This is a genomic window from Bradyrhizobium sp. LA6.1, assembly GCF_040547805.1.
Classification (GTDB): Bacteria; Pseudomonadota; Alphaproteobacteria; order Rhizobiales; family Xanthobacteraceae; genus Bradyrhizobium; species Bradyrhizobium barranii.
The window spans coordinates 617731-673944 of the sequence record NZ_JBEPQK010000002.1 but is presented as its reverse complement, the minus strand read 5'-3'; the positions used below and the strand labels follow the sequence as shown (position 1 = coordinate 673944).

Below are 56214 nucleotides of genomic sequence, written 5' to 3'. Positions count from 1 at the left end.
CGTGGTGATCACCTCTTCCGGCCGGCCGTGCACGAACAGCCTACCCTCGCTCAACACCATAACTCTATCCGACCACGACGCGGCAGCCTGGAGATCGTGCAGGATCATGATCACGATCGTACCCGAGCGCGCTTCGTCGCGGACATTGGCGATCACCTGCTGTTGGTAGCGAAGATCGAGCCATAGCCCGTTCAAAAAAGGCGCGCGCCTGCGTCATGTACTCTGGCGTGGTCCCCCTGTTCGCGAAAGCGATGCCCTGGAAATACAGGTCCACGGCAACCGATTTCTTGGGTCAATGTCTAAAGATTGGCCCGCCAGCGTGAACCGGCGGGCCGGCGCCCTCGCCGTTCCTCAGTCTGGCCGCGCGAGCAACTTCGCGAAGCTATGGCGAGTTGCTGGTCGAGCAGACAACGGTTGCCTAGCTGGATCAATCGACGAGGCCTGCACTCATGCCACTGCTCCAAGCCATGGCAGCCCTTGCGCCTCTACGTCGACCAACTCATTCAGGTCCGCTTCTAAGTCCAACACGATATCGAGAAGCAGAGCCGCCGCCACTGGGTCTGTCGTTTCATGCGCCATCAATCGAAAGCGCTCGACCTCGTGCCAGCGCTCCTTCCACTCGCTGTCAGTCATGGCTCCCCCATGCGCTGATCCCCCAGCAGGCATGGGTATTGGTTCCTCAAACTGTGAAATTATTGCGGCGCGATGGGGCATAGTCCCTGCCCCAACCCCGCCGGCGGCGGGCAAGGTGAGCGCGGGACAGACGCCCAAGCCCTGTCGGGCGAAGAGCAATCGAAGCTGGAGATATTTGCCAGCTCGTTCGCAAACAAAATGAGCCGCGACACGGCCCGTGGCCCCGATAGCCGCCGGTTGAAGCGGTCGAATGGTACCAGCTAATAGGTCCGCCAACGTGAACGGGAGGCCGTCCAAGCGTTGAACCGAATTGACGCGCCGGCCGACCAATTAATTGGTGTCCAGCGGACCACCTTAGAATGAGGTGCCCGATGTCAAAGGCAAAAGAGCTTGCCGACCGAGCCCGAGCGTTTGAAAAACGCGCTGCGAAGGCGATCGATCTTTCATCACGAGAACACTATCGTGAGATGGCCGCTCACTACCGCGCGCTTTCCGTCGAGCATCGTGAAGCCGAACAATTGCAAAGGCTTTCCCAAGCTGGATTTGAACAGCTGGCAAAGAGGAGCAGCACCCCCACATTTCAAAATGCTGATAGGCCAACCTTTCAGCGCGCTATGGCGGTGGGCATAGTGCTCTGCGTCGCTTTTGTCGCCGTCAGCGTCTCATTGCGGCCGCAGGCGGGTGACGATCGCGTGCTGGTAAAGGCGGATCGCCTAATGCGGACCGCTGGCGATCCGTCCAAGGTGAGATAGTTTGCCCCTAAAATCGGCGGAGTTGCTGGGCGTACTCTGACAAGCCGATCGACTCGAGCCACTCGGTAACGCCTCTCATGACAATGGCACCTCCCTCGGCCCAGTTCTCAGTTCCGGTAGGTATCGCTTCCAAGCGCAATTGCCCCGCCCTGCACCGAGGCCAGCCGGATCTCGGTCATGGTATCTCCTCCGAAAGGTACGGTGGTGAGGGTTGCGGCAAGCGCCAGCTCACTTCGCCGGTCTGAATCAGCAGAAAAGCGACCGCCGCATGCAACCGCATTGTAGCCGGGGGAGCGACGAGTCGTGTCTTCGATGCCGCTCGACATGGCGAGCGGTGAATTTCCGCTTAGAGGTTAGTCCTCGCGGCAAAAAAATGATTCACTGGAAGAATGGCTTCGTTCGCGGCTCTGAAAAGAGTGAGCTTCCTGTTTTAGGAGGAACTTCTTCCCTGAGAACCAGGGAGCTGGGTCCGGAGACCACTCCGACCCCTTCTTGGACCAGCTTCTTGCGGGAGGAGCGCAAAACCCAAAGAACTCATGCCTCTCGAACATGCCGGCCCATCCGAAGCGCCTCATTCGCACGAGCGTCAGCTCTCGCGAGGCAAACAAGACCTTCACTGCCGGTCTTTCGCAGGCAACACAATTCGCGCCAGCGGGCTCCGACCGCTGCCGTCAGAAGTACAAAATCGCAGGAAATCGTAGTTTGGCGTAGAAAATCGTACGCTTGGTAGCGGGAGAGCGCTACCGCCTTTCCCCACACGACGCAAATCTGCGATATTTCCTCCGATTGTCCGCCTCAACTCAGAAGCTTGTCGAACGGCAGGTTCAAATCGGGGACACGCAACCACCGATACCGACATTCGCCTCAAGTCGCGATTTGAAACGTCCGGAGAATTTCATCGCGACATCCCTCCTCCAACCCCACGCTCAGAAGCTACGGTTTGCGCAGTGACTGGTGGTAACATCGCAGAACTGGCCGCAACAGCCTTTGTCGCGCTGCTCATTGTTTTGCTGTCGGTTCGAACGATCGGATACAGAGGAGAACAGTGCGGTGGCGGAGAGAGAGTCAGTCAATCCCCTTTGGAAGACAAAAACATTTTCGACCTAGCCCAAAACCCACCGTTTGAGCTACGGCCCAATATGGATTTCGCCGCCAAAAGCCTGTTTAGACAATGGTCCATCATCGACAACAACGCCATCAAACGACTAGCGAAAGGCGGATTGCCGTCGCGCCGCTCAGCCCGGTCGCCGTCCAGCTCCCAGGGAATCCGATCGCGGCTAATTGAAGTTCCGGCCCAGCCCTTGAATTCCATCGGCAGTCGATGTCGCCGGAAGAGCCAAAGCGTCATTTCGCGAGGCAACGCAACGCGGATTGAGCGGGCGCGCTGTGGCGTGGTCGCGGGTGAGGTACAACCACCGATACCGACATTCAGTTCAAGTTGCGATCTGAGAGTCCCTCTCCGGGTCGCGAACGCAGTGAGTATGTTATAGAAGATCGGTTCTTCTTAGTCGCCTCCGCCGGGCACCTGGTGCGGTCGGCGATATCCGACTTCATCGCCGGGGCGCGCAACCCGGCGTCACTTGCCGCCAGGATCGTCCGTTGAGCTCGGCCGCCCGGAGCTCGCTTTCGCCGTCTCAGCAAGCAGATTGCGCACCCATTTGTGAAGGCCCGATCGCGCCGTTCTGGCGCTCCAGTACATGTCGATGCTGATCGGAACCCGCAACGGAAGCGGCGCGACGTGCAATCCCCTTCGGAACGTCCGCGCCAGCTGGCGCGGGACGGACGCGACCAGGGTGCTGCCGGGAATGATGCGCTCCAGGCAATCATGCGTCGGCAGCGTGACAGCCGGCTGCAGCGCGATCCCCTTGGCTTTCAGCACCTCAATGTACAGCGGCCGCCACTCGCCACTATACGTGACGAAGATGTGCTCGGCTTTGGAGTAGGCCGAAAGCGAGATGCGTCCACGCGCGAGCGGATGGGCCGCGTCCATGACGCACACATATTCGTCGGCGAGGAGGCGCCGCCGGTAGTGGTTTTCGCCGACGATGCCGACCGGGCCGATGACGATGTCGCACATGTTTTGCCGGAGCTGCGTATCGCCGTGCCCCGCCGCCTCGATGAGCGCGAGCTTCACCTTGGGTGCAGCAGCGCGCAGCCGAGTCACGAACTCCGGCATCACGGTCTGCCGTTCGTGGTGGTTGCATGAGATCGTCACCGTTCCGGCCGCAGCAACCGGATCGAATTCGGCCGGTGTTGCGAGCCCCTCGATCTCCTCGACCATTCCCCTCGCCCACTGCACCAAACCGTCACAACGTTCGGTGGCTGCAATGCCATTGCCCTGACGGACGAAGAGCGGGTCCTGAAAGGCCTTTCGCAGGCGCTCGACGGTGTAGCTGATCGTCGACTGGTTGACCTCCAGGCGGTGCGCGGCAGCCGAGAAGGAGCCGAGGTCATAGACCACGACCAGCGTCCGGAACGCGCTGATATCGATAGGATCGAGGACGGGGTTCATATCGGGCTCCTCTCACAAACACATGGACTGGAGCTTAGGAGGTCATGTGAGATTTCGATAGCTGATATCTGGCCCATCGAATTGTACCAGGGACCATCGGGCGATACCCTTTTCGAAACAAACATTTTGGGAGGAGACCGTGGCGAGCGCCGTTCCCGTCATCGATGATATCGCCTACGAAGATCTACTCGTGGACCCCTATCCGAGCTTCAGGCGCATGCGGGACATCGCGCCGGCTGTCTTCGTGAAGGCGGCGAATCTGATCGTCGTGACGCGCTTCGAGGACATCGCGAAGATCGAACGCGACCCGGCCACCTATTCGGCTGATAATCCCACCTCTCTGGTCAACCGGGTCATGGGCCCGACATTCATGCGCAAGGACGGGGCCGAACACGCCGTCGGGCGCAAGGCGATCGAGCCGACCTTCCGTCCGGGTACAATCAAGGAGCATTGGGCGCCACTGTTCACCGACATCTGCAAAGAGCTGATCGATTCCTTCGTCGACGCAGGCGAGGCCAATCTGTTTCCCGCTCTCGCCGCCCCCATGGCCTCGCTCAGCCTGATGCGGATGCTCGGATTCGAGGACGTGTCCTGGCAGACATTGGCTCTGTGGTCGCAATCCCTCATCGACGGAGCGGGCAACTATGCGCGCGATGCCGAGATCGACCAAAGAGCGGCGGCCGCCGCTAGAGGCGTCGATGAGGCGATCGAGGCGGTCTTGGACTATCACCGCGCTCATCCGAATCCCTCGATCTTGTCCTCGATGGCGCACGCAGACCATCCGATGCCGATCGAAGAGATTCGGGCGAACATCAAGGTGATCATCGGCGGCGGATTGAACGAACCCCGCGACGCGATCCTCACGCTGGCGCTTGGTCTGCTCGGCGATCCCGTACAGCGGGACGCCGTCCTTGCTAAGCCTGAGCTATGGCCGGCCGCGCTCGAGGAGGCCGTACGCTGGATCTCGCCGATCGGCATGTATCCGCGCCGCACGACTCGCCCGACCGATCTATCGGGCGTCGCGCTCGCCGAAGGAACCCAGATCGGCCTCTGCGTCGGTGCAGCCAACCGCGACGAACGGCGTTTCGCCGAGCCTGACCTGTTCGACATTTCGCGGCCCAAGCAGTCGCATCTGGGTTTTGGCGCAGGTCCGCACTTTTGCGCTGGCGCCTGGGTGTCACGGCATCTGGTCGGCAAGATAGCGGTACCGATGCTGTTCGATCGTCTGCCAAATCTTCGGCTGCGGGAAGACGATGCTCCCGTCATTCGAGGTTGGGTGTTCCGCGGTCCGGTGTCGATGCCGGTCAGATGGGATGCCTGAGTGGCGCGCCAGCGGATCAAATGCCCAGATAGGCTTCCTGAACTTTTGGGTCCTCCCGCAACTGCTCGGACCCGGCAGCATGGACAACATGCCCGGTTTCGAGGACATAGCCGTAGTCGGAATGGGCCAGAGCGAGAGACGCATTCTGCTCCACCAGCAGAATGATAATGCCGGCGCTTTTGAGCCTGTCCAACACCGCGAAGATCTGTTCCACGATCAGGGGCGCAAGGCCGAGAGAAGGCTCGTCCAGCAGCAACAACTTGGGCGCGGACAAAAGCGCGCGCCCGATCGCCAGCATCTGCTGCTGACCTCCGGACAGGTTGCCCGCCATCTGCTCGCGTCGTTCCCAAAGGATCGGAAAGGTTTCGTAGATGTCGAGAATTGCCTTTTCGATGGCACCGCTATTCCGCCTGTAAGCGCCGAGACGTAAGTTGTCCTCCACCGAGAGCGATTTGAATATCTGGCGCCCCTCCGGGGAATGAGCGATGCCCATCGCGACACGGCGGTGCGATTTCAGTCTCTCGATCGGCTTTCCTTCAAATCGGATTGAACCTTGCTCGATCGGCAGCACGCCGGAAATCGCGCGCAACAAGGTGGTCTTGCCAGCGCCGTTCGCGCCGATCAGCGAGACCACCGTCCCCCGGTCGACCCGCAGGCTGACGCCCTTCAGAGCCCGGATGCGTCCATAAGTGACGCTCAGATTGTCGACTTCAAGCACGGCCAGCTCCGGCTGCTTCGGCACCCAGATACGCCGCAATCACCTCCGGATGCGAGCGAATGAATTCCGGCCGACCTTCCGCCAGGGTGCGGCCTTGAGCAAGCACGAGAATATGGGAGGAAATCTTCATGACCAGACGCATGTCGTGCTCGACCAGAACGACGGCGACGCCAGACCGGGCGACCTGCTGGATCAGCTCGTCGATCTCGGCCGTTTCGACGGCGTTGCAGCCGGCGGCCGGCTCGTCGAGCAGCAGCACGCGAGGCTCGGTCGCCAACGCGCGCGCGATCTCGAGCCGCTTCAGCGCACCGTACGACATGTTTCCGGCGAGCGTATCGGCCTGGCCCGACAATCCCACCCGCTCCAGCAGCGCGAGCGAGACGCGCCGGCTTTCGGCATTTTGCCGCCAGGTGCCGGGCATCGCGAACAGATCCCCCCAGACCCCCGTCTTTTCCCATCTGTGCCGCCCCGTCATGACATTCTCCAAGGCCGTCATCCTGAAGAAGATCTGCAGGTTCTGAAACGTGCGCGACATCCCCAGCCTTGCGAGGCGTTCGGGGGAATTGTTGGTGATGTCCTTGCCGTCGAGGTGAATGCTGCCGCTGCTCGGCGTGTAGAGACCGCTGACGATGTTGAAGAGCGTCGTCTTGCCTGCGCCGTTCGGACCGATGATGGACAGAACGTCACCGGGGTTCAGCGCGAAGCCGACATCCTGCAAGGCCGTCAGACCGCCAAACCGGATGCTGATGCCAGCGGCCGTCAGGATGCTCATGACCGCCTCCTCGCGACGATCGCGGCGAGGGACGGAACGATTCCGTCTCGTAGGAAGATCATGAACAACATGATGAGCAATCCGATCAGCAGGTCCTCGTACTCGCTGAAGCCGGCGAGAACCTGAGGCAGGACCGTCAAGAAGGTCGCGCCCACCACCGCGCCGATGGGAGATGCGATGCCGCCGATAACCACCATGGCGACGTATTCCACCGAGCTGAAGAAACTGGCCACGTCCGGCGTGATGAAGCCGTTCATCAGGGCCAACATGCTCCCCGCGGTCGCGGCATAGATTGCCGCGATGATGAAGGCCTGGAGCTTCCGTGCGGCGACGTCGATGCCCAAGGTCCGCGCTGCCGTCTCGCTGTCCTGCAGCGCACGAAGTGCACGTCCGGTGGGACTTTCGCGAAGGTGGATCGCAAGCGCCACGGCGATCAAAAGGCCGACGCCGCCGATCCAATACCAGTTCGCTGGACTGACGATGCGTGTTGACAGAATGGTGAGGCGCGGCACCCGCAAACCGTCGGGTCCACCGGTCAGTTGCACTTCCGAGGTCAGGACCAGCGCCACGATGAGACCGAAGCCGAGCGTGGCGACGGCCAGGTAATGTCCTTGCAGGCGCAGCAGCGGCTTCCCGACGAGATAGGCGATAAGGCCCGCGGCGACGATGCCGATCGCGGCCGCGGCGAGCGACGGGATGCCCAAAAGCGTGGGCAGGAGACCGACCGAGTAAGCGCCGATCCCCATGAACCCCGTCTGTCCGAGGCTGACCTGGCCGGCCTGTCCCATCAGAACGTGCAATCCGACCGCGGCGATGCCCGAGATCCAGATCAGAGCTGCGACACGAATCTGATACCCGGGATGCAGAATCAGCGGCAGCCCGCAAACGATCACGGCCAGGAACAACAAGCTCGCGTAGCGGGACTCAAGCAGGTGGCGCATGTGGTCACACCCGCTCGATCGTACGCTGGCCCATCAGGCCCTGCGGCCGGACCAGCAGAACGAGTATCAGTGCGATGAAGGCCACGGCATCCTTGTAGACCGAACTGACCAACCCGGCGGTGAAGGATTCCAGCAAGCCTAGCATCAGGCCGCCGAAGACCGCGCCGATCGGATTGCCGATGCCCCCCAGCATGACTGCCGCGAAGCCCTTGAGAGACAGGATCGCACCAATATCATAACGCATCAGCGTGATCGGGGCGATCAGGATGCCCGCGATGGCACCGATCGCAGCTGACAGCCCAAAGGCGAGGCCCAGCGTGATGTCGGTGTCGATCCCGACGAGTTTTGCCGCGAGGGAGTTAGATGCGGTGGCAAGCATCCCCTTGCCGACCATGGTGCGGCTGAGGAACAGCCACAAGGCGCCGAACATCGCCACGGCGCCGCCCAGAACCCAAAGGCTCTGGGGCAGTATGGTGGCGCCCAACACCGCAATGGGATTATCGCCACTGATGCTCGGGAGACCATGAAACTGCTTGTCGACGATCAGTTCGGCGAGGCCGCGGAGAAGCAGCGATGCGCCCATCGTGATGATGATGAGCGTGACAGGCGACGCACCTCTCGCCGGCTGCAGCGCCAGGCGGTGCAGGAGCACGCTGGCGACGACGGCAAGCAGTATCGCCACCAGGGCCGCAATGATCGGTGGCAGACCGAGGGCGATCAGGAAGATCGTGCCAAGGCCGCCGATCATGACGAACTCGCCCTGGGCGAAATTGATGATGTCGGATGCCGCATAGATGAGCGTGAACCCGAGAGCGACGACGCCGTAGATGGCTCCGACCGTCAAGCCGGAAAACAGCAATTGAAGAAAAGTACTCATGCCTGTTCCGGCCCCCCCGTGCATCGCCGCATCTGGAAGATCGTCTAATCGACGATCTGCCAGTCACCATCCTTGATCACCAGCATGTGGAAGGCATTCAGCGTCAAGCCGAGATGATCCTTTGGACCCATGTTGACGATGCCTGCCGTTCCGATGAAGCCCTTGGTGTTTTCCAGGGCATCACGGATGCCGGCGGGATCAGCGCTGTTGGTGCGCTTGATCGCATCGACGACCAACATCAGACCGTCATATGCGCCGCCCCCGAAGGTCGAGACCGAATCCTTGGTCGCCGTTTCGTAGGTGTGCTGATAGTTGAGAACCACATTCTTCTGCGGATCGCTGTCGGGAAGCTTGTCCGCGATGAGCAGAGCGGCAGCCGGCAGGCGTACGCCCTCCGCGGCTGGACCGGACAGCTTGATGAAGCTCTTCGAGGCCACTCCGGGATTCTGATACAGAGGAATGCTCTGCATGCCGAGCTGGCCATAGTTTCGGGTCAGGATCGCGGGTCCTTGACCCGAGGCGCCGGTATTGACGATGGCCTGAATGCCGTTCGTTCCCTTCACCGTGGTCAATTGCGGTGTCATGTCGGTATCCTGGGCGCCGTAGGAGAGATCGACAGCAATCTCCACGCCATAGTTCGGCGCCACCTGAATACACTGGGTTCGCATCGACGCGCCGAACCCGTCGGTGCCGGCGATCAAGGCGATACGCGTCAGCTTTCGCGCTTTCAGATCTGCGAGGATCTTTTCGCAGCCCATGCGGTCCGTATGCGGCGTCTTGAACACCCATTTGCGGGGAGGTTCGATGATGCTCACGCCGCCGGCCAGGGACATGAACAACGTCTCGGATTCCTCGAAAATGGGGAGCATCGCCATTGTCGTGCCGGTCGTGGAGCCGCCGATGACGAGCTTGACGCCGTCCTGCTCGACAAGACGGGTCGCAAACGTGCGGGCCTTGTTGGCATCTCCGCCATCGTCATAGACGATCGTCTCGATCTTGCGGCCAAGCACTCCGCCCGCGGCGTTGATCTGATCAACATAGATCTTCAACGTCTTGGCTTCCGGCTCGCCGAGGTAGGACGCCCCTCCGGACGTCGTCAGTACCACGCCGATGCGGATCGGATCGGTGGCCTGTGCCTGGGCAGTCAAACCGAGCATTGCCGCAGTGCAGGCCAGTATCCTGGCGAATCTCATCACGCGCATCCACTCCTCCCAACCGATTTGTGTTCGAGTTCGTTCGCTCGCTTATCCGTGGGCCAGATCAAGGCTTTTTGCCTTCGACCGGTCCGCATTGAAAAAGGGTCAGTCCGCCGGTCGCATAGTTCGCCGTATCGGCCGCGACCCGTTGGCCGATGTCCGAACCCATTGCGGCGGCCAAAGCCTCGCCGGTGTCGAACTCGCCCTCCCACATGCAGAAGAAGGGCGCTGGGCTCTCGGGCGCGGCAATATCGAAGCTGTGCCGGCTGGCTCTGAGGCCGGGCAGTTGGGCGGCCAATGGAAGATGTTTCTGTTCGTAATAGGACCGGAAGTGATCCGGATCTTTCGGTTGGCCATAGAGCACGACGATCTTGCGCATTTCTGTCTCTTCTCCTCGTCCGAATGCCGATGCGCGGTTCACCACAAATCGACCTACACGTCCGTTGCCGGCGCGAGCTTGCGGCCCCGGATCATGTCCGAAGCTTTTTCGCCGATCATGATGGTCGGCACATTGGTGTTGCCGCCCGGCAATTCCGGCATGACCGACGCGTCGACGACCCGCAGACCATCGATGCCGTGAACCCGCAGTTCGGGATCGACGACGGCCAACCGATCGGTACCCATTCGGCAAGTGCCGACTGGATGCGAGCGATGCCCTCCTTCGCACCGGATCGCCTCTGCGATGTCCTGATCGCTCTGGGCCTGGGGGCCGGGATAGAGCTCGCGTTCGACCATGTCGGCGATCGGCCGCTGAGCGTAGAGCGCTCGGCACGCGCGGATGCCGCGCACCATCGTCGCCATGTCTTCCGGATCATCGTAGAAATTGTTGAAGATGCGCGGACTGTGTGCCGGATCCGCCGATCGAAGCGAGACGCGGCCGCGCGATTTGGGATGAAGGGCGCCAACACGCACCGAGAAGCAGTAGACTGGCGGAGCCGTCAGAGCGGGGAACCAAAGGTCGGCCGTATTGCTGACCGTCATGCAGATGAACTGGACGTCGGGGCGATCCAGTCCTTCCTTGGTGCGGAGGAACACATTCGCCGCCGCACCGTTGGACGCGAAAATGCCGTCATGCCGCAGGAACCAGCGCGCCGTCAGCGCCGTCGCCCAATCCATGCGCAGGAATTTCGTCAAACCGGGTTTGCCGCGCGCCTTATAGATGTTGAGGATGTTGGGATGTTCGCCGAGGTTCTCGCCCACACCCGGCAGATCGAGAACCGGGTCTATGCCGACCGAACGAAGATGGTCAGCAGGCCCGATCCCGGACAGCATCAAGAGTTGCGGTGAATTGTACGCCCCGCCGGCAAGAATGACTTCACGGGCCGCATATTTTCGAAACGTCTCGCCGCCGCGTCGATATTCGACGCCGGTGGCGCGCCCCTTTTCGACGATGACACGGCTCGCCAGCGCGCCGGTCTCGATGACGAGATTGGGCCGATCCATGGCGGGATAAAGGTAGCCGCGGGCTGTGCTCGACCGCTTGCCGGAGCCGACCGTCGCCTCCATCCGGCTGATGCCCTCTTGCCACGCACCATTGGCATCGTCGCTCAGCCCAATGCCGGAAGCAGCAGCAGCCTTGACCAGCGGCTCGAACAGCATGTCCGGATAGTCCATCGGAGACACCGAGATCGGACCTCCGACGCCATGATACGTCGACTCGCCTCGCCAACTGTTCTCCAGCCGGCGAAAATACGGCAGCACCTCCCGGTAACTCCAGCCGGTCAGTCCCTCCTCGCTCCAGCGGTCGTAATCGCGGCGATGCCCGCGAATGCAGATTTGCGCGTTGATGGACGACGTCCCGCCAAGCGTCTTGCCGCGCGGAATGGGCAAGCGGCGGCCATTCAGTCCCGGCTCCGGCTCGCTTTCGAAATTCCAGTTCGAGGCCCGATCTGCCACCACCTTGAGGAAAGCGATCGGCATGAGCTGCAGGGGATGACGGTCCCGTCCGCCTGCTTCAAGCAGCAACACGCGCGTAGAGGGATCCTCCGTGAGCCGGTTGGCCAGAACGGCGCCGGCCGAACCGGCACCCACAATGATGTAATCCAGATCGTCCATCGCCCTTTGTCCTCGATCCGGGAAAATCACAGTGCGCGTTCAGCAGAACATCGTCTGGATCGTCGTAAACTCCTTCAATCCCTCCTGGCCGAACTCGACGCCGATGCCAGACTGCTTGACGCCGCCGAAAGGCGCGTTCGGCTGGATCGCGCCATGACGGTTTATCCAGACTGAGCCGGTCTCGAGCTGGGATGCGATCTCCTTGGCGCGATGGATGTCCGAACTCCAGACCGAACCTCCCAGCCCCATCGGCGAGTCGTTTGCCATCGCGATCGCCTCTTCAGTGCTGGAATAGCGGATAATCGGCAAAGCCGGGCCGAATTGCTCGCGGTCGACCAGTGAACAGCCGTGCCCGACATCGGCCACCAGCGTGGTCGGATAGAAGTATCCGGCGCCGCTCCCGGGCCGTCCACCGAGCAGCAACCGTCCGCCCTTGGCGACGGCGTCGTCCACACAGGAAGCCACGATGTCGCGCTGGCGAGCGTTTTGCACGGGGCCCAGGATCGAGCCCTCCTCTAGACCGTTTCCGACCGGAATGCCGGCGGCGAAAATCGAAAGTTCGGCGCACACGGACTCATATATGCTGTCGTGGACATAGAGGCGCTTGAGGGCGGCACAGGTCTGCCCCGAATTGATGAAGCCACCCCAGAACAGGCCTTCGGCGATCTTCTTCGGATCGCAATCAGGCAGGACGATGCCGGCATCGTTCCCTCCGAGCTCGAGCGTGAGGCGCTTGAGCGTTTCGGCCGCCCCCGCCATGACTCTGCGCCCCGTCTGGGTCGAGCCGGTGAAGGTGATCTTGCCGATACCACTATGGGCCGACATGAGCCCGCCCAGCGAATCCTCGCCAGTGACAACGTTCACGACGCCGGGCGGCAGTACGCCGCCGAGAATTTCCACCATGCGGATGGTGGATAGCGGTGTGAGCGGCGAAGGCTTGATGACAACGGTGTTGCCGGCGCGGATTGCCGGCATGATGTGCCAGCAAGCGATCATCACGGGCCAATTCCAAGGGGTGATCGACCCAACGACGCCGATCGGTTTGCGATGAATTTCGACCCGCCCTTGTGGTCCGTCCTCCACGAGTTCCGGCGGCAGACTTAGTTGCGCCGTCGCGTCTGTCCACGCGACCGCCCCCCCGATCTCGAACCGGGAGCCAAGCCCGTTAAGCGGCTTTCCTTGCTCGAGCGTGAGTAGCTGAGCCAATTCCTCGGAATGGGCCTCGATCGCTCGGGCGCAAGCCTGAACAGCCTTTGCGCGCTCCGCGTCTTGACGCGCACTCCAGCTGCGAAAGGCCGCACCAGCAGCCTCCACCGCCAGGTCGAGATCGGCCGCGGTTGCGACCGGCATCCGTCCCATGGGCGCACCGGTCGCCGGGTTGATCACGTCGCGGTGCGCGGCACTCTCGACCGGGCGGCCTCCAATGAAAAGGGGGAAAGTCCTCATCCGTGCGCTTCCTCATGATCGCCTGAGCAGTCAGGATCATTGTTGTTGCGCCCAGTATTTGGTGCCGGCCGCATTCCGTCTTGGGGGCGGACGTCACTTTGCTTGGACTCAGACGTCATCCCCCTGGTCTGGGGCTCGCAGGTCGCCTGGCCTGCAAGCGAAAGCCTCGCGAAAGCAGCGGTTGAAATAGGAGATATCGCTGAAGCCGCAATCGAGCGCGATCTCGCTGATCCGCATTGCATCGCCTTCGAGACCCGATCTTCGCAAGCGGTCCCGGGCGAGGCACAGACGGCGATGGCGGATATAGGTCGTGACGCTGTGATCCAGCTCGCCGAACTCCCGCTGGAGCGTCCGGAGCGATATGCCGAGGCGGTTGGCCAGCCAGCGCGGCGTCAGCCGTTCATCGGTGAGATGCCGGTCTATGATCAACAAGGCCCGTTCCAACCTCGCCTCGCCCTCCTCCGCGACGGGGATCTCTGTTTCTTCGTCCGAGATGAAGGCCTGGCGAACGGCGTCGAAAAGAAGCTGCCGCAGACTCGCTGCCTTGCTTCGGCTCTCCGGCCTCGCGCCGATCTTGGCGACCAGACCACGCAGCACAGCCGACATCGGGTCAGAACTGCAGAGAACGGGGACAATCTGCGACCGTTCAGGTCCCGTCCCAAGCAACATCTGACGAGGAAGGTGCACGGACAGGTGATTTGAAAAATTCCCCCCAAGCCAAAACATGGATGGCCGGGAGGAATCGACAAGAGCACAATCGCCGGGATTGAGGATGGAGCGGCTATCGCTTTGCTCGATCCCGCAGGTCCCCTCGAGCTGGAAGATCAGAAAGAGATTTTCGCCGTAGTCGAGCCTGATATCGCGCGCGGTGCGATCCACAGCAACGATATTCATGGCTATGTGGGCAATTTCGAGCCCGCCGGCGTCGTACAATTGCACGCCGCCCGTCACCTCGGTCTGCCCCGCCGTACGGCGCGGCTCGTAACGTCCGCACACGTTCCTGACGCGGCCGGACCAATCCTCAAAAGCCATTTTCGACCACGCCGGCGGAATCCAGGGCCGAAATTCAACCGGGTGCATGATCTCCCCCTGCCAGCCGTGTTCGCGGCCTGGATTTCTCGGTCAATTTCCGTTCAGATTATGGGAATGACGCCAATCTTTGAAATGAAATCGATCGCTGCACAGCAGCATGATGGAGGCTACACCGAAAAGTCCGGAACCGCGTTAGGATGATTCCGTCCGGCGAACTCGCCATTCTCTGTGCTTGAACTCCTGCCTGGCAGACGACACGCGTCGACCGAAAAGCAAGCCCGTCCGAGTGCGCCCACAGCCCCTGACTGCTGACCGAGCATACAACAACTCCATCCGCGTGTGAGCCGCATAAACGGCAAAGTCGCAAGGGTTCAAGAAGGAGTGAGGACCAATCAAGTAGACCTAGCATTTGTCGAATGGGGCGACGAGCACCTTGCACTGGGTCGTTCGCCTCCTAAGGGATTCGAATGTGTCGGGCATAGCGTCCAGGCTTACGATATTGGATACTAGATTCTGCGGTCTGTAGCGCCCGCCATCGAGCGTCTCGATCGCTTGCGCGAATTCATGCATGTCGAAGAATACCGACATGATGACCTGCACTTCCTTGGAGACAGCGCGAAAGCTGTCCATCCGATCCGGCATCGTACACAGGCCCAGCACCAGGACGCGGCCACGCGGGCGCACGAGGCCGATGCAGTGATCGATGAGACCAGGTTTGCCGACGCATTCGAAAACGATGTCTGGCGCTCCGCTGCACGCTTCAGCTACGTGCACGTCCATGTCTTCACCAGAGACGAGATAGCCGGTCGCGCCGATCGACATGGCCCGTTCGCGCTGATGGTCGCTCAGGTCGACAACTACGACCTGGCGCGCGCCGAGCCGTCGCGCCCAGAATGCAACCGCAAGGCCGATCGGCCCGGCGCCCAGGATTAGGACCCTTTCGCCGGTCTTCAAGGCCGATCGAATGACGCCGTGTAACGCCACGGCGAGGGGTTCAGCCAGAGCGCCATCCGCCGCGGAAATACCCCACGGCAATTTGCGGCACTGGATGGCGTCGAGCGCCGCATATTCGGCATAGCCACCGCCGATCAACTGCATGCCATTCTCACACCATGCGGGCTCGCCTGCCACGCAGGAGGGGCAGCCACCGCAGCCCTTTAGCGGCGCAGCGGAGACATGGTCGCCGACCTTCAGGCTCGTCACGCCGGCGCCGATCTCCAGCACCTCGCCCGCAAACTCGTGGCCGATAATCGCTCCGGCCCTCAACCCGAATGTGGGATCTTCCGTCATGTGCAGATCGCTGCCGCAGATGCCGCAGCGACAGACCTTCAACAGAATCTGGCCGTGCCCCGGCCTCGGGTCGGCAATGGAGCCGATCCGCAATGGTTTACCGAGTTGCTCGAAAATGGCGGCCTTCATGATGATTTGCGCTCCCCTGCGGCCGGGACGGCCAGCCTTCGTCCGACCGGAAACCAAGGCACATCGAAGCGGCTCGCGACGAAACCCCAAATACCACCGCGGGCGTAGATCGCCATGAACAGGGTCAGGCAGCCGAGCACGACCATGTAGCTCGCGCCGTACTGGCTGAAAAACCGGTCCGCGAAAAAATAGATCAATGCGCCGATGATCGCGCCCTCGATGGAGCCGATGCCGCCAATCATCACGATGAAGATGCTGATCGAGGCCCATTTGGGGTCGTAGCCCGACGCCGGCGTGATGCGCAGCTGCGCCATGTAGTAAATGGCCCCGGCAAATCCCGTACCGACTGCGGCAGCGACGAACACGAGAAAGCGGAGCCGGGAAACATTCACGCCCTGGCTGCCGGCAGAGACAGGATTGTCCCGCATCGCGGTCAAGGCGAGACCATGGCGCGAGCGCAACAGCCAGTAAGAGCCGCCGACGGTGACGAGCAGAAGGATCCCGCTCAGCATGGTCATGGCGATTTCTCGTTCGTGCAGCCGGTATTGCGCCATCACGCGAAGCGTAAGGCCCGCACCCGCGTTCACGTAGTCGAGGTTCGTCGTCAAGAGCCGGACGGCTTCGGCCACCACCCACGTGCCGATGGCGAAATAGGGTCCGTCGAGACGGTAAAGGAGCAGATAGGTCGGCACCGACAGGAGCGCCGGAACGATCAAGGCTAAGGGAACCGCGAGGAACGGATTGACGCCGAATTTCTGGCAGAGGATGAACAGCGCATATCCCGCTGCTCCAATGAAGGCCTGCTGGCCCACCGACACGAGTCCCGCATAGCCGGCAAGCAGATTCCACATCTGGGCGATCGCGATGTAGCAACTGAGTTCGACCGCCCAGCGGATCCATCCGCTGTCCGCCCACCACGGCATCGCGACGAGCGCCGTAAGCACGATGACGGATAAGGACATCGCGATGCGACTCGATAGAGTGTGGCGTTGCACATTCACGATCGGAGGGGTTGTCATCTCGTTTATCACCACACCTTACCCCCGCTTCATCACGCCCTCGGGCCTGATTGCCAGAGCTGCGAGGAAAACGAGATGCCCGAACAGGATTCCCCAACCGGGGTCGATGCGAAATCCGATCGCCTGCGCGACGCCCAGCACCATCGATCCCACAAAGGCACCCCAGAGCGAACCCATGCCGCCGATGATGACAGCCTCGAAGGCGTAGATCAGTTGTGCCGGACCATCGGCAGGAGATACCGTGGCGCGGAGCGACTGGAATACCGCGGCAATGCCGAGGATAGCTACGGCAATTGCAGTGGACACGGCGTAGATGGACTTGGGATCGACGCCAGTTACGGCCGCAGCTTCGGTATCCGCGGCGGCTGCCCGCAATCCGCGGCCGAAACGCGTTGCACGGACAATAAAGTCGAGACCAGCCGTCAGGGCAATCGCCGTGACCAGTACGATGACGGGAAGCACCCCGACGTAAACGCCGCCAACTTCGATCGATGCGCTTTCCAGGCCGCCGCCACGCAGCGACCTCGTATCCGCCGACCAGATCTGGAGCATCAGATTCTGAACCGCGATGGACAGACCGAATGTGGCGATCAGAGAGGGCAGCGGATCCTCGCCGACCACCTTGTTGAGGATACCGCGCTGCAACGTCCAGCCCAGGAGCGCGGCGAGCGGCACAAGGACGGCAATGAGCGACATCGTTCCCAGCGAGAACGCGGTAGCAAGCGAAATTCCCGTTAACGCCAACAGGATCATCAGATCGCCGTGTGCAATATTGACGATGCGCATGACGCCGAACATCAGCGCCATTCCCAGCGCGTATTGGGCATACATGCCGCCGAGCAGGACGCCCTGAACGAGTGCATCAAGCCATTGCATGGATGGCTCCGAAATAAGCCTCGGCAATCGCGTCCCGGCCGATGCTGTCCGAAGCGCCAGTCAAAGTAATGCGTCCTTCCAGCATGCAATACAGGCGCTCGGAGGCGCGCTTTGCCAGCGAAACGTCCTGTTCGACCAGGACGAGCGCGGTCCCGGCCTGACGGATCAGCGGCAGAGCGTCGTAGATTTCATGAACGACCTTTGGCGCCAGTCCCAGCGAGACCTCGTCGCATAGCAGTACCCTTGGCTGCGTCAGCAGGGCGCGGCCGATCGCGACCATCTGCTGCTGGCCGCCCGACAGATTGTGAACGAGCTGATCGCGACGCTCGCCCAGAATCGGGAACAGCGCGTATATGCGCGCGATCGTCCAGATCGAGCCGGCGTCCTCGTCTCGCTCTGGCTTGCGGCCATAGTCGACGGCAACGCGCAGATTGTCCTCGACGCTCATGCCGGCGAATAGCCGGCGGCCCTCCGGGACCATGCCAATGCCGTTTCGGACCATTGTATGCGGCTTGCTGCCGCCGACGGGCTTCCCCCTGAACCGCACCATCTCGGGTAACACCGGAAGCAGCCCGAGGATCGAGCGCAGCAGAGTCGACTTCCCCGCGCCGTTGGCGCCGATCAGAGCAACGACTTCGCCCGCATACACTTCAAAATCGACGCCGAACAACGCCTGGAAATCGCCGTAGCCCGCGCTGAGCGTGTGGGTCGAGAGCACCGGTTCTGCTTTCATGCTTCGATCCCCATATAGATCCGCCGCACATCCGGATCGGCGATCACCGCCTGCGGATGGCCGTCGGCAATCTTCTCGCCGAAATTGAGGACGATGATGCGGTCGGCCACCGCCAGCAAGGCGTGCAGCACGTGCTCGATCCACAGAACGGTGATACCCCGGTCGCGGATCCTGCGGATGAGATCAACCAGTTCCCGGGATTCCTGATCCGTCAGGCCGCCGGCGATTTCGTCGAGCAGCAACAGCGTTGGGTCTCCGGCCAAGGCGCGCGCCAATTCAAGCCGCTTACGATCGAGCAGCGTCAGCGATCCCGCGCGGCGGTTGGCCTTGTCGGCGAGGCCGCACTCGTGGAGGATAGCCGCGCAACTGTGGTGCGCGGCATCTTCGTCGAGTTTCGCGCCGAACATGGCCGTGACGAGCAAATTCTCGAAAGTCGTCATGCCACCATAGGGTTTCGGGATCTGGTAGGTGCGCCCGATGCCTCTCCGGCAACGGATGTAAGGCGGCTCGTTCGTCAGTCTCTCGCCGGAGAGGCAGACCTCTCCCGTGTTTGTCGCCAGGTCGCCACTGATGAGATTGAATAGCGTGGTCTTCCCGGCGCCGTTCGGGCCGAGAATGCCAAGTACCTCGCCTTCGCGGACATCGAACGAGATGTCCTGAATGACGCGCAGGGCTCCGAAGGCCTTTCCGAGACCCTGCACCGACAGCAATGGATTACCCGTCATCGAGGAAGTCTGCTCGCCCAAGCTCATGACCAGCGAATGAGCTGCATTTTCGCTTCGGGCTCAATGATCGGCGACACCGTGGTGTCAACGATTTTCAGGTCGTACGGAAACTTCTGTCCCTTCACCCATTGCCCGCCGAAGATGGCCGTCTTGCAGATATTCGGATGCGGGCCGTTGGCAAAGGAGATCTTGCCCACCAGCGTGTCCAGATTCGTTGCCTTCAACGCATCCCGGTTCGCCGTGCGGTCCAGCGGATCGGCCGACCGCTTGAGCGCGTCGAGGACGACCTCCCACAGCGCGTGGGAATAGCCCAGCGGCTGTGTCCATTGCTTGCCCGTTTCCTTCCCCCAAGCATTGGCGATGTCGCGACTGAGCTCGCCCGTCAGCGACGACTTGAACGGGAAAGACGGAGTCCACCATACCTCGGTGCTCATGCCATCGCCGAGCTCGCCCATTGCTTCGATCCCCGACGGGAAGAGAAGGGCCGCGGCGACTGTCACCACCTTCGGCCGGTAGTTCTGCTGCTTGCACTGGGTGATGAAGGTCTTCAGATCGGGGACGTAGGAAATGCCCCCGACGAGATCGCATTCGTTCTTCTTGAAGTCTGAGATCTGTGCCGAGAAATCGTTGGTTAGCGGCTGGAACATGGATGGCGACGTGGCCGCAAAGCCGGCCTTCTTGACTGCCGGCGGCAGCCCATAGTCGTTGTTGCCCCACGTCTCGCCATCCGCGTTGCGCGGAAATAGCATGCCTATCTTCTTGTTGGTTTCGACCGATTTCCAGAGAGCGACGTAGGTCGCAAGCACGTCCTCGAGGCCCCAGAACATGTGATAAGTCCAATCGAATGCCTTGCCGGCGCCGCCTCGCGGCATCACGAAGGCCTGCCAGGGCGAGCTCGAGGACATCGACGGCACGCCATACAACTCGCATTGGTCGGCGGTCGGATTGTTGATATCCGTCGTCGAGGCCGGAACCATGAAATGGACCTTCTGGTTAAGGATCAGGTCTCCTGCGAGCTCAGCGGCCTTGTTGGGGTTGGATTGCGCGTCGCGTGCGAGGATCTCGACCTGATAGGTCTTTCCGCCGACTTGCAGGCCCTTGGCGAGCAGAGCCTTGATCTTGGCAAGCGAGAAGTTGTCGGTTTCACCGAATAGGCCGAGTGGGCCGGTCATCGGACTGACAAAGCCGATCTTGATGGTGTTCGCTTGCGCATTTGCGACCCATGGCATGGCAAGGGTTGCCGCGGCGGCGCCCGCGCCCTTCAGGAGGGTACGCCGGGTGAATGGCAAGTTGGAATTCAAGGAACGAAATTTGGTCACGTGTCTCCTCCATATTGATGTTTGATTTCACCCGGTCGCTTCTTCGTCGTATCCGGGTTGACAGCACGCACTAGGCTGGGACGGCCTCTTTCATCGGTCGCAACAATACGCCGCCATCGATCACGATTTCCGATCCGGTCATGTAGGAGGACGCGGGAGAAGCCAGCAGTAGCGCGACGCCCTTGATATCCGACGTCTCGGCCACCCGGCCGAGCACCGACCAATCGGTGAATGCCTTCCTGTCTTCGGGATTGGCCATGCGTCCGCCCGCGATATTGGTGATGAAGGGACCAGGCGCGATGGTGTTGACCAGGATGTTGTAACGTCCAAGCTCCATCGCGGCCTGGCGGGCAAGGTGGCTGACGCCGGCCTTGGCGGGCATGTAGGGTGTCCCCACAATCGGCTCGTTGTAGCTGGCCGCGATCGAGGAAGTCGCAATGATGCGCCCGCCGCCAGTCTGCTTCATCTCGCGTGCGGCGAGCTTGATCGTGTTGAAGACGCTCGTGAGGTTGGTCGCGATCACGTTGTCCCAGTGATGGTCATCGAGGTTATCGATTTGGCCCTCGGCGTTGCGTTGACCGAGTGGATCGAGGAAGCCTGGGCCGGCATCGATTCCGGCATTCGCAAAGACCACATCAAGTCGCCCGTGGCGGCTCACGACCTCGGCGAATGCAGCGCTCATCGCCGCACGATCCGTCACGTCAACCGTGAGACCCCAGGCGTCACCGCCTGCCGCCTTCAGTTCCGACACCGTCTTGTCGAGTCCCTTCCGGTCGAGATCAAGCAGACACACGCGGGCGCCGTTCTCCGACATGACTTCGGCGTAGGCTCGTCCGATGCCGGACGCGGCACCGGTGACGATCACGGACTTTCCGCGCACGTCGAACATTTCCTGCAAGGACATCACGTCTTTCCTCAATTGCGCAACGAAACTTCAGATGAACATGTCTTTGTTGATGGGAATGCCGTTGGCCTCGCAGTGGCGCGTATAGTGATCGATGAACCAGAAGACGTCGGCGGTGAAATCGTATTTGCCGTTGTCGTCGAAGAACTCGACGGCTCCACTGAGCCAGAACAGCGCCTTCATGCCGTTGGGGTCGTCGGAATACAGCGTGTGCGCCGTGCCTGGGAGCTCGTAGACGAAATCGCCAGGCCGGGCGATCCAGTCGTACTCGTAGTAGCCCCAGGAGCCTTCGAGTGTGACGGCGGAGACCAGGCCGCGATGCTTGTGCGTCCCGATCCGGCCGCCACCCTTGACCCACAAAATGTTGGCTGCCGCATTGTTGCGTACGTCGAAGCATAGATGCTTGATCGCCGCGACGTCCCCAAAAGGGACCCAGGGCGACGACTTGTCGTCGCCTGCGATGTAGGCCCCTTCCTTGGCATAGCGCTTGATCGCCTCCGCCTGCGGCTCGTCCGGCAGTTTCATGATCTTGCTTGCGTCGCGCATCCCGACCTCCTCCCAAGGGAACCATTGCGGTCGAGAAAATCATCCCGGCCCAAAGGCGGTCAAAGAGGAAATCACTTCTGCACCGCAACAAACCTCCGGACGCCAATTCAACCTATTGAATCGAATAGGATTATCGACTGCTCGTGATGGCGCGGAAAGCCACCCGCGTCGTTGATCGAGGCTCAAAAATGGATCATTTCATGAATTCTGGTTGATTAAATGATGTAACCGCGGCAGCCTCCTCCCCAAAACAACTGTGGGGGGGGGGGTAACTGCGGAATGATTTCCAAGGTCGAAGAGAGCAGCCTGCTTGATCGCGGTGGCCGACCCACCTTGCGCGACATGCTCTCACAGATTGTGTACGACCCCGCTCACGGCCGTATCAGCCTGCGCAACGCGCGGCTCGTGCTCAATCGCGCATCGATTGCAATCCAGCTTCAAGAGGAACTGGTCCGCCGCTTCGGCCCCCACGAGGCGCGCGTCATTCTGCTTCGGCTGGGGTTTCAAGCGGGAACGGAGGATGCGAAGTTCATTCGCGCCGGCTGGCCCGACCTCGATATGGGTGATGCCTTCACAGCGGGCACGCGCTTGCACACCATGACGGGCGTCGTCCGCGTGCAGACGGTCTACAACGATTTCAACTTCAAGCAGAACAAGTTCGCCGCGGAGTTTCTCTGGCATGGCGGCATGGAGGCGACCGAGTCGCTCAATCGTCACCGCAACGTGTCCGAACCGGTCTGCTGGATGCAGGTCGGCTACGCCTCGGGATATGCGAGCTATTTCTTCGACAAGCTGATCGTCTACAAGGAAACCGAATGCGCGGCGATGGGCCACAAGCACTGCCGGGTGACCGGCAGGACGGCCGACGCCTGGGGCGCCGACGATCCGATGGTTCGCATCTTCCGCCAAGAGGTTGTTCCCTCTCTTGCGGAGCTTCCGAACAAGACAGGCCTGCTGAAAACGGCGTTTCACGCGCCGCCGCGAAACGCAGCCAAGCCAGTTGAAGACGCAAGCCTTGAGGACGTGGTGCTGGCACCGGTACACAATCGGCTGGACGAGATTGCCGCCCGTGGGCTGCCTGCGCTGATCCTTGGTCCGCGCGGCGCCGGAAAGCACCTTGCGGCGAAGTACTTGCACCACAGGCGACACGGCATAGGCGGTCGATTGAGACGCATCGTCTGCGGATCTCTCACCAGCGAGCAAATCGATGATCGGCTGCGGAAAGTGAAGCAGTTGCGCGAAACCTGGCTTCTGGAGAACATCGAAACGTTGCCAGAAGAGTGTCAGCTGCTGCTGGCCGAGAGAATCGAGAATCAAGATCTGCCGCAGGGACTGCAACTGACCGGCTCATCAATTCGCCGAATGAGCGAGTTGATCGCCATGCCGGCGCTGCGGCAGGATTTTCTGTTCGGTCTTGCAGTCCTGCCGGTTGAACTCGCCAGTCTTCAAGACAGGCGTGGCGACATGCCAGATATTGCGCGCGCGGTGCTTGCGGCAATCGTGGAAAGCGGATCTTCGCCGCAGCACCGTCTGTCGCGCGCAGCGCTGGACGCCCTCGTCGTGATGGATATCCCTGGAAATCTTCCGCAATTGCGATCGATACTTCAGGTCGCCGCATTCAATACCGAGGTCGACGGCGGCATGCGTCATCCACGAGAGATCGAGCCGAAGCATTTTCCCCGCGATCTGGTGGCGTCTCCCCCGAGACCTGCGGATGCCCATGTGCCAGGTATCATGGATCTACTGGCAGCCGGATCGCTCACAATCGATGACTTGAACCAGCAGATCTATGCCGAGGCACTGCGGCGTTCCAATGGAAGAATGTCGGCGGCAGCGCGGCTAATAGGTGTCACTCGCCCTCAATTCGTTTATCGAGCAAAATAGCTTCAGCCGCATACGATTGTACGAAATGCAACTTGAGAAAGGCGGGAAGCTGACGTTTCCGCCCCAGCGTCTCCGTCGCCTCGTCGACGGCGAATCCCCGCAGCAATTCTCCGCGAGCCGACGGTAGAAAGCCTGGCCCGATCACGGGCCAGGCTTCGGCTTACGCAGCCCGCACGGTGCTCAGGAACTTGTCCACCTCGAGCTTGAGCCGATTGCTGTCGCTGGATAGCGACTGCGCAGCTGCCAGCACTTGCGACGAAGCCGAACCGGTTTCGCTGGCGCCGCGCTGCACGTCGACGATATTGGATGAGACCTGTTGAGTGCCTTGGCAAGCCCGCCGCACGTTGCGGGATATCTCCTGTGTCGCTGCCCCCTGTTCTTCAACGGCGGACGCGATGGTGGCCGATATCTCGGAGAGCTTTTCGATCGTTCGACTGACAATCTCATTCCGACTGCTCTACGGGCTGCTGCTACTGCATCACGATCGCCGCCAAGTCCTGTGGCCGGGAGTGACCGCGCACCCAACGGCTGAATGGATTTCGCATCAACTCACCGAGGCCTATGGTTGGAAAGTAGCGCCGCGATACATCATTCGTGACCGCGACGCCGTCTACGGTGACGTCTTCACCCGCCGCCTTCGGGCGATGAGCATTCGGGATCGGCCAACTGCGCCGCGATCGCCGTGGCAGAACGGATACTGTGAAAGGGCGATCGGTTCGATCCGGCAGGAATGTCTTGACCACGTTGTCGTGTTCGGCGAGCGGCATCTTCGCCATCTGCTGCGATCGTACGCGACCTACTATGACGAGGCTCGCACGCACCTTTCGGGCAACAAGGACGCGCCATCGCCGCGAACAGTACATGCTGTTGGCCGCATTTTGCCTACGCCATTTCGCGGCGGACTTCATCATCTGTACGCACGAGCTTGAAATTCCGACAGGCACAGCCACTCTTAGGCTCATGCAGCTGAGCCTTGCTGTTGGTCCGCGCCGACCGGCGGAGCATCGTCGAGCCAACCCGGCTCGACATCGGGCAAAGGAATCGCCGCGAGCAACCGCCGGGTGTAGGCATGCTGCGGAGCGCCGAAGACGTTTGCGACGGGGCCGTATTCGACGATCTCGCCGTGGTGGAGAATCGCGACGGCATCGCAGAGCACGCGCACGACAGAGAGATCATGGCTGATGAACACCATGGTGAGGCCAAGTCTCGCTCGCAGCTCCTTCAAAAGCAAAAGAATGTGCGCCTGGGTGGAGACGTCCAGTCCCGACACGATCTCGTCGGCGACGATGAAGTCCGGCTCGAGCGCCAGCGCCCGAGCAATCCCGGCGCGCTGGCGCTGGCCGCCCGACAATTCATGTGGGTAGCGATCGGCAAACTCGGTCGGCAGGCCGACGAGATCGAGGAGCGCGGCCGCGCGTTCGCGCTGCCCCCTTCTTCCGTTCAGGCGTCCATGCACGCTCAACGGCCGCGTCAGCGTGGTGCCGAGCCGCAGCCGCGGATTGAGCGAGGACTGCGGATCCTGGAAGATCATCTGGATCCGCGCACGCAACGGCCGCAGTTCCGTCTCGTCGAGCTGGCCAATCTCGATCCCGTCGAACTTGATTCCACCAGCCGTCGGCCTCAAAAGCCGCACCAGCAGGCGACCGAGCGTCGTCTTGCCCGAGCCGGATTCGCCGACCAGGCCCAGCACCGAGCCGCGCGGCACAGTGAGATCAACACTTCTGATCACCTCGCGCAGACGCGGCTTGCGCAACAGGCCCATGCGCTCCGGGTAACCAAAGCTCAAATTGCCGGTGCGGAGCAGGATGTCGCTCATGCCGGCCCCGCTATCGTGAGGCGGTCGAGGCGGTGCGCCTCGGACCACAATTGCTCGATCAGCGCCGGCGGCACCGGTCGCAGCGCCTCGGCCGGCCGGTCCGCCCGCGGCGTGGCCGCGAGCAGCGCGCGCGTGTAGGCGTGGCGCGGCCGGGCCAGCACATCCGCCGTCTCGCCGTATTCCAGCACGCGGCCGCTATGCAGCACGGTCATGCTGCGGCAAATCTTTGCGACCACGCCGAGATCGTGGGTGACGAACAGCACGGCGCTGCCGTGACGCTGACGCAGCCGCTCGACGAGCTGCAGCACCTGGCGCTGCACGGTGACGTCGAGCGCTGTGGTCGGCTCGTCGGCGACGACGAGCGCGGGATCGCAGGCAAAAGCCATCGCGATCAGCACGCGCTGGCGCATGCCGCCGGAGATTTCGTGGGGATAAAGCGACAGCAACCGCTGAGGATCACGGATCGCGACCTCGGCGAGAAGCTCCGCCGCGCGCGCCGACGCCGCGCGCTTCGACAGCCCGAGATGATGCCGCAGCAGGCCGCCGATCTGCACGCCGATCCGCTTGACCGGATTGAGCGAGGTCATGGGATCCTGCGGGATCAACGCGATGCGACGGCCGAGCAGCTTGCGCCGCTCCGCCTCCCCCATTGCCAAGAGATCGCGCCCCTCGAAGGTGATGCTTCCGGCCGTGATCGTCGCATTCACCGGCAGCAGCCCGAGGACGGCACGGCCCAGCATAGTTTTGCCGGCGCCGGATTCGCCGACGAGGCCACGGACCTCGCGCGGCTGCAATTCGAGATTCACGCCGCGCAGGACGTTGGCTGCGCCGATCGCAACCTTCAATCCCAGGATCTCGAGCGTTGCGGTCATGAGCGCTGCACCGGATCGAGGGCAATGCGGAGACCGTCGCCAAGCAGGTTGAGGCCAATCACGCTGGTGATGATGCAGGCGATCGGCAGCGCCATGATCCACGGCGCCTGATAGACGATCTGGCGGCCCTCAGAGATCATACCGCCCCAGGTCGGGGTGTCGCCCGCAACGGATATCCCGACGAAGGACAGGATCACCTCGACGAGGATGGCGATGCCCATCTCGACCGCGAGCAGCGTGATCAGCAGCGGTACGAGATTGGGTAGGATCTCCAGCCGCAGCAATTTTGCGCGGCTCATCCCAATGACGCGCGCCGCGGCCGCGTAGTCGCGCGTCAGCTGTACCATGGTCTCGGCGCGCACGACGCGGGCAAACCGAGTCCAGTCGACCAGGACGATCGCCGCGATCACCGAGGTCAGACCGGCGCCGATCACCGCAGCCAGCACGATCGAGAGCAGCACCGGCGGAAATGCCATCCAGACGTCGATCAGCCGCGAGATGCCCTGGTCCACCCAGCCGCCAAAGCTGCCGGCGAGCAGGCCAAGCGCGATGCCGATGAGCGCCGCAAGCGTCGCCGCGATCAACGCCACCAACACCGCCGTGCGCGCCGCGTAGATCAACCGCGACAACACGCAACGGCCAAGGCTGTCGGTGCCGAAGAGATAGGCGGGATCGCCCCCCGCCACCCAAGAGGGCGGCAATTGCGCTAACATCAGATCTTGCTCGAGCGGATCATGCGGCGCGAGGAAGGGCGCCGAGGCCGCGACCAGCACCAGCAGCGCGACCACCGCCGCGCCGACCCACAGCCGCGCGCCTCCGCGCTTCAACGCGGCGAGCCAGCGTGATGGTCGTATAGCGGGAGGCGCAAGCGCGAGGTCAGCCATGACGCAGCCTCGGATCGAGCAGTGTCACAATGAGATCGACGGCGAGGTTGAGCGCGATGAACAGCACCGCAAACGTCAGCACCAGCCCCTGGATCAGCGGGAAGTCGCGGTTGATCACCGCGTCGATCGCCATGTTGCCGATACCCTCATAGGAGAAGATGCGCTCGACCAGTACAGTGCCGCCGAGCAGCAGCGTGACCTGAACACCGCCGAGCGCGACAGTCGGGATCAGCGCGTTCGGGAGCACTTCATGCAGCAGGATGTCGGGCCGCGAATAGCCGCGGGCCCGCGCGATCTGCGCATAATCCTGGTCCTCGGCCTCGGTGAGCGAGGCCTTGAGGATGCGCGCCACCAGCGCAGCAAATGGCAGCGCCAGTGCGAGCGCGGGCAGGATCATGTGATGCAGCAGTGCAAAGGCGATCGCGAAGCGTCCGGTCAGGAGGCTCTCGATCAGGTAGAAATTGCTGTGCAGATTGACGTCGATCTGCGGATCGACGCGGCCGGAGATCGGTAGCCATGGCAAGAGCACGCCGAAGGCGAGCAGCAGGATCAGCGCCCAGAGAAAATCGGGGATCGCGAGCAGCACGCCGATGCCGCCGTCGACCGCCCATTCCGCGCGCCGGCCGCGCAGCAGGATTCCGGCAACTGCCGCGAGAACACCGAGAACGACAGCAATGAGCGTCGCCAGCAGCGCAAGCTCGATCGTGGCCGGCAGGCGCGCCAGCAAGAGGTCGAGAACACCCTGATGAACGCTGATGGAGCGACCGAAATCGCCGCCGGCGATTTGTCCGAGCCAGGTCGCAAATTGCTGCACAATCGACTGGTCGAGCCCGTAGAGCGCGCGCAGCCTCGTGATATCGGCCTCAGACGCGCCGGGCGGGATCATCATTGCGATGGGATCGCCCGGCACTACACGCAGCAGCACGAAGACGATGACCGCCACGCCGAACAGCGTGGGCGGCACGAGCAGGAGGCGCCTGATGAGCTCGCCCCATCGCATCGGTCGGTCGCCTTTCTCGTTTGCCGCTTAGGCCGGCGTGATGAGTTGCGGAAGGATCATTCCGTTCGCCTGCGACACGACCTTCAGGCCCTTCTTGTGGATGATCGGCTGCACATACTGGAACAGCGGGATCACCTCGCCTTCCTCAGCGATGTATTTGTCAACCGCCTTGTAGCCGGCGATGCGCTTGGCCTCATTTGGCTCGTTCCAAAGCGGTCCTATGCGCTCGACAAGGTCCTTCCCCTTCCAGGCACAGTGCGGTGATGGACCGAACATCGCGTGACCGGTCGAGGTCGAGGGATCGCCGATCGCATTGCCCCAATTGTAGAATGCCGCGGGCGCCAGCGCGTGGCGCGCGCGCAGCTCGAAATGCTTGGCTATCTCGTAGATCTCGATATTGGCATCGATGCCGACCTTGCGCCACATGCCGACGATCGCCTGAACCATCTCGTAGTCCTTCGGCTTGAAGCCGCGCGTGGTCTGGATCGTAAACTTGACCGGCTTCTCCGGTGAATAACCGCTCTTGGCCAGCAGGGCCTTCGCAAGCTCCGGATCGTAGGCGACCTTGATCGAGGGATCGAAGGCGGTGTAGCCCGGCGCCTCCAAGGTGGAGATCGGCACACCGTACCCCTTCAGAAGGCGATCGACGATCGCTTTCTTGTCGATGGCGTGATGGGCCGCGAGCCGCACGTTGCGGTCGAGCATCGGGGCGATGTCGGTGATGAAGATCATCGCGATGTCGGACACCGGCCGGGTCTGGCCGGCCAGGCCGGGCTTGGCTTTCAGCCGGTCGAATTCCTCGTACGGAATCTCGAAGGTCAGGTCAGAGCCGCCAGACTCCATCTCGGCGACACGGCTGGTCGTATCGGTGATGAACTTGAACACCACAGTCTCGAATGCCGGTTTGCCGCCCCAATAGCCGGCGTGCGCCTTCAGCCGCAGGAAGGCGTTGCGTTCGAACGCGTCGACCTTGTAGGGGCCCGAGCCGATCGGCGCTTTCTCGAAGCCTTCCGCACCGACCTTCTCGTAATAGGCCTTCGGCAGGATGTAGCCGGTGAGGAAAGCCATCCATTTGAAGAGCGTCGGATCAAACTCGATCACGTCGCCGGTGATCGTGTTGCCGTCGATCTTGTAGTTGCCGACCTTTGGACCAGACGAACTGCACTGGGCTGCCGCCCTTCGGATCGCCCGCCCGCGTGAGCGACCACACCACGTCCTCCGGCGTCACAGGCGAGCCGTCATGCCAGGTCGCGCCCTTGCGCAATTCCAGCGTGATCTTGCTGCGATCCTCGTTCCAGCCCCATTTGGTGAGAAGCCCAGGCTTGAACGAGAGATCCGGGGCCTGTCCGATATAGGGGTCGAACACCGACTGGTAGATCGACTGGATGGTCGGATTGACCGCCGAGACGCCGATGGTGGGATCGAACGACGGCAGGTTGACATTGTAGGCGATGGTCAGCGTACCCGCTGCCGCCGCAAGTGCGGCACCATCGCCGAGAAGGCCGGATGTGAGCGGCAGCGCGGCGGCACCGCCGGCAAGCTGAAGGATCGAACGACGCGACAGTGGAAACATGGTCATTACCCCAACATGATGAGCCAAGCACGGTGAGCATCTACGAAAACGGCGCCGTGAGCGGCGCCGTCGATCAGTTCTGATTATTTGCCGGCGCTCTCGGACCAGCGCGCCATCAACGTGTTGGACGGCAGGGATTCGTCGACGAGCTTCTTTGCCGTCTCGACGCCGGCGATCGGCAGTCTCGCGGGATCGAGCAGCCCGATCTGCGCCAGCACCGACGCTTGATCCCAATAGATGTGCTCGTTGTAGAGCTTGTCGCCACGGAAGCGCACGATCGCGACCAGCGGGATCTCGACGTATTTGCCGGTCGGCGGCACGCCGGGCAGCATCCAGTCGATCTCAATATCGTGGGTGAAGCAGAACAGCATCTCGTCGACGATGCGGTCGGCACCGACGGTGCGCGAGATCGGCACGAGCTTGGTATCCTGCGGCGTTTTCGGGATAAAGTGGTGCTTGTAGAAGCGCAAGAGGTCGCGATAGCCGACGCCGCCGGTCATGGTCGGGATGTGGTTGACATAGGGCTCGGCAACCATCGTGGTCATGGTCTCTTCCGCCGAGCGGGTGGCGAATTCGAGCTCGGTGTGCCGGTCCCACAGCGTCGAGAGGTCGTAGTACGGACCCAGCACCCTCCGGAACAGCGCGATCGAGCGCGAATGCGCCATCAACGTCGCCGGCTTGTTGAAGCTCGTGCGCTCCGGCGCTGCGAAGGCGTGGTCGCAGCCGGGATAGAGATAGAACTCGACGTCGGGCCGGCCCTTGAAGGCCGCCTTGATCTGCTCGCGCGCTTCGGCGGGCGCAAAGCGGTCGAGCTCGGCGAAATGGAAGACCATCGGGCCCTTGACGTTGCCGGCTTCGCCGAGATCGGCCTCGATGCCGACGCCGTAATAGCTCACCGCGCAATCGACGTCGGTCCGGGCCGCAACGAGATAGGCGAGCTTGCCGCCGAGGCAGAAGCCGAGGGCGCCGACCTTGCCCCTGCATTCGGGCCGCGCCCGCAGGACCTTCAGCGCATCGTCGGCATCCTTGATCGACTGGTTGGCATCAAAGCGCTGGTAATAGCCCATCGCCTTACCGAAATCGGCCTCGGAATAACCGAGCTCAATGCCGGGCTCCATGCGCCAGAACAGGTCGGGCGCCAGCACGACGTAGCCTTCTTCGGCGTAGTAGTCGGCGACATCGCGCATCGACTTGTTGACGCCGAAGATCTCCTGCATCAGCAGGATGCCGGGACCCGAGCCCGAGGCTGGAACGGCGAGATAGCCCTTGAAGCCGCCGCCATCCCTGGCAGCGATATCGATCCATTGTCCCGCCATGTGCGATCCCCTCTCCTCGTCGAGCCTTGCGCAGCTTCCGTCCCTTGCAGCGTTCGTGTGCCGCTTCTCACATGCACAGGAGGCCTTGCCTTCCCATCATGCTTTCTTAATTGTATTTTTAATGTAAGAATTGAACTTGTATATAGCTTTCGTTGGGCACAGCCTGCCCAAGTCGTAAGCTTGGGCAGAATCAGGAGACGGTCTTGAGGAAGACGCAGAACGCTGTCGCAAGGCGGACGGGCGCGACTGCCAGAGCGAAGCTGCATTCGTCCCCGATCGAGCGCGGGGGTTCGTGGCATCTGGCGCGCACGGAGGCCGAGCGGCGATTGTCGGAGTTCGAGTTCAGGCTGGAGCGAGTAGCCCAGGCTTATTATCGCTGGAAAGCGGCGTGCTTGGCCGCCGTGTGCGACGTACCGCTGACGGGAGATGACGTCGCCGTGCTCAACGTGGTCAGAATGGGCGACGAGCCCAAGCGCCTCTCCGAGATCGGACAATTGGTCAACCGCGTCGACGTCCCCAATCTGCAATATGCGACGCGAAAGCTGGTGAAGGCCGGCCTGATCGAGACCGAAGGCTCCTCATCGCGTAAGGAGACGCGCTACCGCGTCACCGATCTGGGCCGTTCCGTCACCGAAGCCTATGCGGACCTGCGCGCCGCGACCCTTCCGCCGATTCTGGAGGCACTGGAGGGTTGGGCGGAGAAATCCGAGGCCGCCGGCAGCCATCTTGACCTGGTCGCGAGCCTCTATGCCCAAGCGGCCCAAGTCGCAATCACGCGGCGGCATCAGCCCTGACGTCGCCGCCTTCGCAGCTGCGGGCGGAGCCCTGATCCTCCGCCCCGAACGATCACTCGGAACGAACGAACCATCGCCCCCCGAAGAATCCAGCACGCCGGAACAGGCAGCTCATGGGCTGGCTCGACCGCCGTATCAACAAGGGACGCCGGGTGCGGACATATTCGCTGCCGTGGTTCCTGGCGCTCTATGTCGTGGGCGGGCTGCGCGGCCAAGTGTCCGGCGGCAAATGTCTCGGGGCTGGTGCAGCGTCTTCTCGCGGACGACCTCATCGGCAAGCGCGGGTCGACAAGTGGCGGCCATGACCGGAGCCCCCGCGCCGGCCGCCCTATTCGATCGGCAGCGGCCGCACCAGCTGGAAGAGGTCGCGAGGCCTCGCATACCAGCCCGACCCGTGCATGCGGGCAATGAGGTCGAGGCCGACCGTATCGATATAGCCTCGCTGTGCATCCATCACGAACTGCTCCGCGACATGAGCACAAACGATCTCGCCAATCACGGCGATCTGCCGGGGCCCGGTCTCGTGAACCGAGAGGGAGCGGCATTCGAACGCCACCGGGCACCCCTTGATGAGCGGAGGCGCAACCATATGCGAAGGCAGTGTTTGAAGCCCCGCAATCTCCATCTCGTCGACGCCGGCCGGAGCATCGACGGCCGTCGCGTTCATGGCTTCAGCCATCTGGTGCGACACCAGGTGAGCGACGAACTCGCGCGTCTCGACGATATTCTGCGCCGTGTCTTTCAAGCCCTTGTTCGGATGACGCAGCAAGCCGAGCACAACCGTCGGCGGCTCATGCCCCAGCACGTTGAAGAAGCTGAAGGGCGCCGCATTGGCCGCACCGTCCCGGGAGCGGGTCGTCACCCACGCGATGGGGCGCGGCGTAACCGTCGCGGTGAGAATCTTGTAGCGGATATCCGCCGGAAGCTGGCCCATATCGAAGAGCATCGGTCCCTCAATTACGCGCGCGATCGGCGCTGACGGTGGAGACCGCCCGCTTCGGTCGATCGTCGACGACGAGCTGGAAAACGTCCGGACGGGAATAGTGCCCGGCGGCGTCGAAATCAAACTTGCCGCGCGTCACCTCATCGAGCGCAATGTCGGCATACAGGATGGTCTCTCCCTCGAAGTATGGCCCCGCCAGCACCTTGCCAAGCGGATTGACGACAGCGCTGCCGCCGCGCATGAGCACGGTCTCGGGATCGGCACCCAGCGCGCACTCGTAGTCCGCCGGGAAGGCGCCACGCTTGAGATGCTGACAGGCCGTCAACACGAAACAGCGTCCCTCCAGGGCGATATGCTGCATGGTCGGAAGCCAGGTATCGCGATCATCCGCGGTTGGAGCGCAGTAGATGCTGATGCCCTGGCTGTACATGTGCATGCGCAGCATCGGCATGTAGTTTTCCCAGCAGATCACCGCGCCGATATTACCGAGCGAGGTCTCGAACACCGGCATGGTCGAGCCGTCGCCGAAACCCCAGATCAGCCGCTCGCCCGCGGTCGGCATCAGCTTGCGGTGCTTGCCGACGAGCCCACGAGCCCCGTCGAAGAACAGCGCCGTGCAGTAGAGCGTGCCCTGCTCTCGCTCGATGCAGCCGATGACCGTGAAAGCACCGGTTGCGGCCGCCGCCGCGGCGATCGTCTCAACCTCCACGCCATCGAGATCGATGGCCGCCTCCCAATACAAACGGAACGCCTCGCGTCCTTCGGGCTTGCGCATGCCGACGGGAGCGCCGAATGAATTTCCCTTGGGATAGCCGCCAATGAACGCTTCAGGGAAGACGACCAGCCTGGCGCCGGCGTCAGCTGCCTGCTCGATCAAGGCCGCCGCCTTTTGCGCCGACGCCAGCGAGCTTGTCGGATCTGAAGCGGCCTGAACGACGGCCGCCTTGTAGGTGTTCGGTCGATTGATATCCATCATGTCATCCCGGGCACGGAAAAGGAGGGCGGGCCGCTGCTGCGGCCCGCCAGCATGTCACACTCAGTGATCCGTCTCGATTTGCGGCCTGTTCGGCAGCATGATCGATCCAATCACGGCGACGACCGTACAAATGACAACCGGATACCAGAGCCCCGCAAACACGTCGCCGACCGCGAGCGAAAGATAGGTTGCAAAGAACGGCAGGAAGCCACCGAAGATGCCGGCGCCGATATGGTAGGGAAACGAAAGCGCCGTGTATCGGATGTTGGCCGGGAACACCTCGACCAGGAACGATGCCACCGGCCCATAGACCATCGCGACGATGACGGTCATGACGACCAGCAGGAAGACGATGTAGCCCGACGACACCTTTGCGGGATCCGCCTTGGCGGGGTAGCCCGCCTCGGACAGGGCCTTGCGGTAAGCCGCCGCATCGTATCCGGCAATCGTTCTGCCGTTGACCGTCATCGCCACGGCCTGGCCGTCGACCGGAGCGGCATAGCTGAAGTTGATGCCGCTTCCGATCAGCAGCTTCTTGGCCTCAACGCAAGGCTTGCTGTGATCGCCATGCGAGCTCAGCAGCGCGGCCACAAGGCCGAACTTGCACGCTTCGCTGGTGGTGTCCGCATGCACGGTCACCGGCGCGCTGCGCGTCGCGGCCACGAGCTGCGGATTTGCAGCCTCCAGCAGCGACGAAAACATCGGCCGGTAGCACAGCGCCGATAGCACGAGACCCGTCATCATCAGCCATTTGCGTCCAACCCGATCGGACAGCCAGCCGAAGAAAACGAACGCGGGAGCACCGATCACGAGACCGATGGCCATCAGGGTATAGGATGTCTGCAGATCGATCCTTGCGATCTGCTGCATGAAGATCATCACGTAGAACTGGCCGGTGAAGTAGGTTGACCCCATGCCCGCGGTCACACCGAACAGCGCGATCAACACCAGGCGAAGGCTGGACCACCGGGCGAAGGTGTCTCTCACCGGACTCTTGGACAGGCGGCGTTCCGCCTTGAGACGCGTGAAGACGGGCGATTCATGCAGCCTGGCGCGGACGTAGATCGAGAACGCCAGCATCGCGATCGAGATGATGAAGGGAGCGCGCCATCCCCAGGCCTTGAAATCGGCCTCGCTCATGACGCTCTGCGTGCCGATGATGACCGCGATGGAGAGCGCCAGCCCGACCGACGATGTGATCTGGATCCATCCGGTCAGAAGCCCGCGCCGGTCCGGACGAGAATGCTCCGCAACGTAGATGACGGCACCGCCATACTCGCCGCCAACCGCGAGGCCCTGGATCAATCGCAGCATGACCAGCGAGATCCATGCCGCATGGCCGACGCTGGCATAGGTGGGCAGGAAGCCGATCAAAGCCGTGCCGCCTCCCATCATCACGATGGTGATGAGGAAGGTATATTTTCGACCGACCAGATCACCGATGCGACCGAACACCACGGCGCCGATCGGCCGGATCACGAAACCGGCCGCAAGAGCGCCGAGCGAAGCAAGCACGGCGGCGGTCGGGTTGTCCGGCGGAAACAATACCGAGCTCATGAACACGGCGAGCGCGCCGTAGATGAAGAAGTCGTACCACTCGAACACCGTGCCGAGGGTCGAGGCGAGAACGACCTGCCGCTCCTCGCTGCGCGTCAGATTCTGGTCGGCGGGTACCGCCGTCGCTCGTGCATCCATCGTCATTCCCCCTGTTTGCGCCGCGGCCAAACCCAGCCCCGCTTCAAGCCATTTTATTTAGTCATATACATATGATCTCGTCAAATACAGCAAGCTTGAATATCTGGCGAGACGCGCCCAATAATGCGCCAGAACGACACTCGCCATAACACCCTGATTTATAAGGATTTTCAGTGAAGAAGCCGCGCCGACCCCGCCCGCCGGATCCGGCGCCCGCATCCGCACGAGGAGCCAAAACCGGCAAAATCACCACGGCCGAACGGACCGGACGGCGCGGCATTCAGTCGATCGAGATCGGCTTCAAGATCCTCGACTACCTCAGGACCGAAATGCGGCCCGTGCCGCTGAAGATGATCGCCGCCAACACCGGAATGTCCGCGGCCAACGTCCACTACTATCTCGTGAGCTTTCAGGCGGTCGGCATCGTCCGACAGGAGACCGACACCGGCTGCTATGCCCTCGGCCCCTACGCCTTGAAGCTCGGCATGGCGGCCATCGAGCAATTCGACGTCTTCGCCGTCGCGCGGCCGGCCATGACCGAACTCGCAACGACGATCGGCCACACGGTGTTTCTCGGCGTGTGGGGCAATCGTGGCCCGACCATCATCTATCGCGTCGAGGGCGGAGCTAGCCGGCCCATCATCGAGCTGCGCGTCGGAAGCGTCCTGAGCCTGCTGCGGTCTGCGTTGGGGCGAAACTTTCTTGCACATCTGCCGCGCTCTCTTACAGGCCAGATGCTGGATCAAGAGCTCAAGGAGGAGCTCTCGCGCCAGCCGAGGACGGATGATGCGCCCACCACCACGGCCGAGGTGGAGGACATGATGGACAAGATTCGACGCGATGGCATAAGCCGCTGCCGCGATGCCCTTCTGCCGAACTTTACCTCCCTGTCTGCACCGATCTTCGACCAGGGTGGGTTCATGATCGCGGCTATCACGATGATGGGTCCCATCGGTATTCTCGATGACGATCTGAAAGGCCCCACCGCGACGGCGCTGATCGCCCACGCGCACGCCCTCTCCGCGACCGCAGGCTGGCAACCGGGAGGCTGAGATCGTCATCCAGCGCTGGTTCAAGCGTTAGCGTGCAGTCAGCGCGGATGTGTGTCGCGTTATACGTAGTACGAGGTAAGCACATCGGCTGTTCGCGGCTGGGTCTCGGGCGCGCAAGGGGTTGAGTTTGCCACTCGCATGGCATCACCGTGTGCCCGCCGGTGTCGTGGGGCCATGCTATCGGGATCTCGTTGCGATCGACGCTGCCACGGCTTCGCTTACGGAATCTCCGTAGCTTGTATGAAGCGACCGAGGATGGCCGATCTCGGGCGGGGCCCCATACTCGTGTCGACAACCTCGGGCTTCGACACGTCGACAACACTGTCCCATCCGCCCCCGAGCGCCTTGTTCAATGCGATATAGTCGGTCGCCAACGCGATCCGGCTCTGAACCAGTGCATCCTCGGCAGAATAGAGAGAACGCTCGGCATCGAGCACGGTGAAAAAGCTGGTCGATCCGTTCCGGTATAGCGCTCGCGACAGCGTCGCCGCCTGCCGATAGGATTCGACGGAGACCGAAAGTTTTCCAAGCCGGATTCGCTCCTGCGCCAAAGCGACAATCGCGTTCTCGACCTCTTCGAGCCCCTTGAGAACCGCCGCCTGATATTGCGTAAAGCTCTGGTCCCGTTGCGCCTGCCCGAATTCGACCGCCGCCTGCAATTGTCCGCCATTGAAAATGGGAGCACTGAGAGTCGGGCCGACGGACCAGCCGATCGAGGAATTCTTCGCGAGATCTCCGACCTTCAACCCCGTCGTGGAGATGTTTCCAGTGAGGCTTATCGTTGGGTAGCGCGCGGCTTCAGCTTGGCCGATCCTTGCTGTGGCCTGTGCCAGTACGCGTTCCGCCTGCTGTATGTCGGGCCGCGACATCAGGATATCGGCCGGGATACCGATCGGCATCGGCAGGCGCGGCCTCGGAATGGGAATGTTGCGGCTCATCAGCTTCATCAAGCTTCCCGGCGCCTGGCCGATCAGCACGCTCAATCGATGCACGATGCCCGCATAAGAGGCCTCAAGACCCGGAATGGCCGCCTCCGTCGTGCTCATCTGCCCCTTGGCGTTGGCAAGATCGATGGCCGACGCGCCCCCGGCCTCAAACCTGGTGCCGGTGAGTTCCGTGGTTTCGCGCTGCGCGGCTGCCGTCCGGCGCGCCAACGCAAGCCGGGCCTGGTATCCCCGCGCCATCGCGTAGTTTGATGCGACGTCGCCGATGAGCGTCAACAGCGTGACACGAAGCTGCTCGTCCGCGGCCTCCACGCCATAACCGGCCACCTCAGCGCCGCGCTGGTACTTGCCGAAGATGTCGATCTCCCAGCTCGCATCGAAGCCAGCTTGATCTTGGCTAAAGGCCGGGATGCTTGCGGGGACGCCTTCGCTTGCCAGATTGGGCCCGCTTTTCTGATCAGTCACCGAGCTGGTCCCTCTAACCGTCGGGAACAGGGCTCCAGCGGTTTGTCGATAACTCGCACGGGCCTCGCGGACACGTGCTCTTGCGATCGCGACATCGCGGTTGTCCAACACCGCCTCATCGATCAGCGCATTCAACAACGGATCGTTCAGACGCATCCACCAGCGCGCCAGAACCGGCGCTGCCGCCGGCTGTAACCGGTCGGCTGAGCTCCATTTGGAAGGAACAGCCACCAAAGGGGGCATGTAGTCAGGACCGACGGCGCAGGCGCCGACCGCAAGGGCGAGAGGAATCGCGGCGAAGGCGCCGCGGAATCGTCGCAACCGATCGGTCCGGAGTCGCTCCCGCAAATTCTCAAATGCATTTCTCGCCCCTCTCATTCGATCGCCTCTTTCGAGACAGCCACGACCTCCCGTTCGCGCGAGCTGAACTGTTTCATCACGGCGACGTAGAAGACAGGCACAAAGAGTAGCGCGAGGACAGTGGCGGAGAGCATGCCGCCGAAGACTCCGGTTCCGATCGCATGCTGGGTCTCGGCGCTCGCTCCCCGGGCGAGCATCAGCGGCACGACGCCGAGGGCGAAGGCAAGCGAAGTCATCAGGATAGGTCGCAAGCGAAGCCGGGCGGCCTCGACGACGGCATCACCGAGTCCCCGCCCCTGCGCGCGCAAGCCCCTGGCGAACTCGACGATGAGAATCGCGTTCTTGGCCGAGAGCCCGATGATGGTGATGAGCCCGACCTTGAAGAACACATCGTTCTCAAGCCCACGAATTTGCACCGCGAGCACGGCGCCGAGGATGCCAAGAGGCACGACCAGCATGACCGAAAGCGGGATCGACCAGCTTTCGTACAGCGCTGCCAGCACCAGGAACACAACCAGCATCGACAGCGCGAGCAGGATCGGGGCCTGCGACGCCGATTCTTTCTCCTGCAGCGACTGCCCGGTCCATTCGACCACGAAGCCGGCCGGAAGCTGGGCGGCGAGCCGCTCCATCTCCGCCATGGCGTCGCCGCTGGAGACACCCGACGCGGCGTTTCCGGCAACGCGCGCCGCGGGATAGCCGTTGTAACGCACGAGTTGAAGAGGGTCCTCGCCCCACACAGGTGTGACCACCTCCGACAAGGACACCATGCCCCCGGCATTGTTGCGGAGGTAGAGTTTCAGAACATCCTCGATCTGCATGCGGTTCGGCGCGTCCGCCTGAACGATCACCTGCTGCAGTCGTCCGGCATTCGGGAAGTCGTTCACATAGGTTGATCCCATGGCCACCGTCAGCGTGTCGCTGATCATGGTGAAGGGCACGCCAAGGGCTTCGGCCTTCTGGCGGTCGATCTTCAGCCTCACGCTCGGTCCGCTCGGCAGACCTTCGGGATATACGCCGCTGACGCGTCTGCTTTGCGAGGCAAGTTGCAGAAGGCTTGCCTGGGCAGCCATCAATGCGGCATGGCCGCGATTGGCCCGGTCTTCGAGGCGAAGCGAGAAACCACTGGTGGTGCCCAGGGCCTCAATCGCCGGCGGTTTCATGCTCATGACCGTGCCTTCGCGCGCGTTGGCCATCGCCGCCGTGGCGCTGGCGACCTCGTCGTTGACGGTCGCGCTCCGTTCGCTCCAATCCTTGAGACTTGTGAACGCCATGGCCGCGTTCGGTCCGGAGCCGGAGAAGCCAAAGCCGATGATGGAAGTGTTGCCCGAGACGGCCGCTCGCGATGCGACGTACGCGTCGTATTGCTTGACGATATCGAGGGTTCGTTCGGCCGTCGCGTCCGTTGGCAGCGTGAAACTCGTCATGAAGTTGCCCTGGTCCTCCGCCGGGACGAAAGATGAGGGCAGACGCATGTAGCAGTAGGCGAGCGCGGCGACGATGACGGCATAAAGGACCATCATGCGCCCTGTCCTGCGAACCAACGCGGCGACCCAGCCGGAGTAGCCTTGCGTCATCCGGTTGAAAGTCCGGTTGAACCAACCAAAGAAGCCTTTCTTCTCGTGTTGGCCGGCCGCAATTGGCTCGAGCAGTGTGGTGCAAAGCGCGGGAGTCAGCGTGAGCGCGAGAAAAGCTGAAAACAGAATCGACACCGCCATCGATAGCGTGAACTGCCGATAGATCGCGCCGACCGACCCGCTCGCGAGTCCCATGGGAACGAGCACTGCAGACAGAACGAGGGTGATCCCGATGACGGCGCCGGTAATCTCCTTCATCGCCTTCCGCGTGGCTTCTTTCGGCGGGAGCCCCTCGGTCGCCATAATCCGCTCGACATTCTCGACCACGACGATCGCGTCGTCGACGATGATACCGATCGCGAGCACCATGCCGAACATCGTCAGCACGTTGATCGAATATCCAGCCGCCCACATGACTGAGAAGGTCCCGAGCAGCGCGATCGGCGCAACGATGGCCGGGATCAGCGTGTATCGAATGCTCTGGAGAAACAGGAGCATCACCAGGAAGACGAGCACCATGGCCTCGATCAAGGTGTGGACGACCTTCTCGATCGATATCTTCACAAAGGGGGCCGTGTCGAAGGCGATGGCATGGCCCATCCCCTCCGGCATGGCCGGCGCGAGTTCGGCCAGGCGCGCATGAACGGCGGCGGCGGTGCGCACCGCATTGGCGCCCGGCGCCAACTGGATACCTGCAGCCGTGGCGGCCTTTCCATTTTCAAGGGTCGTAAAGCTCAGGCTCTGCGCGCCGAGTTCGACGCGGGCGACATCGCCCAAAACAAGCTTGGAGCCGTCAGTTTCGGCGCGCAGAACAATCGCCTCGAACTCCTCGGGCGTCTGCAGCTGCCCCTGCGCAGTGAGCGGGATACTGACTTTCTGTCCGGGGACCGTCGGCTCGGCACCCACCCTGCCCGGTGCGATCTGGGCGTTCTGAGCCTGGATCGCGCCTATGATTTGGGCCAGCGATAGCGAATAGGAGACCAGCTTGGCGGGATCGACCCATATGCGCATCGCCTTTTCAGAGCCGAAGGTCTGGACACGGCCGACGCCTTCCACGCGCTTCAACTCCTGCACGATGTTCCGCGTCATATAGTCGCCCAGCGCGAGTTCGTCGTACGCGCCGGTGCGCGAATTCAGCGTCACGATCATCAGGAAATCGGACGCAGCCGATTCAACGGTGACGCCCATGCGCCGAACCGCCTCGGGAAGGCGCGCTTCAATCGCTTTCAGACGGTTCTGAACGTCAACCTGGGCCAGGTCGGCTGCAGTGCCTGGCTTGAACGTGGCGGTAATGCTTGCGCTGCCGGACGTGTCGACGGTCGATTCGAAATAAAGCAGGTTCTTGACGCTCGACAGCTCCCTTTCGATCAGTGTGACGACGCTATCGTTGATCGTCTGCGGCGTCGCCCCCGTATAGGTCGCGAAGATGCTGACACTGGGGGGTGCGATGGTCGGAAAACGCGACACCGGAAGCTGTGTCATCGAGATTGCCCCGATCAGCGCGATGAAGATCGCAATGACCCAGGCGAACACCGGGCGGTCGATGAAGAACTGAGACATGATGCTGTCGCTGTACTCTCAGTTGTTCACTTGCGCCGCGGTGAAGGGCACGGCCTCAACGACCGCGTCGTTCTTCGCGCGTTCTTGGCCCTGCACCACGACCGTCTCGCCTGCTTGCAGGCCTGACGTCACGATATAGCGGCGGTCCACGATCTCGCCGAGACCGACCACGCGCCGCGCGGCCCGCTTGCGATCGTCGACGATGACGAGTTGCGGCTTTCCATCAGCATCACGGACGACGGCCTCCTGGGGCACCAGCAACGCGTTGTGCCTCACGCCGCGCGGCATTCGGGCGCGGACGTACATGCCGGGAAGCAGAATGCGATCCGGATTTTGGACCTCTACGCGGACCGTGACGTTGCCCGTGCCACGATCGACGCTGATGTCGGAGAACAAGGCGCGTCCTGTCACCCGATAAGCCTTGCCGCTGGCGGCGAAAATCGCCACCGGCACCTGTGAGGCGTCGTCGAGTTGCCCCGATTGGGCGGCCTCCCGGATCGCGTCGATCTGGGTGGCGGGCTGGCGTACATCGACATAGACCTTATCGATCTGCTGGATGGTCGCCAGAGCGTTTGTAGAGGAAACCGATGCGAGCGCGCCTTCGCTCACTAGGGCCTGCCCGGTCCGTCCTGCGATCGGCGCGCGAACCGTTGCAAACGCGAGATCAAGCTGCCTGCGTTGGAGCGATGCCTGGGCTTCCGCAACATTTGCCTTCGCCTGAGCGACATCCGCCGCGGCGTCGTCATAGGCCTCGCGGCTGATCGCATAGCTCGTCACCAGTTGCTTCGCGCGGTCGAACTTGCCTTGCGAGCGAACAAGACCCGCCTCGACCCGCTGAAGGGCCGCGGCCGCACTGTCGACGTCTGCCTTGAACACATCGGAATTGATCTGGAACAGGGCTTGGCCGGCCGCGACTTCGGAGCCCTGATCGAACAGGCGCTTTTCGAGGATCCCGCCAACCTGCGGCCTGATCTCCGCGGTTCGGAAAGCCGCAACCCGCCCCGGCAACTCGTCGACGAGGGTCACCGTTTCGGGTTTGACCGACAATACCGTGACCAGGGCCGGCGGTGCTCCAACCTGCGCCGACCCGTCGTGTTTATCCTTGTCGCAACCGGCCAAACACAGTGCGTTCAGGAACAGGAACAGGATCTGGAAAGTGCCGAACTGACGTGCCATGCAGGAATCCAAAGCGGCAGAAGGCGCACCTGATGGGAAGGCCGCCTTGTAGATGATCAACGCGTTGGCCGCGAAGCCGAGCGGGCTGCGTATTCTTCACGGGCAAGCTGATCCCGCGTTATCTTCGCGGGGCTCGGGCGCGCCTCAAGAAGGCAACGTTGTTCTTCTGGGCGGTGCTGGCCGCTAAAGGTCGTCGAAATCTCGCCCTTTGTCGTCGTGCAGCATCGGACCGTAGATGCTTGCCTCGGAGCCCGGGATATCGATCGCGTCGAGGTGCTTTCGGTAAAATGCCACGGGCCCAACGCCACCGATGATCGCATAGGCATATTCCGCTTCGCGCATGCCGCGCAGGGTGGTGAAGAGGAGCGCCTCGCCAATGCCCTGCCCACGAGCAGCCTTCGCTACTCCCGTCGGACCAAAGAAGCCGCGCATCGAGCAGTCGGCGCAGGCGAAGCCCAGCAACTCGTTATGCCGCACAGCAATCCAGACCATGACCGGAGAGCGCGTGAAGGCGCGCGTCGCTTCGCTCACCCAGGGGCTATGGAAATGCTTTTCAATCCAGGGAAGTACGACATGCGCCTCCGCCGCCATCGCGCGACGAACCGTGATCCCGTGGGAAGCGATCTTCTCGTCCGTCCTAACGTCGGGAAGATCATAGAGGCGGACGAGGAGGTCACTCATGGATGGGCCTTTGATTGAAAGAATGAGTACACGGTCTAGATGACGATGATGGACGTATCGAGCCGCCTAGTCGTTGTCCGGCACGGGCTCATTTTCGGGGTCGATATGGTCGTCATCCCAATTGTCGCGCCAACCGGGCGGATTGCCGTCGTTCTCCCAGCGATGGTCGCTCCAATGGTCGACTTCGCCGTAGAAGCCATAGTCACGATAGTAGTCGTGCCAGTAACCGGCGACGTTGAACGTTACGACGGGGATTTCCGCCTGCGCCGCGTAGGCAGGGACGTAGACGCGGCGCGCTTCGTGAACGAACTGAACATGCGCTCCCGACACCCAGCCGCGAACCCCAGATGCGCTCACGTCGCACCAGGTATAGCGTGCCAGGCATCCGTGAATCGTCAGCGACGATCCGGCAGGCAACCTCCCGACGGCGGGAAATCGAGCACTCGGTCCGGAACGGATGTTGAGATTCACGCCGGAATATCCGTCGTTGGTTCCAGCATGGCCTTCGCCAGCAAAGGCGATCAGGACGAGCGTGGTTGCATAAACAATGGGACGATTCTTCATAGGTCCTCCAACGGAAAGTATCGAAGTGGCGCGCCAGATGGGCTGCGGCCCGCGCACCGTCTCGCTCCATGCGCATTGCCTCGCGGCTGTTGACGCAGAGACGAGGCCGGGTGGAGATCTGGTGGAGGACCTCGCACTAAAGCTCTTGTTGAGGAGACGTCACGCGATGATGCGTCCTCACATCTCGACGCTGGGGCTATCGCGCGGCCCGAGTCCATATTTCGCTCCCGCACAACGAACCGGCGCACCCCCGCACTTCCAGTCGTGCTGCATCAAGCAGGGTAACTGTGCTGGCATAGCTCTTGCCGTCGTCGGCGTTATAGACTCGCCCGGACCATGCGTTCGAGGCAGAGGGCAGCATGTCGAGGAAGAGCTGAAGCCCCACGATGCGATGCGTTCTGAGAGCCGGATCCGGGTTCTTGTCGTCTGTCGGAGGTTTCCCTGTTGCGCTGTCGATCGGCTGCTTCAGCCACACGACCTTGCCACATATTGCTGCGCCGCATGGTTTCACCACCACCTTAGCGTCGCCCGCCTGAGTCAGCCAGGCTCCAAAGGGACCGGATCTCGGCATGGTGCGTCCTGCCGCGACGTCGCGCGCGAAAGCGAGCGCAATAGCGAAAACGAGCGTAATAGCCAAAACCACCGGAAGTCCGTAAACGGCGGTGCGGACAGGGTCGATGCGCATGCGAAATGGTCCTTACAGAGCGCCGCGGTGATCCAAGAGCGGCTTCGGCTTCCACCAGCCTGCCGGACAGGGCCGGTATGCCGCGTCATCGCTGGCAACGGTCGATCGACCATGGAGAATTGATGGAGATTTGGTGGAGAAGGCCTGTAATAGGTCGACGGGAAGCTCACCCCATGCCAAGAGCCCTATCCAATGACGCCTGACCTCGTGTTCCGATGAACGCCCTTATCCTCATTGCCGAAGATGAACCGCAAATCTGCGAAATTCTCGACGCCTATCTGACGCGTGAGGGCTTCCGCACGGTCCGCGCCGGCGATGGTCGAGCGGCACTCGACCTGCACCTTGCGCTGAAACCGGACCTCATCCTTCTCGACGTGACGATGCCCCGCCTGGACGGATGGGAGGTGTTGGCCGAGATCCGGCGCCGGGGCGATACACCCGTCATCATGATCACCGCGCTTGACCAGGATATCGATCGTTTGCAGGGACTGCGCATCGGGGCTGACGACTATGTCGTCAAGCCGTTCAATCCGGTCGAAGTGGTTGCCCGCACCAAAGCGGTATTGCGGCGGGCTGGCCGGTCAAGCGCCGGCGGCATGCTGCGCGTCGACTGCGTTGCCATTGATCTCGACGGCCACATGGTAAAAGTCGAAGTGGATGGAACTGAACAACCACTGCCGCTCACACTCACCGAATTTCGGCTCCTGGCTCACATGGCGCGAACACCGACCAAGGCCTTCACGCGAAGTGAGCTCGTCGATGCCTGCCTGCCCGGCAGCGACGCCCTCGAGCGGACGGTGGACAGCCACATCAGCAATCTTCGCAAAAAACTGGACGAGGCCGGCGCGCCTGGCATGCTGTCCGGTGTTCGCGGCGTCGGCTATCGATTGGCCGCAATATGAAGCGGTATCGCCTAAGTAGGCAGATCATAGCCTCAATGAGCGTCGTGGCGACCATCGCGATGCTGATCGTCTTCGTCGGTTCGTTCGTCTTCTACGGAATTTATCTAAGCTATTTTCCACCGCCTCCCGGACCGCCTCCCCTTCTTCCAGAGGCGCCCGACCTGGTGATGATCGCGGTCTTCCTACTTATCGGACTGGCCCTTGCGATCGTTGTCGCGCTCCGGCTGACGAAGCGAATCTTGGCTCCGCTGAATTCCCTGGCGGAAAGCGCGCGCAAAATAGCCGCTGGAGACCTCTCAGCGCGCGCGTCTCCCGGCGATCGGTCGCTCGGCGAGACGGCTCATCTGGTAGCCGATTTCAACGCGATGGCACAGAGGCTGCAAGATAACGCCGACGACATGATCGCTTGGAGTGCAGCGATCGCACACGAGCTCAGAACGCCGCTCACGATCCTGAAGGGTCGCCTCCAGGGCATCGCCGACGGCGTTTTCACACCCGATGAAGCGTCAATCCGCAATCTGCTGCTACAGATCGACGGACTCTCGCGGCTCGTCGACGATCTTCGTACAGTCACGCTGGCCGATAGCGGACGCCTGGATCTTGGGAGAGCGCCGGTCGCGCTCGCCGCGGAAATTCACAACGTCGCCGACCTGCTGGAGCCCTCGCTCGCAAACGCCGGCTTCTCGCTCGAACTCGCGCTGGAAGATCTGGTCGTTCTCGGCGACGGGATTCGTATTCGCCAGGCGTTGCTCGCCCTTCTCGATAATGCTCAACGCTACGCGAAGGCTGGCCGTATCGAAATCTCGACTCTGAAGTCTGGCAACTCCGCCATCATTCGTGTCGAGGATGAAGGTCCCGGATTGCCGCCGGAGTTTGCCAAGCGGGCATTCGATCCGTTCGCGCGTGGTGACCCATCGCACTCCCCGCGTTATGGCGGATCTGGGCTGGGCCTGTCCATCGTTCGCGCCATCACCGAGGCACATGGCGGACATGTCGCGTATCGGGCATCCTCACGCGGAGGTGCCGTTTTTGAGATCACACTTCCCCTTGAAGATTGTGAATCCAATGCGGCACCCGACGCGTCGATTCAGACCTAACGTGTTTCGCGCACCAGCGGGAAGAACCGACTACATGGATGTACAACCCTTACCGACACCACTGAACCCCACGGCTCCACATTGGTGGATGCCCGTTGCTTGTTGTGCATTCTCGACAGTTTCCGGCAAGGAGCTCAAAGCGTGATTCACGATGTTCATCCAACGATCGACAAGTATCCTGCGGCGCTGCGGATCCTGCACTGGGTGCGCGCCCTGCTGATCCTTGGCCTCATCGCGGCTGGCTGGACGATGACCGTGCTGGATGAGGCCGTCGCGGCGAGGTTCAACCTGCTTTATCCCTGGCACAAATCCTTCGGCGTGCTGGTGTTCCTGATCGTTCTTGCGCAGCTTGCGATCCGCGCGATGTCGCGTCTGCCCGGACCGGCGCCGCTCCCCACCCAAGAGAGACTTCTGTCGCAGGCCGTGCACGTCGCGATGTACGCGCTGCTGCTGATTGTCCCGCTGATGGGCTATGCGATGTCCAGCTCCTTCACCGAGAGCGACGGGGTGTTCTTCTTCGGCATCCACCTTCCTGAACTTCTGCCGAAGGATGATGATCGATTCAGACTGTTCCAATTCTTGCACAAGACGCTCGCCTACAGCCTGCTGGCGCTAGTCACGCTGCACGTCGCCGGTGCGTTGAAGCACCGCTATTTCGACAAGGACCGGCGCACCGACGTTCTCCCACGCATCGTTTGAACCGGTTGCCGACACCGCGCCAAAATCAAATCTTCAGATCCGCTTTCGATCTTCCACAGTGGGCAGTCCATCGCGGATATCGGCAACGCTCCGCGGACCAGCGACTATCGTCCGGACGGCCGTCCAAACCACGTCCATGTCATCAACTACAAGACCAGCACGGGCTCATGGGAACCGCTGTTCGATAAAAAGGACAAGCCGCTCTATCCCCTGCTGATGGCTGAGCTGGATGCCATGAAGGCGCTGCGCCCCACGGGCGGTCTCATGCTTCGTCGTGACGGCAGTGGCCTGCCGTGGGGTGGCAAGGGTGAGATGCTGACGCAGGTCGAGCGCATTTCGAAGAAGATCATAATGGCGGCGGGCCTGCGGCCTGAGCTGACGTTTACTTCGTTCGGCCGACATGGCGGGACCACCGAAGCGAGCACGTCCGGCTTAACGGAAACGCAGTTGATGAAGAAGGGCCAATGGTCATCGACGAAAGCGATGGCGCACTACCTGCACCATGACGATGAGGCCAAACAGGACGCGCAGATCAAGCGCATCAAGCGGCGCAAGCAGGCGGCCAAAAAGTGAACGTTTGTCGGAATGAATCAGCCGGGCTTGTCGGAATGAAAAGTTCTTGACGAACCAAGTCATTGAAAACATTGGAGCGGGTGAAGGGAATCGAACCCTCGTATTCAGCTTGGAAGGCTGCTGCTCTACCATTGAGCTACACCCGCATCACTGGCTCCCTAACACGACCGCGCGGCAGTCTCAACTGCTCCGGACCGGTCTTTCCCGTCTCGCGGACAGGCTGGTTCCCGCCCCCGGGGCGCCCCTTAACGGCGGCGGGATTTCGTCCTATATTCAGAGTCCCGAAACCAACGAAAGGAGGTGATCCAGTGTCTTATCTCAAGCGCTGTCACCTCGCTGGGATCGCCCGCTAGGCTTTGACGAAAGGCCTGGCATCGGGGCGCTCTCAGCCCTGGACCAGCGAGCAAGAAATCGGGCGCGACGGGGTCTCCCCGCCGCGCCTTTTTCGTGGGTGGCGTCTGCATGGATGAGCTCCGCTCAGGCCGGCGGCTCACCTGCAAGCACCTCGCGGATCTTCTGCGAAAGCTCCGATTTCCGGTACGGCTTCCTGAGCAGCGCCAGGCCGGGATCGAGATGTCCTTCGTGGACAATGGTGTCGTCGGTATAGCCGGAGGTGTAGAGCACGCTCGCCCCCGGCCGGCGGAGCCGGACGGCTTCGGCCAATTCCCGTCCGTTCATGCCGCCGGGCATGATGATGTCCGTGAACAGGAGGTCGAATTTGACGCCCTGGTCGACCAACGCAAGCGCAGCTGCGCCGTCGCTGGCGGCGAGCGTGCGATAGCCGAGGGTGCCGAGCTGGGCGATGACATAGCCCTGCACCAGCGGATCGTCCTCGACCACGAGGATCGTCTCGTGCCCGCGTGCCGACGCGGGCGGCTGAACCGGCGTCGTCCTGGCCGGCGCCTCGCCCTTCGACCGCGGCAGGAACAGCCGCATCACCGTGCCGCGCCCCTCCTCGCTCTCGATGACGACGGTCCCGCCGGTCTGGCGGGCAAAGCCGTAGACCATGCTCAGCCCAAGTCCGGTGCCGCGGCCGACGCCCTTGGTGGTGAAGAACGGCTCGAACACGCGCTCGCGAATATCGGCCGGAATGCCATGACCGGTGTCGGCCACCGCGATCATCACGAAGGCGCCGCGCATGACATCGCCGTCGCCGGCACCGCTGGTGCCGTCGAGCTCGCGGTTCGCGGTCTCGAGCGTGAGCCGGCCGCCGCCCGGCATCGCGTCACGCGCATTGACGGCGAGATTGACGATCGCCGACGAGAGCTGCGACGGATCTGCCATCGCGGACCAGGCGTCGTCCGCGAGCCGGGTCACGAGCTCGATATGCTCGCCGAGGATCGGCTTGAGCAGCTTCGCCGTTTCGACCACGAGTGCGTTGACGTCGATGTCGCGGGGCTCCAGCGGCTGGCGGCGCGCGAAGGTCAACAATTGCGATGTGATCTCGGCGCCGCGCGCCGCCGCATCGTCGATCAGCTGTGCGATCGCGGCGAACTCGGGCTTGTCGGCAAGCCCTTCCTGAATGATCTCGATGGTGCCGGTGATGACCGTGAGCACGTTGTTGAAGTCGTGAGCGACGCCGCCGGTGAGCTGACCGATCGCGTCCATCTTCTGGGATTGGCGCAGCCGCTCCTCGGCCTCGTGCTGCGCGGTGAGGTCGGTGGCCGACCCGCGATAGCCCATGAAGCGTCCGTCCGCGGCGAAGATCGGCTGGCCGTTGACGTTGAAATGATGCATACGGCCGGCCACGTCGCGCCCGCGATATTCGAACTTCCGGAATGGCTCATGGCGGTCCAGCGTCGCCACGTGCGCGCGCCATTTCTCAGGCTCGGCGTCGCGGTCGGAGGCGGCATCTGTGCGGTGCTTGCCGACCAGCGCCTTGTTGTCCATGCCGAAGGCGCCGGCCCGGTCGGATACGTAGGTGAACCGATGATCCGGTCCGGTCTCCCAGAACCAGTCGGACGCGGTCTCGGCATAGTCGCGGAAACGCTCTTCACTGGCACGCGCGTCCTCTTCGGCGCGCCGGCGGATATTCAGGTCGCGCTCGAGATTTGCGTTGGCCTCGCGCAGCTCGCCATAGGCGCGCTCGAGGTTCGCGCACATCGCGTTGAAGGCGTCGATCACCTTGTCCAGCTCGTCGGGATCGCGGGGCGGCCGGCGCTCGAGGTGCAAAGGCGGCGGCGGCCGCGACAGGCTGTATTGGCCGACGAACTCGGCGATGGCGGCCAGATGCCGCGTCACCAGCAGATGGAACATGTAGATGATGAACAGCGAGACGACAAAGGTCTTCGCGGCCTGGCTTGCCAGGATGACAAGGGCCCGGTTCAGCAGCTGCTGATAGACCTCGGCCAGCGTCGCCTCGACATGGAGCACGCCGATCGGGCGTGCCGTCCCCTGGACGCTGTAGTTCAGCGGATAGTCGCGTGTCACGGCTGAGCGGGTGCTCGGCTCGCCGACCGCGACACGGATCGGATTGGGACGATCGGCGATCTCGCGCACCTCGGCGGCGCGGATGTCGGGCAGCCGCAGGATGCCGTCGAGCTGGAGCTTGAGCTGGTTCTGGTCGAGATTCCACAGGCTCTCGCCGAGGCTGCCGGTCGTGCTGCGGCCGATCTCGTCGAGCCGCGTCTCGATGACGCCGACCTCGCGGTCGTAGTCGAGGTAGAGTTGAAGGGCGGTCAGCATCAGCGTGACGATCGAGGAGAACAGCAGCACGGCGGCCAGCAGGCGCGGCCCGACGCCGCTGCGCGACCAGTTGAAGATCCGCGACAGCAGCGCTCCGATCATCCCTGGCGCAAATGCAGCGCCGATCCCGCTCAAATCCTGCTTCGCGGCCACCGGGGGACCGGCGCGACTGCTGCGCTTGGAGTCCTCGTCGCCTGCGTTGCCCATGCACCACGTCCCCGGAATGGCGGCACCCTGCTCCGGACGGCGGGTCGCAGCCGCGAGCAATTCGACAGTTGAAATTCTTTCATCACGCGACCTGCGTGGCGATCCTGCCGGCCCATGGGCGGCTTGGCGGGGTCTTGTCTTGCGCCCAGCAGCAGGATTCTCGCGCAAACTATCACTTCGCGTACTGGAATGACATTGGTTAAAGTCCGCAGTCGCCTGCAAGACAAGCGAGCGGTGCGGCCGCCACGCGGGCGCGACCCCCGGTGGATCGCGGCCATCCGAATCCAATGGGAGCAATGCGAGGTAAAGGAGACGCGTCATGTGGCGGATCATCGTCGCCTGCCTGTCATTGCTCGCCGCCGGTCCGTCGCACGCGCAGGAGCTGATCCGGCTGGCGCGGATCGCCGACATCCCGGATCAATATGTCGGCGGCGAGATGCTGCGGGCCGTCTACGCCAAGCTGAATATCAAGCTGGAGTTCGAGGACGTCCCCGGCAAGCGCGCGCTGGCGCTGTCGAGCGCCGGCGAGGTCGATGGCGAGATCCAGCGGATCGGAACGCTTTCCAGCGACTACCCGACGCTGATTCAGGTCACGCCGGCGATCAACTACATCGAGCCGGCGGTCTTCACGACGAAACTCCGTTTCGACGTCGCCGGCTGGAATTCGATCAGGGAGTACAGCATCGGAATCGTCCGCGGCGTCGGCTCCTCGGAGGCCGGGACGCGCGGCATGGCCCGCGTCACCGCGACCACCAGCCTCGAGAACATGATCAGGATGCTCGAAGCCGACCGTTTCGAGGTGATGGTCACCGACCTCTTCAGCGGGCTCGTCGCGGTGAGGAAACTCAATCTGCAGACCAGGATTGTCCCGCTCTCGCCGCCGCTGGAGCGCATCCACATCTACCATTATTTGCACGAACGCCATCGCGATCTGGTGCCGAAGGTCGGCAAGGTGATCGCGCAGATGGAAGCGAGCGGCGAGCTGGCAACGCTGCGCGAGGCGCTGGTCAAACAGGTCCTGAGTGCGCCGTGACGGCGCCGGGTCAGCTCGCGCGAAGCCGCTCACGCAGGGCAACGGCGGCAATCAACACGCCGACGCACCAGGCCATGACCGCCCGATGAGGCTCGTCGCCGAGCACCACGGTGATGATGCTCGTCAGCAAGCATGGCGCGATTGCCTTCCCCGTCCGGCTCATCAGCGCAAGCAGGAACGGCATCGTCGCGATCGATATTTGCAGGACGTCCATGTCGAAAGACGGTGTCGCCGAAGGCTTCAGAAGCCGCACACATTGAGCGCGCGCGGGCGTTTTCCGCGGCGGCTTTCGACGATCCGCTCGCCGCCGTTCTCGGCCGAGCTGCCGTAATAGCGGTGATGGCCGGACTGGTCGTGCAAATCCGCGGCTTCCGACTTTCCCGCCCGACGCGCGTCGCAGATGATCTTGATGGTCGACATGGCCGCCTCCGAAGTGTTCTTGGTGGCCATCAGTCGCCTCGGCTTTGGACAGCGTTCACCTCCGAGGGCGGCAATCGGGTTTCAGGACGGTTTCGTCGCAACTTGCGCGACGCAATATGTTAGTCTGCGGGATTGTCGGTGTCGGCGGCGCTCTTACATCCTTCCGACTGCAAGCTTGAAAAACAAACGAGGTGACGATGCTTTACGCCATCCTGGCCTACCATGTGGAAGACGAGATCTTGTCCTGGGCGCCGGAGCAGGACGCCGCGGTCGTGGCCAAAGTGATCGAGGTTCAGGCGCCCTTGAGGGCAAGCGGACACCTTGGGCCGGCCGCCCGTCTGGATGACACCCGAAAGGCGCACACCTTGCGCGGCCCCGGCGCGGGCATGGTGCTGGACGGCCCGTTTGCCGAGACCAAGGAGCAGCTTCTCGGCTTCCATCTCGTCGACTACGATACCGATGAGGAAGCGATCGCGGCGGCGCGAAAGCTGCGCGAGGTCAACCCGTCGGCGGTCTACGAAATCCGCCCGGTCAAGCTTTACGTGCCGGCCGACGGGTTCGGCGCGACAAAAGGGTGAGCCGCCGCCTCACGCGCCTGGCCCGGTCGGCGCGGCATAGAAGCGCTGGATCAACAGCCCGCCAAAGGCGATGAACCACAGAAAGGGCGCGACGTGCGGCGCGAAGGCCGCAACGATCGTGCCCGGAATGAACACCAGCAGCGGAAACATCGAGGCCATGATCTCGTGGCGCCAGCCGCCCAGAATCGTCCACCACAGCCAAGCATTGAGGCCGGCGATGGCGGTCAGATGCAGGCCGTAGAGCACGGCCACCGCGCTGCTCATGCTGTAATTGGTGTAGAGGCCGTTGGTCACCGGCAGCAGCACGATCGACAGCAGGAAGAACAGGTTGAGGATCACCATGCCGCGGCTGCCCACGGGCTGGCGCGCGAGCCGGCGGTGGTGGCTGATCCAGAACACGCCGGCGATGATGAAGCTGAGCGCGAGACCGGCGAGCTTGCCGGAGTAGACATGGGCGAGATCGCTCCAGCTCGGGGCACTGGTGAACACCGCGGCCTTGGGCAGGTCGTAGGCGAGCAGCGTCATGGCGACGCCAAAGATGGTGTTGCTGAGCGACTCCAGCCGCCGCATCTCGAACCGGTCGGGCTTGAGCTCGGTCATGCCGGTTGCGCGCTTCTCGGGCTGGAACTTCGGGCCGTGTTGTCCCTAGGTCTTAACATTGGTTCCGTCCAGCCGCATTGCGATTCGCGCCGGGATCGCCGACTCTCACCCTTTCACCGGGGCGATTCGTGGCGACATATCTGGACACGCTCAATGCGGAGCAGCGCCGTGCCGTGGAGCATGGCGTCGCCGATGGCGCGACCGTGGGCGCCCCCCTGCTCGTCATTGCCGGCGCGGGCTCCGGCAAGACCAATACGCTCGCCCATCGCGTCGCGCACCTGATCGTCGCAGGCGCCGATCCACGACGCATCCTCCTGATGACGTTCTCCCGCCGCGCCGCGGCCGAGATGGCCGGCCGGGTCGAGCGCATCTCACGAAAGGTGCTGGGCGAGAACAATGCCGCGATCATGCGCGACGCCCTCACCTGGGCCGGCACGTTCCACGGCATCGGCGCGCGGCTCCTGCGCGCATATGCCGAGCGGATCGGCGTCGATCCAGCCTTCACCATCCACGACCGCGAGGATTCCGCCGACCTGATGAATCTGGTCCGGCACGAACGCGGATTGTCGAAGACCGAGAGCCGCTTTCCCGCCAAGGGCACGTGCCTGTCGATCTACTCGCGCTGCGTCAATGCCGAGATGGAGATCGAAAAAGTGCTCGGCCAGCACTACCCCTGGTGCGCGGGCTGGGCCGCCGAGCTGAAGGGCCTGTTCGCGGCCTATGTCGAGGCCAAGCAGACCCAGCACGTGCTGGATTACGACGACCTGCTGCTCTACTGGTCGCAGATGATGAGCGATGCGCTGATCGCCGAAGAGATCGGCGGCCGTTTCGATCACGTGCTGGTCGACGAATATCAGGACACCAACCGCCTGCAATCCTCGATCCTGCTGGCGCTGAAGCCGGATGGACGCGGGCTGACCGTGGTCGGCGACGACGCGCAGTCGATCTATTCATTCCGCGCCGCCACCGTTCGCAACATCCTGGATTTTCCGCAAAGCTTCTCCCCCCGCGCCGAGATGATCACGCTCGACCGCAACTATCGCTCGACGCAACCCGTGCTGGCGGCGGCCAACGGCGTCATCGGGCTAGCGCGCGAACGCTTCACCAAGAACCTGTGGACCGACCGCACCTCGTCGCAGAAGCCGCAGCTCGTCACCGTCCACGACGAGGCCGACCAGGCGCGCTACATCGTCGAGGAGGTGCTGGCCAACCGCGAGCAAGGCGCGCTGCTCAAGCACCAGGCGGTGCTGTTCCGGACGTCCTCGCATTCCGGTCCGCTGGAGATCGAGCTGACCCGCCGCAACATCCCCTTCGTCAAGTTCGGCGGACTGAAGTTTCTCGACGCCGCGCACGTCAAGGACGTGCTGGCGCTGCTGCGCTTTGCCGAAAATCCGCGCGACCGCGTCGCCGGATTCCGCATCCTGCACCTGTTGCCCGGCGTCGGCCCCGCCACCGCGCAGCGCGTGCTCGACCAGATGGCGGAGAGCGCCGATCCGCTTGCCGCGCTCGGCCAGCTTGCGGTGCCGCCACGCACCGGCGCCGAGTGGACCGACTTCGTCCGCACGGTCGGAAATCTGCGTTACTCGGAATGGCCCGCCGATCTCGAGCGCGTACGGCTCTGGTATGAGCCGCATCTCGATCGCATCCACGAGGATTCCGAGACGCGCCGCGCCGATCTCATGCAGCTCGAGCAGATCGCGAGCGGCTATGCCTCGCGCGAAAAATTCCTGACCGAGCTCACGCTCGACCCGCCGGATGCGACCAGCGACAAATCAGGTCCTCCGCTTCGCGACGAGGACTATCTGATCCTCTCCACCATCCACTCCGCCAAGGGCCAGGAATGGAAGTCGGTGTTCGTGCTCAACGTCGTCGACGGCTGCATGCCGTCGGATCTCGGCGCCGGTACCTCGGCCGAGCTCGAGGAGGAGCGCCGCCTGCTCTATGTCGCGATGACGCGCGCCAAGGACGATCTGCATCTCGTCGTGCCGCAGCGCTTCTTCACCCACGGCCAGCAAGCCAAGGGCGACCGCCACGTCTACGCCTCGCGCACCCGCTTCGTCCCGGAATCCCTCGTCTATCTGTTCGAACGCACCGCCTGGCCGAAGGCGGCTTCGGCTGCGGCCCGCGCGGCGGCGCAGGGCCCGAAGATCGACATCGGCGCGCGGATGCGGGGGATGTGGCGGTAGGTGGATCCGAATCCCAGTACATCGATCCCTCGGATTGGCGCGGATCCTGCTTTCGCTGGTTGGTTTGGTGAGCTAGATCATCTGGAAAGAGGTGGCTTTTGCCAGAGGATCGCTTGTCACTGCGGCTTCCGTCGCTCAATGCCCTGAGAGCCTTCGAGGCTGTCGGCCGCACCGGCAGCATCAAGGCGGCAAGCGATGAATTGTCGGTGAGTCCGACCGTCGTCTCCCGACACATCCGCAAGCTCCAGCTCGACCTCAATGTCGCGCTGGTTGCGGCGCACGGACGCGGCCTGCTGCTGACTGCCGCCGGCGAAGCGTTCCACGCTCGGGTCACCCGCGCCTTCGACATCCTGCGCCAGGCCAACGAAGATGTTCGTCCGGCCAGCCGCCGAACCCTGACGATCTGGTGCATTCCCGGCATCATCAATCAGCGCCTGCTCGCCCGTTTGCCCGCGCTCATGGCCAGTCTGCCGAACTACGACATCGCCCTGTATCCAACGCTGTCGCGTGCGGACTTCACGCGCGGCGAGGCTGATGCCGAGATCGTTCACATGAACATGATGATCAGCCGCCCGAAGGTCAGGACCGAGCTGATCGCGGCGCCGAAGATTCATGCCGTCG

Annotated in this window: 53 protein-coding genes, 1 tRNA gene and 2 pseudogenes (2 of these 56 cut by a window edge); 14 read left to right on the top strand and 42 right to left on the bottom strand. The window is 62.6% G+C overall.

The window, feature by feature from the left end:
• Both ABIB99_RS06885 and ABIB99_RS06880 read right to left on the bottom strand, forming a co-directional pair.
• Positions 1 to 195 carry the 5' portion of an ATP-binding cassette domain-containing protein gene (locus tag ABIB99_RS06885; RefSeq protein WP_354175227.1) on the bottom strand. Its footprint begins 81 nt before the window's first position, so the window shows 195 of its 276 coding nt (coding positions 1-195); its start codon is at positions 193 to 195; its stop codon lies off the left edge, out of view.
• 252 nt (positions 196 to 447) lie between these two features.
• Positions 448 to 633 (bottom strand): hypothetical protein, encoded by a 186-nt coding sequence (locus tag ABIB99_RS06880; RefSeq protein WP_354175226.1) that lies wholly within the window; start codon positions 631 to 633, stop codon positions 448 to 450.
• Between the two features lie 371 nt (positions 634 to 1004).
• Between ABIB99_RS06880 and ABIB99_RS06875 the strand changes: the two genes are divergently transcribed.
• Positions 1005 to 1385 (top strand): hypothetical protein, encoded by a 381-nt coding sequence (locus tag ABIB99_RS06875; RefSeq protein WP_354175225.1) that lies wholly within the window; start codon positions 1005 to 1007, stop codon positions 1383 to 1385.
• A 107-nt stretch (positions 1386 to 1492) separates the two neighbouring features.
• Here the strand turns inward: ABIB99_RS06875 and ABIB99_RS06870 are convergent, their stop codons facing one another.
• Both ABIB99_RS06870 and ABIB99_RS06865 read right to left on the bottom strand, forming a co-directional pair.
• Positions 1493 to 1711 (bottom strand): hypothetical protein, encoded by a 219-nt coding sequence (locus ABIB99_RS06870; RefSeq protein WP_354175224.1) that lies wholly within the window; start codon positions 1709 to 1711, stop codon positions 1493 to 1495.
• Positions 1712 to 2961: 1250 nt separating this feature from the next.
• On the bottom strand, positions 2962 to 3897 hold the full coding sequence (locus ABIB99_RS06865) for a LysR family transcriptional regulator (protein ID WP_354175222.1): 936 nt from the start codon (positions 3895 to 3897) through the stop codon (positions 2962 to 2964).
• Between the two features lie 139 nt (positions 3898 to 4036).
• Here ABIB99_RS06865 and ABIB99_RS06860 point away from each other — a divergent pair, with 139 nt between their 5' ends.
• Positions 4037 to 5218, top strand: coding sequence for a cytochrome P450 (locus ABIB99_RS06860; RefSeq protein WP_354175221.1), 1182 nt, complete (start codon positions 4037 to 4039; stop codon positions 5216 to 5218).
• 16 nt (positions 5219 to 5234) lie between these two features.
• On the opposite strand, the gene ABIB99_RS06855 is transcribed toward ABIB99_RS06860, so the two are convergent.
• The 17 genes from ABIB99_RS06855 to ABIB99_RS06775 all read right to left on the bottom strand — a co-directional run bounded on the left by ABIB99_RS06855 (position 5235) and on the right by ABIB99_RS06775 (position 21796).
• Entirely contained in the window at positions 5235 to 5936 is a 702-nt protein-coding gene (locus tag ABIB99_RS06855; protein ID WP_354175219.1) for an ABC transporter ATP-binding protein, read from the bottom strand.
• A complete protein-coding gene (locus tag ABIB99_RS06850) occupies positions 5929 to 6708 on the bottom strand; it encodes an ABC transporter ATP-binding protein (protein WP_354175217.1) in 780 nt (259 codons plus the stop codon). Before ABIB99_RS06850 ends, ABIB99_RS06855 begins: the two co-directional genes overlap by 8 nt.
• On the bottom strand, positions 6705 to 7649 hold the full coding sequence (locus ABIB99_RS06845) for a branched-chain amino acid ABC transporter permease (RefSeq protein ID WP_354175215.1): 945 nt from the start codon (positions 7647 to 7649) through the stop codon (positions 6705 to 6707). The genes ABIB99_RS06850 and ABIB99_RS06845 overlap by 4 nt, the downstream gene beginning before the upstream one ends.
• A gap of 4 nt (positions 7650 to 7653) precedes the next feature.
• Positions 7654 to 8526, bottom strand: coding sequence for a branched-chain amino acid ABC transporter permease (locus ABIB99_RS06840; RefSeq protein ID WP_354175214.1), 873 nt, complete (start codon positions 8524 to 8526; stop codon positions 7654 to 7656).
• Positions 8527 to 8570: 44 nt separating this feature from the next.
• Complete coding sequence (locus ABIB99_RS06835; protein WP_502917483.1) at positions 8571 to 9728, bottom strand: ABC transporter substrate-binding protein; 1158 nt, start codon at positions 9726 to 9728, stop codon at positions 8571 to 8573.
• Between the two features lie 58 nt (positions 9729 to 9786).
• A complete protein-coding gene (locus tag ABIB99_RS06830; RefSeq protein ID WP_354175212.1) occupies positions 9787 to 10101 on the bottom strand; it encodes an EthD family reductase in 315 nt (104 codons plus the stop codon).
• 53 nt (positions 10102 to 10154) lie between these two features.
• Positions 10155 to 11777 carry a GMC family oxidoreductase gene (locus tag ABIB99_RS06825; protein ID WP_354175211.1) on the bottom strand — a complete coding sequence of 541 codons (1623 nt, stop codon included), beginning with the start codon at positions 11775 to 11777 and terminating at the stop codon, positions 10155 to 10157.
• 39 nt (positions 11778 to 11816) lie between these two features.
• Positions 11817 to 13223, bottom strand: a complete 1407-nt coding sequence (locus ABIB99_RS06820; protein ID WP_354175209.1) for an aldehyde dehydrogenase family protein — start codon at positions 13221 to 13223, stop codon at positions 11817 to 11819.
• Positions 13224 to 13331: 108 nt separating this feature from the next.
• The gene (locus tag ABIB99_RS06815; RefSeq protein ID WP_354175208.1) at positions 13332 to 14303 is read right to left on the bottom strand and encodes a helix-turn-helix domain-containing protein; all 972 of its coding nucleotides are present in this window, start codon (positions 14301 to 14303) and stop codon (positions 13332 to 13334) included.
• 354 nt (positions 14304 to 14657) lie between these two features.
• The gene (locus tag ABIB99_RS06810) at positions 14658 to 15674 is read right to left on the bottom strand and encodes a zinc-binding dehydrogenase (RefSeq protein ID WP_354175207.1); all 1017 of its coding nucleotides are present in this window, start codon (positions 15672 to 15674) and stop codon (positions 14658 to 14660) included.
• On the bottom strand, positions 15671 to 16636 hold the full coding sequence (locus tag ABIB99_RS06805; protein WP_354175206.1) for a branched-chain amino acid ABC transporter permease: 966 nt from the start codon (positions 16634 to 16636) through the stop codon (positions 15671 to 15673). Before ABIB99_RS06805 ends, ABIB99_RS06810 begins: the two co-directional genes overlap by 4 nt.
• 75 nt (positions 16637 to 16711) lie before the next feature.
• On the bottom strand, positions 16712 to 17569 hold the full coding sequence (locus tag ABIB99_RS06800; protein ID WP_354175204.1) for a branched-chain amino acid ABC transporter permease: 858 nt from the start codon (positions 17567 to 17569) through the stop codon (positions 16712 to 16714).
• Positions 17556 to 18302: an ABC transporter ATP-binding protein gene (locus ABIB99_RS06795; RefSeq protein ID WP_354175203.1), complete on the bottom strand. Its 747-nt coding sequence runs from the start codon at positions 18300 to 18302 to the stop codon at positions 17556 to 17558. Before ABIB99_RS06795 ends, ABIB99_RS06800 begins: the two co-directional genes overlap by 14 nt.
• Positions 18299 to 19027 (bottom strand): ABC transporter ATP-binding protein, encoded by a 729-nt coding sequence (locus ABIB99_RS06790; protein ID WP_354175289.1) that lies wholly within the window; start codon positions 19025 to 19027, stop codon positions 18299 to 18301. Before ABIB99_RS06790 ends, ABIB99_RS06795 begins: the two co-directional genes overlap by 4 nt.
• Positions 19028 to 19050: 23 nt before the next feature.
• Positions 19051 to 20346, bottom strand: a complete 1296-nt coding sequence (locus ABIB99_RS06785; RefSeq protein WP_354175201.1) for an ABC transporter substrate-binding protein — start codon at positions 20344 to 20346, stop codon at positions 19051 to 19053.
• 70 nt (positions 20347 to 20416) lie between these two features.
• Entirely contained in the window at positions 20417 to 21250 is an 834-nt protein-coding gene (locus ABIB99_RS06780; RefSeq protein WP_354175200.1) for an SDR family NAD(P)-dependent oxidoreductase, read from the bottom strand.
• 30 nt (positions 21251 to 21280) lie between these two features.
• Positions 21281 to 21796, bottom strand: coding sequence for a 2,4'-dihydroxyacetophenone dioxygenase family protein (locus ABIB99_RS06775; protein WP_354175198.1), 516 nt, complete (start codon positions 21794 to 21796; stop codon positions 21281 to 21283).
• Positions 21797 to 22075: 279 nt separating this feature from the next.
• Between ABIB99_RS06775 and ABIB99_RS06770 the strand changes: the two genes are divergently transcribed.
• Positions 22076 to 23680 (top strand): XylR N-terminal domain-containing protein, encoded by a 1605-nt coding sequence (locus tag ABIB99_RS06770; RefSeq protein WP_354175196.1) that lies wholly within the window; start codon positions 22076 to 22078, stop codon positions 23678 to 23680.
• Between the two features lie 160 nt (positions 23681 to 23840).
• On the opposite strand, the pseudogene ABIB99_RS06765 reads toward ABIB99_RS06770, so the two are convergent.
• Positions 23841 to 24119, bottom strand: a pseudogene (locus ABIB99_RS06765) (methyl-accepting chemotaxis protein); the annotation flags it as partial.
• On the opposite strand from ABIB99_RS06765, the gene ABIB99_RS06760 reads away from it, so the two are divergent.
• Positions 24076 to 24609 carry an integrase core domain-containing protein gene (locus ABIB99_RS06760; protein ID WP_354175195.1) on the top strand — a complete coding sequence of 178 codons (534 nt, stop codon included), beginning with the start codon at positions 24076 to 24078 and terminating at the stop codon, positions 24607 to 24609. The pseudogene ABIB99_RS06765 and the gene ABIB99_RS06760 overlap by 44 nt on opposite strands.
• A gap of 29 nt (positions 24610 to 24638) precedes the next feature.
• On the opposite strand, the gene ABIB99_RS06755 is transcribed toward ABIB99_RS06760, so the two are convergent.
• The 6 genes and pseudogenes from ABIB99_RS06755 to ABIB99_RS06730 form a co-directional block, all read right to left on the bottom strand.
• The gene (locus ABIB99_RS06755; RefSeq protein ID WP_354175194.1) at positions 24639 to 25496 is read right to left on the bottom strand and encodes an ATP-binding cassette domain-containing protein; all 858 of its coding nucleotides are present in this window, start codon (positions 25494 to 25496) and stop codon (positions 24639 to 24641) included.
• Positions 25493 to 26368 carry an ABC transporter ATP-binding protein gene (locus ABIB99_RS06750; protein ID WP_354175192.1) on the bottom strand — a complete coding sequence of 292 codons (876 nt, stop codon included), beginning with the start codon at positions 26366 to 26368 and terminating at the stop codon, positions 25493 to 25495. The genes ABIB99_RS06755 and ABIB99_RS06750 overlap by 4 nt, the downstream gene beginning before the upstream one ends.
• The gene (locus ABIB99_RS06745) at positions 26365 to 27252 is read right to left on the bottom strand and encodes an ABC transporter permease (RefSeq protein ID WP_354175190.1); all 888 of its coding nucleotides are present in this window, start codon (positions 27250 to 27252) and stop codon (positions 26365 to 26367) included. The genes ABIB99_RS06750 and ABIB99_RS06745 overlap by 4 nt, the downstream gene beginning before the upstream one ends.
• Positions 27245 to 28252, bottom strand: a complete 1008-nt coding sequence (locus ABIB99_RS06740; RefSeq protein ID WP_354175188.1) for an ABC transporter permease — start codon at positions 28250 to 28252, stop codon at positions 27245 to 27247. Before ABIB99_RS06740 ends, ABIB99_RS06745 begins: the two co-directional genes overlap by 8 nt.
• A gap of 27 nt (positions 28253 to 28279) precedes the next feature.
• A pseudogene (locus ABIB99_RS06735) lies at positions 28280 to 29825 on the bottom strand (ABC transporter substrate-binding protein).
• Positions 29826 to 29908: 83 nt separating this feature from the next.
• Positions 29909 to 31141 (bottom strand): dienelactone hydrolase family protein, encoded by a 1233-nt coding sequence (locus tag ABIB99_RS06730; RefSeq protein ID WP_354175187.1) that lies wholly within the window; start codon positions 31139 to 31141, stop codon positions 29909 to 29911.
• A 203-nt stretch (positions 31142 to 31344) separates the two neighbouring features.
• On the opposite strand from ABIB99_RS06730, the gene ABIB99_RS06725 reads away from it, so the two are divergent.
• On the top strand, positions 31345 to 31935 hold the full coding sequence (locus tag ABIB99_RS06725) for a helix-turn-helix domain-containing protein (RefSeq protein WP_354175186.1): 591 nt from the start codon (positions 31345 to 31347) through the stop codon (positions 31933 to 31935).
• Between the two features lie 328 nt (positions 31936 to 32263).
• Here ABIB99_RS06725 and ABIB99_RS06720 read toward each other — a convergent pair whose 3' ends face one another.
• Genes ABIB99_RS06720 through ABIB99_RS06710 form a run of 3 tightly spaced genes read right to left on the bottom strand, consistent with a single transcriptional unit; the run spans position 32264 to position 35549 of the window.
• Entirely contained in the window at positions 32264 to 32881 is a 618-nt protein-coding gene (locus tag ABIB99_RS06720) for a flavin reductase family protein (protein ID WP_354175185.1), read from the bottom strand.
• A 7-nt stretch (positions 32882 to 32888) separates the two neighbouring features.
• Positions 32889 to 33854, bottom strand: coding sequence for a nitrilase (locus ABIB99_RS06715; RefSeq protein WP_354175184.1), 966 nt, complete (start codon positions 33852 to 33854; stop codon positions 32889 to 32891).
• A 60-nt stretch (positions 33855 to 33914) separates the two neighbouring features.
• Entirely contained in the window at positions 33915 to 35549 is a 1635-nt protein-coding gene (locus ABIB99_RS06710; RefSeq protein WP_354175182.1) for an MFS transporter, read from the bottom strand.
• A 173-nt stretch (positions 35550 to 35722) separates the two neighbouring features.
• Here ABIB99_RS06710 and ABIB99_RS06705 point away from each other — a divergent pair, with 173 nt between their 5' ends.
• Positions 35723 to 36601 carry an IclR family transcriptional regulator gene (locus ABIB99_RS06705; RefSeq protein ID WP_354175181.1) on the top strand — a complete coding sequence of 293 codons (879 nt, stop codon included), beginning with the start codon at positions 35723 to 35725 and terminating at the stop codon, positions 36599 to 36601.
• A 218-nt stretch (positions 36602 to 36819) separates the two neighbouring features.
• Here the strand turns inward: ABIB99_RS06705 and ABIB99_RS06700 are convergent, their stop codons facing one another.
• The 6 genes from ABIB99_RS06700 to ABIB99_RS06675 all read right to left on the bottom strand — a co-directional run bounded on the left by ABIB99_RS06700 (position 36820) and on the right by ABIB99_RS06675 (position 44613).
• Entirely contained in the window at positions 36820 to 38388 is a 1569-nt protein-coding gene (locus tag ABIB99_RS06700) for an efflux transporter outer membrane subunit (protein WP_354175180.1), read from the bottom strand.
• Positions 38385 to 41507 carry a multidrug efflux RND transporter permease subunit gene (locus tag ABIB99_RS06695; protein ID WP_354175179.1) on the bottom strand — a complete coding sequence of 1041 codons (3123 nt, stop codon included), beginning with the start codon at positions 41505 to 41507 and terminating at the stop codon, positions 38385 to 38387. The genes ABIB99_RS06700 and ABIB99_RS06695 overlap by 4 nt, the downstream gene beginning before the upstream one ends.
• An 18-nt stretch (positions 41508 to 41525) precedes the next feature.
• The gene (locus tag ABIB99_RS06690) at positions 41526 to 42683 is read right to left on the bottom strand and encodes an efflux RND transporter periplasmic adaptor subunit (RefSeq protein WP_354175178.1); all 1158 of its coding nucleotides are present in this window, start codon (positions 42681 to 42683) and stop codon (positions 41526 to 41528) included.
• A 183-nt stretch (positions 42684 to 42866) separates the two neighbouring features.
• Positions 42867 to 43364: a GNAT family N-acetyltransferase gene (locus tag ABIB99_RS06685; protein WP_354175177.1), complete on the bottom strand. Its 498-nt coding sequence runs from the start codon at positions 43362 to 43364 to the stop codon at positions 42867 to 42869.
• A 66-nt stretch (positions 43365 to 43430) separates the two neighbouring features.
• The gene (locus ABIB99_RS06680) at positions 43431 to 43928 is read right to left on the bottom strand and encodes an SH3 domain-containing protein (protein ID WP_354175176.1); all 498 of its coding nucleotides are present in this window, start codon (positions 43926 to 43928) and stop codon (positions 43431 to 43433) included.
• A gap of 196 nt (positions 43929 to 44124) precedes the next feature.
• Positions 44125 to 44613 carry a DUF2147 domain-containing protein gene (locus ABIB99_RS06675; RefSeq protein ID WP_354175175.1) on the bottom strand — a complete coding sequence of 163 codons (489 nt, stop codon included), beginning with the start codon at positions 44611 to 44613 and terminating at the stop codon, positions 44125 to 44127.
• A gap of 215 nt (positions 44614 to 44828) precedes the next feature.
• On the opposite strand from ABIB99_RS06675, the gene ABIB99_RS06670 reads away from it, so the two are divergent.
• The 4 genes from ABIB99_RS06670 to ABIB99_RS06655 all read left to right on the top strand — a co-directional run bounded on the left by ABIB99_RS06670 (position 44829) and on the right by ABIB99_RS06655 (position 47884).
• Positions 44829 to 45515 carry a response regulator gene (locus tag ABIB99_RS06670; RefSeq protein ID WP_354175174.1) on the top strand — a complete coding sequence of 229 codons (687 nt, stop codon included), beginning with the start codon at positions 44829 to 44831 and terminating at the stop codon, positions 45513 to 45515.
• The gene (locus tag ABIB99_RS06665; protein WP_354175173.1) at positions 45512 to 46612 is read left to right on the top strand and encodes an ATP-binding protein; all 1101 of its coding nucleotides are present in this window, start codon (positions 45512 to 45514) and stop codon (positions 46610 to 46612) included. Before ABIB99_RS06670 ends, ABIB99_RS06665 begins: the two co-directional genes overlap by 4 nt.
• 102 nt (positions 46613 to 46714) lie before the next feature.
• Complete coding sequence (locus ABIB99_RS06660; protein WP_354175171.1) at positions 46715 to 47311, top strand: cytochrome b; 597 nt, start codon at positions 46715 to 46717, stop codon at positions 47309 to 47311.
• Positions 47312 to 47545: 234 nt separating this feature from the next.
• Entirely contained in the window at positions 47546 to 47884 is a 339-nt protein-coding gene (locus ABIB99_RS06655) for a site-specific integrase (protein WP_354175170.1), read from the top strand.
• A 72-nt stretch (positions 47885 to 47956) separates the two neighbouring features.
• Here the strand turns inward: ABIB99_RS06655 and ABIB99_RS06650 are convergent.
• Together ABIB99_RS06650 and ABIB99_RS06645 are read right to left on the bottom strand one after the other, a co-directional pair.
• Positions 47957 to 48030: transfer RNA gene (locus ABIB99_RS06650), tRNA-Gly, on the bottom strand.
• Positions 48031 to 48361: 331 nt separating this feature from the next.
• Complete coding sequence (locus ABIB99_RS06645; RefSeq protein WP_354175169.1) at positions 48362 to 50776, bottom strand: ATP-binding protein; 2415 nt, start codon at positions 50774 to 50776, stop codon at positions 48362 to 48364.
• Between the two features lie 319 nt (positions 50777 to 51095).
• Between ABIB99_RS06645 and ABIB99_RS06640 the strand changes: the two genes are divergently transcribed.
• Positions 51096 to 51809: a substrate-binding periplasmic protein gene (locus tag ABIB99_RS06640; protein WP_354175168.1), complete on the top strand. Its 714-nt coding sequence runs from the start codon at positions 51096 to 51098 to the stop codon at positions 51807 to 51809.
• A 10-nt stretch (positions 51810 to 51819) separates the two neighbouring features.
• Here ABIB99_RS06640 and ABIB99_RS06635 read toward each other — a convergent pair whose 3' ends face one another.
• The gene (locus tag ABIB99_RS06635) at positions 51820 to 52023 is read right to left on the bottom strand and encodes a hypothetical protein (RefSeq protein WP_354175167.1); all 204 of its coding nucleotides are present in this window, start codon (positions 52021 to 52023) and stop codon (positions 51820 to 51822) included.
• A gap of 26 nt (positions 52024 to 52049) precedes the next feature.
• Positions 52050 to 52259, bottom strand: a complete 210-nt coding sequence (locus tag ABIB99_RS06630) for a hypothetical protein (RefSeq protein WP_014494462.1) — start codon at positions 52257 to 52259, stop codon at positions 52050 to 52052.
• Between the two features lie 167 nt (positions 52260 to 52426).
• Between ABIB99_RS06630 and ABIB99_RS06625 the strand changes: the two genes are divergently transcribed.
• Positions 52427 to 52807, top strand: a complete 381-nt coding sequence (locus ABIB99_RS06625; protein ID WP_071917383.1) for a YciI family protein — start codon at positions 52427 to 52429, stop codon at positions 52805 to 52807.
• A gap of 9 nt (positions 52808 to 52816) precedes the next feature.
• On the opposite strand, the gene ABIB99_RS06620 is transcribed toward ABIB99_RS06625, so the two are convergent.
• Complete coding sequence (locus tag ABIB99_RS06620) at positions 52817 to 53407, bottom strand: TMEM175 family protein (RefSeq protein ID WP_354175166.1); 591 nt, start codon at positions 53405 to 53407, stop codon at positions 52817 to 52819.
• A 128-nt stretch (positions 53408 to 53535) separates the two neighbouring features.
• Here ABIB99_RS06620 and ABIB99_RS06615 point away from each other — a divergent pair, with 128 nt between their 5' ends.
• Both ABIB99_RS06615 and ABIB99_RS06610 read left to right on the top strand, forming a co-directional pair.
• Positions 53536 to 55593, top strand: coding sequence for an ATP-dependent helicase (locus ABIB99_RS06615; protein ID WP_354175164.1), 2058 nt, complete (start codon positions 53536 to 53538; stop codon positions 55591 to 55593).
• 113 nt (positions 55594 to 55706) lie between these two features.
• Positions 55707 to 56214, top strand: the 5' portion of a protein-coding gene (locus tag ABIB99_RS06610; RefSeq protein WP_063982543.1) for a LysR substrate-binding domain-containing protein. Its footprint extends 416 nt past the window's final position; 508 of the gene's 924 nt are visible here — the first part of the coding sequence; it begins with the start codon at positions 55707 to 55709; the stop codon falls past the right edge of the window.

Excerpts from the sequence above, each read along its gene's own strand:
- ABIB99_RS06755 (WP_354175194.1), bottom strand. The coding sequence starts at position 25,496 with ATGAGCGACATCCTGCTCCGCACCGGCAATTTGAGCTTTGGTTACCCG.
- ABIB99_RS06645 (WP_354175169.1), bottom strand. The coding sequence starts at position 50,776 with ATGGGCAACGCAGGCGACGAGGACTCCAAGCGCAGCAGTCGCGCCGGT.
- ABIB99_RS06800 (WP_354175204.1), bottom strand. The coding sequence starts at position 17,569 with ATGCAATGGCTTGATGCACTCGTTCAGGGCGTCCTGCTCGGCGGCATG.
- ABIB99_RS06620 (WP_354175166.1), bottom strand. The coding sequence starts at position 53,407 with ATGACCGAGCTCAAGCCCGACCGGTTCGAGATGCGGCGGCTGGAGTCG.
- ABIB99_RS06740 (WP_354175188.1), bottom strand. The coding sequence starts at position 28,252 with ATGCGATGGGGCGAGCTCATCAGGCGCCTCCTGCTCGTGCCGCCCACG.
- ABIB99_RS06625 (WP_071917383.1), top strand. The coding sequence starts at position 52,427 with ATGCTTTACGCCATCCTGGCCTACCATGTGGAAGACGAGATCTTGTCC.
- ABIB99_RS06665 (WP_354175173.1), top strand. The coding sequence starts at position 45,512 with ATGAAGCGGTATCGCCTAAGTAGGCAGATCATAGCCTCAATGAGCGTC.
- ABIB99_RS06635 (WP_354175167.1), bottom strand. The coding sequence starts at position 52,023 with ATGGACGTCCTGCAAATATCGATCGCGACGATGCCGTTCCTGCTTGCG.
- ABIB99_RS06810 (WP_354175207.1), bottom strand. The coding sequence starts at position 15,674 with ATGAAGGCCGCCATTTTCGAGCAACTCGGTAAACCATTGCGGATCGGC.
- ABIB99_RS06710 (WP_354175182.1), bottom strand. The coding sequence starts at position 35,549 with ATGGATGCACGAGCGACGGCGGTACCCGCCGACCAGAATCTGACGCGC.
- ABIB99_RS06690 (WP_354175178.1), bottom strand. The coding sequence starts at position 42,683 with ATGGCACGTCAGTTCGGCACTTTCCAGATCCTGTTCCTGTTCCTGAAC.
- ABIB99_RS06685 (WP_354175177.1), bottom strand. The coding sequence starts at position 43,364 with ATGAGTGACCTCCTCGTCCGCCTCTATGATCTTCCCGACGTTAGGACG.
- ABIB99_RS06750 (WP_354175192.1), bottom strand. The coding sequence starts at position 26,368 with ATGACCGCAACGCTCGAGATCCTGGGATTGAAGGTTGCGATCGGCGCA.
- ABIB99_RS06880 (WP_354175226.1), bottom strand. The coding sequence starts at position 633 with ATGACTGACAGCGAGTGGAAGGAGCGCTGGCACGAGGTCGAGCGCTTT.
- ABIB99_RS06845 (WP_354175215.1), bottom strand. The coding sequence starts at position 7,649 with ATGCGCCACCTGCTTGAGTCCCGCTACGCGAGCTTGTTGTTCCTGGCC.
- ABIB99_RS06680 (WP_354175176.1), bottom strand. The coding sequence starts at position 43,928 with ATGAAGAATCGTCCCATTGTTTATGCAACCACGCTCGTCCTGATCGCC.
- ABIB99_RS06630 (WP_014494462.1), bottom strand. The coding sequence starts at position 52,259 with ATGGCCACCAAGAACACTTCGGAGGCGGCCATGTCGACCATCAAGATC.
- ABIB99_RS06775 (WP_354175198.1), bottom strand. The coding sequence starts at position 21,796 with ATGCGCGACGCAAGCAAGATCATGAAACTGCCGGACGAGCCGCAGGCG.
- ABIB99_RS06670 (WP_354175174.1), top strand. The coding sequence starts at position 44,829 with ATGAACGCCCTTATCCTCATTGCCGAAGATGAACCGCAAATCTGCGAA.
- ABIB99_RS06875 (WP_354175225.1), top strand. The coding sequence starts at position 1,005 with ATGTCAAAGGCAAAAGAGCTTGCCGACCGAGCCCGAGCGTTTGAAAAA.
- ABIB99_RS06695 (WP_354175179.1), bottom strand. The coding sequence starts at position 41,507 with ATGTCTCAGTTCTTCATCGACCGCCCGGTGTTCGCCTGGGTCATTGCG.
- ABIB99_RS06655 (WP_354175170.1), top strand. The coding sequence starts at position 47,546 with ATGAAGGCGCTGCGCCCCACGGGCGGTCTCATGCTTCGTCGTGACGGC.
- ABIB99_RS06700 (WP_354175180.1), bottom strand. The coding sequence starts at position 38,388 with ATGAGAGGGGCGAGAAATGCATTTGAGAATTTGCGGGAGCGACTCCGG.
- ABIB99_RS06780 (WP_354175200.1), bottom strand. The coding sequence starts at position 21,250 with ATGTCCTTGCAGGAAATGTTCGACGTGCGCGGAAAGTCCGTGATCGTC.
- ABIB99_RS06840 (WP_354175214.1), bottom strand. The coding sequence starts at position 8,526 with ATGAGTACTTTTCTTCAATTGCTGTTTTCCGGCTTGACGGTCGGAGCC.
- ABIB99_RS06715 (WP_354175184.1), bottom strand. The coding sequence starts at position 33,854 with ATGATGGATATCAATCGACCGAACACCTACAAGGCGGCCGTCGTTCAG.
- ABIB99_RS06865 (WP_354175222.1), bottom strand. The coding sequence starts at position 3,897 with ATGAACCCCGTCCTCGATCCTATCGATATCAGCGCGTTCCGGACGCTG.
- ABIB99_RS06720 (WP_354175185.1), bottom strand. The coding sequence starts at position 32,881 with ATGCTCTTCGATATGGGCCAGCTTCCGGCGGATATCCGCTACAAGATT.
- ABIB99_RS06675 (WP_354175175.1), bottom strand. The coding sequence starts at position 44,613 with ATGCGCATCGACCCTGTCCGCACCGCCGTTTACGGACTTCCGGTGGTT.
- ABIB99_RS06805 (WP_354175206.1), bottom strand. The coding sequence starts at position 16,636 with ATGTCCTTATCCGTCATCGTGCTTACGGCGCTCGTCGCGATGCCGTGG.
- ABIB99_RS06825 (WP_354175211.1), bottom strand. The coding sequence starts at position 11,777 with ATGGACGATCTGGATTACATCATTGTGGGTGCCGGTTCGGCCGGCGCC.
- ABIB99_RS06745 (WP_354175190.1), bottom strand. The coding sequence starts at position 27,252 with ATGGCTGACCTCGCGCTTGCGCCTCCCGCTATACGACCATCACGCTGG.
- ABIB99_RS06795 (WP_354175203.1), bottom strand. The coding sequence starts at position 18,302 with ATGAAAGCAGAACCGGTGCTCTCGACCCACACGCTCAGCGCGGGCTAC.
- ABIB99_RS06760 (WP_354175195.1), top strand. The coding sequence starts at position 24,076 with ATGGTGGCCGATATCTCGGAGAGCTTTTCGATCGTTCGACTGACAATC.
- ABIB99_RS06640 (WP_354175168.1), top strand. The coding sequence starts at position 51,096 with ATGTGGCGGATCATCGTCGCCTGCCTGTCATTGCTCGCCGCCGGTCCG.
- ABIB99_RS06820 (WP_354175209.1), bottom strand. The coding sequence starts at position 13,223 with ATGAGGACTTTCCCCCTTTTCATTGGAGGCCGCCCGGTCGAGAGTGCC.
- ABIB99_RS06770 (WP_354175196.1), top strand. The coding sequence starts at position 22,076 with ATGATTTCCAAGGTCGAAGAGAGCAGCCTGCTTGATCGCGGTGGCCGA.
- ABIB99_RS06790 (WP_354175289.1), bottom strand. The coding sequence starts at position 19,027 with ATGACGGGTAATCCATTGCTGTCGGTGCAGGGTCTCGGAAAGGCCTTC.
- ABIB99_RS06830 (WP_354175212.1), bottom strand. The coding sequence starts at position 10,101 with ATGCGCAAGATCGTCGTGCTCTATGGCCAACCGAAAGATCCGGATCAC.
- ABIB99_RS06730 (WP_354175187.1), bottom strand. The coding sequence starts at position 31,141 with ATGGCGGGACAATGGATCGATATCGCTGCCAGGGATGGCGGCGGCTTC.
- ABIB99_RS06850 (WP_354175217.1), bottom strand. The coding sequence starts at position 6,708 with ATGAGCATCCTGACGGCCGCTGGCATCAGCATCCGGTTTGGCGGTCTG.
- ABIB99_RS06835 (WP_502917483.1), bottom strand. The coding sequence starts at position 9,728 with ATGCGCGTGATGAGATTCGCCAGGATACTGGCCTGCACTGCGGCAATG.
- ABIB99_RS06870 (WP_354175224.1), bottom strand. The coding sequence starts at position 1,711 with ATGTCGAGCGGCATCGAAGACACGACTCGTCGCTCCCCCGGCTACAAT.
- ABIB99_RS06815 (WP_354175208.1), bottom strand. The coding sequence starts at position 14,303 with ATGCACCCGGTTGAATTTCGGCCCTGGATTCCGCCGGCGTGGTCGAAA.